Raw genomic sequence first — 54,155 nt, forward strand, 5'->3', positions numbered from 1 at the left:
ACCTCTCCCTTACCAAGGGAGTGCTCTACCACTGAGCCACATGGGCATTTAAAAATCTTGGAGCGGGTGAAGGGAATCGAACCCTCGTCGTAAGCTTGGAAGGCTTCTGCTCTACCATTGAGCTACACCCGCGGCATACCCTTTCACCTTCTCTTTCCCAAACCTTTTTCAATCCAAAGCCCTGGAAAACGTTGCGGCCTTCTTTGCGAAGGTCGTTCGACTTTCCGAGCCTTACATTTTAAATCCAGGCCAACCGCGCCTGGATTTAGGTATGGGTCTCTGGTGGAGGAGGTTGGATTCGAACCAACGTAGGCGCAAGGCCAACAGATTTACAGTCTGCCCCCTTTAACCACTCGGGCACTCCTCCAGCGGAGAATTCGAGATTATGAACACTTTCAAATCCGCTGTCAAACGCTTCGGACGAAATCTTCAAAATCCTTCTTCAACCACCGCTGCGTTTCCGCGCAGAGGGGGCGAAGCTTACAGGTTTCCGCGAATTGCTGCACGGAAAAGATCAGAATACTGCTCTGGCGTGTAGTTCACGGGGTTGGTACCGGCCGAAGGATCCTCGGCCGCCATGCGTCCGACACGGTCAGCCTGGGCCTCGTCGATGCCGATTTCCGCCAGGGTGTGGGGAATGCCGAGCGTCTCGCGCAGGCCTAGCACCCAGTCCAGCACCGCCCCCGGCCCGGGGTCCGGCAAGTCCAGATATCGCGCCAACGCTTCCAGGCGCGGCGCCACCGCATGCTGGTTGGCCTTCAGCACATAGGGCATGAGGATGGCGTTTAAGGTGCCGTGATGCGCGTCGTACAGCGCGCCCAGCGGATGCGCCAGCGCGTGCATGGCGCCCAGCCCGCGCTGAAACGCCGTCGCGCCCATGGTGGAGGCCACCAGCATCTGCAGCCGCGCCTGCAGGTCGCCGCCGTTGGCCACGGCTTGCGGCAAGTATTCCTTCACCAGGCGCATGCCTTCGATCGCGATCCCCGCCGCCATGGGATGGAAGAAAGGCGAACAGTAGGCTTCCAGGTTGTGCGACAGCGCGTCCATGCCGGTCGCCGCCGTGATCTTCGGCGGCAGGCCAACCGTCAGCTCCGGGTCCAGGATCACGACGGAGGGCAGCATCCGCGCATGGAAGATGATGCGCTTGACCTCGGCGGCCTCGTCGGTGATGACGGACGCCCGCCCTACCTCGGAACCCGTACCCGCGGTGGTCGGCACCGCCACCACCGGCGCCATGCCTGCCACGTCGACCCGCAGATAGTTGTCGCCGATGTCCTCGAAATCCCACAAGGGCCGCGCCTGTCCCGCCATCAACGCGATGGCCTTGGCGGCATCCAGCGCCGAACCTCCGCCGAATGCAATCACGCCGTCGTGGCCGCCTTGTTTGTATGCGCGCACGCCGTCGTCGACGTTGCGGCCCGTGGGGTTGCCTTTTATTTCGTGAAACAGGCCGCATTCCAGGCCGGCCTCACCGCATGCGCGCACCACGTCCGCAATCATGGGCAAGGCGGCGAGTCCGGGATCCGTCACCAACAATGGACGCGTCATGCCTAGCCCGCGGCATAGTTCCGGCAGCTCCTTGATCCGGCCGGGGCCGGCCTTGATGGCGGTGGGATAGTTCCAATTAACACTGGGCACGGTCATGATTCAGTTCCTGAATGCGTCGTGTCAGACGCGGCGCAGATGAAAGGATTTGGCTTGCGTGAGTTGTTCATAGCCAACCGCTGACAAGGACACGCCGCGGCCGGAGTTCTTTACGCCGGTCCAGGCCAGCGCGGGATCCAGGTAGTCGCAGCGGTTCATGAAGAACGTGCCCGTGCGGACCTTGCGGCCGATATGCAGGGCCGCGTCCTCGTCTTGCGTAAAGGTCGCCGCGGTCAGGCCATAAGGACTGTCGTTCATCAGACCGATGGCTTCCTCGTCGCTATCGACCGCCATGATGCCGACGACAGGTCCGAAGCACTCGTCGCTCATGATGCGCATGCGGTGATCCACCTGCGTCAACAAGGCCGGCGCAACATAAGGCGAGCCTACGCTCGCTTCCTTGAAATGTGAGCTTTCAATCATATTTATGGCGCCGGCAGAAACCGCTTCGGCGATGATCTCGCGAATCTCGGCGGCGGCGCGCGCACGCACCACCGGCCCCAGCGTCGTGTCGGCCTGCAGCGGATTTCCCAACACGTATTTATGCGTCATTTCGACGGCGCGCTCGACAAATTCTTCGTACCGGGCGCGCGCCACGTAGATGCGCTGAATGCCGCAGCAGGATTGCCCTGAATTGAAGAATGCGCCGTCCACCAGGGTCTCCACGGCGTGATCGATTTTCGCGTCAGCGCGCACGTAGGCCGGATCGTTGCCGCCCAGCTCCAGGCCTGCGCCGATGAAACGCCCCGCCGCGCTCTCCTCCACGGCATGCCCGCCGCGCACGGAGCCGGTAAACGAAACGTAGCCGATCTCCGGCGCGCGGATCAGCCGATGCACGATGTCGTGGTTGGCATGAAGATACTGGAACACGCCCTTGGGCGCCCCGGCCTCGCGGAACGCGCGGTCGATAAGTTCCGCGCACAAGGGCGTCTGGTCGGAATGCTTGAGGATGACAGTGTTGCCCGCCATCAGCGCGGGCACGATACTGTTCACCGCCGTCAACAGGGGGTAGTTCCACGGCGCTATCGTCAACGCGACGCCTATCGGTTCGCGGCTGATGAAGCGGGTAAAGCCGGCTTGTTCAGGAACCTGGATGGGCGCCAGCGCTTCGCCAGCAATGGCGATCATGTGGCGCGCGCGTGCCTCGAAACCCGCCACCTCGCCCGGCGTGTAGCGCAACGGCCGCCCCATCTGGATGGTAATGGCGCGCGCGATCTCTTCCTTCGCCGCGACGAAGCGGTCGACCGCCGCGGACACGATGCGCCCCCGCGCCTCCACGCCCAGCGCCTGCCACGCGACTTGCGCAGCCTGGGCATCGGCAAGCGCTTGCGCGATCTGCGCCTCGCTGGCATAGGGACGGCGCACAACCTCGCGCCCGTCGATGGGACTGATGGTGATGAGTTCCTGAGTCATGTCTGCCCTGCGCAAGCGGTTTGGTTTGGATTCAGATGATTTCGAAGTAGCGCGCCAGCTCCCAGTCCGTCACGTGACGCCGGAACTGCCGTTCTTCCCACTCACGCGTGGCCGCATAGTGCTCGACGAAGGCGTCGCCGAACAGGTGGCGCGCGGCCTCGGATTCGCGCAGCCGCTGCGCGGATTCCCATAACGTGTTGGGCAGGCGCAGATGCGCCGGAAACTGCTGCGTGTAGGCATTGCCCTGCACCATGGGCTCGGGCGTCAACCCTTGTTCGATGCCATACAACCCCGAAGCCAGGGCGGCGGACAAGGCCAGATAAGGATTGGCGTCGGCCGATCCGATGCGCACCTCGACGCGCTGCGATTTGTCGCTGCCCGGGATCAGGCGCAGCGCGGTGGTGCGGTTTTCCATGCCCCAGGTGGCGTCCAGCGGCGCCCAGTAGCCGGGCACCAGCCGCGAATAGCTGTTGATGGTTTGCGCGTACATGGCCATGAACTCCGGCAGATAGCGCTGCACGCCGGCCATGAAGGAGGTTTGCGTCGCGCTCATGCCGTGCGGCCGGGATTCGTCGTAGAAGGCGGAGCGGTTGGTCTTGTGGTCCCGCAGCGACAGATGGATGTGGCCGCTCTGGCCAGGATGATCATGCGACCACTTCGCCATGAAGGTCGCCATCAGCCCGTTCTGCTGCGCCAGCGCCTTGGTGAAGGTCTTGAAGAGGAACGCCTTGTCGCCAGCCGCGGCCGCCAGGTCCACCGCCAGGGCCGCTTCCAGCACGCCCGGCCCCGTCTCGGTGTGCAGGCCCTCGATCGGCATGTCCATGCGTTCGCACATGTCCAGCAGCTTGCGGTAGAAATCGCCTTCGACGGTGCTGCGCAGCACGGAGTAGCCGAAATTTCCCGGCGTCCAGTTCTCCATGTTGCGATAGTTCTTGGCGCGCACGGAGTGCGGCGTTTCGCGGAACATGAAGAATTCGTACTCGAGCGCGGCGTAGACGTCGTAACCCATGCCCGCCGCGCGATCCAGGATCCGGTGCAGCAGCCGCCGCGGACAGATGGCGCCGGCGTCGCCCTCGAATTCCGCCAGGAACAGCAGCATGTCTTCACCGCCCGGCCCCTGCTCCAGCGGCAGCCGACGGCCGCTTTGCGGGATGATCCTGAGCTTGGCGTCGGGATAGGCCGTGTGCCACCCGGTGTACTTGGTGTTGTCGTAGAGCTGGTCGTCCAGATCCCAGCCGAACACCACGTCGCAGAACGCCAGCCCCGAGCGCAGCGCGCCCAGGAATTTGTCGCGCCGCAAGTATTTTCCCAGCATGACGCCGTCGACGTCGGACAAGCCTACCTTGATGTGCGAGAGCTGGCTGGCTTGCACCAGCCGCTCCGCGTCTTCCACCGTTGCTACCCCTAGTGCATGCATGCTCTTTCACCCTGTGGCTGAAGCGTTGCGTTGAACTGCGGGCGGGCGGCGCGGCGTTCAGGTCATGGCCGCCCCCAGCACCCGCATCGCCTGGCGATGCAGCTGCGGCGTGGCGGCCGCGACAACGCGGCCCTGCGATTCGAGGCTGAGCGGCTGCCCCGACCAATCGGTAATGACGCCGCCAGCCCCTTCGATCACGGGCATCAGCGCCAGATAGTCATACGGCTGCAGGCCGGACTCGACCACCAGGTCGACGTGTCCGCTGGCCAGAAGGCCATAGCTGTAGCAATCGCCGCCGTAGCGGCGCATGCGCGCGGCCTGCGTCAGCGCGTCGAAGGCGGCCAGTTCCGCGCCGGCAAAGATGTCGGGAGAGGTGGCGTACAAAATGGCCTGCCGCAGTTCGGCACAGGCGCTGCTGCGGCAGGCAGCGCCGTTCAACTGCGCCGACGCGCCGGTCACCCCGATCCAGCGTTCGTCCAGCATGGGGATGTCGATCACGCCAAGCACTGATTTTCCCCGGTGCAGCAGTGCCAGCAAGGTGCCCCACAGCGGGTTGCCGGAAATGAAGGCGCGGGTGCCGTCGATGGGATCCAGCGACCACACGAACTCGGCTTCGGCATGCGAGGCGCCGAACTCTTCGCCGAAGATGCCGTGCTCGGGGTAGTGCTGGGCGATGGCCTCGCGCAAGGCGGTCTCGACCTCCCTGTCCGCCTGCGTAACCGGGCTTTCGTCGGCCTTGGTATCGATGTCCAGCGGGTGCCGGAACCACTTGCGCGACAAGGGGCGCACACGGTCCGCCAGCGTCTGGGCGAACGAGGAGTACGCGGCCAGCTGCTGCGCGGATAACGGCGGTGAAGTTTGCATCGATGAGCTCCAGGCGTGGCGCGGGAGGATGCGCCTACGCCAAAAAAACCCTTGAATACAGGTTTTTCCAGTCTAGACACGTTGCCACAAATTTGCAAACATACATAAAACTGCAACCTGCCGGATTTGTTGCAGAAGACTGCCCGCCTACGTAGCTCGCCACCGTTGCCGTGTATTCCAACCGGAGTTCCATCATGCAATGTATGAAGAAGCTTGGCCTTGTGGTTGCAGTAATTTCCCTAGGTTGGACGCAGGCCCATGCCGGCGCCATCACCGTCTACACCGCCCTCGAAGAAGACGAGATCGCGGCCTACCTGAAGGCCGCCAACGCCGCCATGCCGGACGTGAAGGTCAATGTGCTGCGGCTGTCCACCGGCGACCTGGGCGCCCGCCTGATCGCCGAGGCCTCCAACCCGCAGCAGGACGTGATCTGGGGCTTCGCCGTCAGCAACATGCTGGACCCTCGCCTGCAGAACCTGCTGGAGCCATATGCGGCCAAAGGCATGGACGCCCTGCCCGCCCAGTACAAGGGCGCCGACCAGAAGTGGTTCGCGGCCACCGGCTATGTCGCTGCATTCTGTGTCAACACGGACAGGCTCAAGTCCAAGAACCTGCCCATGCCTACGTCCTGGGAAGACCTGACCAAGCCGGTCTACAAGGGCGAAATCGTTATCCCCAGCCCCGCGGCCTCGGGCACCGGCTATCTGCAGATCGTCGCGCTGCTGCAGGGCATGGGCAAGGAAAAAGGCTGGGCGCTGCTCAAGGACCTGGACAAGAACGTAGCGCAATACACGCCGTCGGGCTCGCGCCCCTGCAAGATGGCCCGCGCCGGCGAGTACGCCATCGGCGTGTCCTTTGCCTTCCCCGCCATGCAGTCCATCGAGGAAGGCTTTCCCATCAAGATGGTGATCCCGTCCAAATGGGTGGGCTACGAGCTGGAAGCTTCGGGCCTGATGAAGACGGCCAAGAATCCCGCCGACGCCAAGCGCTTCCTCGACTGGACGCTGTCGGCCCAGGCCGGCGGCCTGTACAGCAAATACAAGGAACTGGTGACCATCCCCGGCGCCACGCCCAACAAGGCTGCCGAGGCCGCGGGCCTGCCCAAGGACCTGACCGCCGTGCTGTATCCGGTGGACTTCCCCAAGTCGGCCGCGGAACGGGACGCCACCATCAAGACCTGGCAGGAAACCATCAAGCGTTGATGGGCCGGCGGCCGGTGGCAAGCCGGCCGCCGCCCGTCCTGGAGACGCCATGTATCTGGAATTACGCGGGATACGCAAGACGTTCGATGCGTCGGTAGCGCTGCAAGACATCGACCTGTCCGTGGGCGAGCATGAATTCGTCTGCCTGCTCGGCCCCAGCGGCTGTGGCAAAACCACTTTGCTGCGCATCGTGGCGGGTCTGCTGCCCTTCGACCGCGGCACCATCACGCTTGGCGGGCGCGATCTGAGCGCGCTGCCCGCGCGCAAGCGCGGCTTCGGCATCGTGTTCCAGTCGTACTCCCTGTTCCCCAACATGACCGTGGCGGAAAACGTGGGCTACGGGCTGCGCATCCGCGGCGAGCCACGCGACCGCATCGCCACGCGGGTGAAAGAGCTGCTGACGCTGATCAAACTGCCCGACTATGCCGAACGCTATCCGCACCAGCTGTCGGGCGGCCAGCAGCAGCGCGTGGCGCTGGCGCGCGCGCTGGCGGTGGACCCGGCGCTGATCCTGCTGGACGAGCCGCTCTCCGCGCTGGATGCGCGCGTGCGCACCGACATGCGCGCCGAGATCCACGACGTGCAACGGCGACTGAAGATCCCCACCGTGATGGTGACGCACGATCAGGAGGAAGCGCTGACGCTGGCCGACAAGATCGTCTGCATGAACGATGGACGCATCGAACAGGTCGGGTCGCCTTCCGACCTGTATCTGCGGCCGCGCACGCGCTTCGTGGCGAACTTCGTGGGACTGAGCAATCTGCTGCCCACCGATTGGGTGCGCGAAGCCATGCCTCAGCTGCTGGCGACACGGCCCGAAGGCGCCAGCGAACGCTTCGAGGCCTGCCTGCGGCCGGAAAATCTGCGCATCGCCGCGGACGAACAAGGACCAGGCCGTGTGCAGGACATGACCTTCATGGGCAATCTCACCCGCTTGCGCGTTGCCTGGCAGGGGCGCGAACTGCTGGTGGAACAGCATGGCGCCGCCGGCTTGTCACGCGGCGCCCCCGTGCGCCTGGACATGGAGCCGGGCCAATGCGCCTGGGTCAGCGTATGACGGATCACATCACGCAAACCGGAGCCGCCGCTTGAGCGCCGCCCACGCCAGCACGGTCATCGCGGCGCCCGCCGGCCGCGCGCCCTGGTCGGCAGACCGCGTATTGCTGTGGACCTGTGTCGGCATCCCCCTGGCGGGCCTGGCGCTGTTCTTCCTCTATCCGCTGGCGACCGTGGCCTGGCGCAGCCTGGTTGAAAAAGACGGCTCGGTCGGCCTGGGCAACTATGCCGAAGTCTTCGCCACCCGTGGCGTCCTCACCGCCACGCTCAACAGCCTGGTCATGAGCGCCGCGACCACGGTGGTCAGCGTCGCGCTGGGCTTCGCCATCGCCTATGGACTGGACCGCAGCTGCATGCGCGGCAAGGCCGCCGTGCGGCTGGCGCTGGTGCTACCGCTGCTGGCGCCGTCGCTGGTGCAGGGCCTGGGGCTCATTTTCCTGCTGGGACGCAACGGATTGGTACACCGCTGGACCGGCTGGGAAATCGACATCTACGGCTTCTGGGGCCTGTTGATCTCCAACGTGTTCTACGCCCTGCCCCAGGCCGTGCTGATCCTGCAGGCGGCCTTGCGCAACATGGACGCGCGCTACTACGACGCTGCCGAAGTCATGGGCGCCTCCAGCGCGCGCCAGTTCTTCGACATCACCCTGCCCAACTGCAAGTTCGGCCTGCTGAGCGCGGCCTTCGTGGTGTTCGTCATCACCATTACCGATTTCGGCAACGCCGCCGTGATCGGCGGCAACTACCGAGTACTGGCTACCGAAATCTACAGCCAGGTATCCGGGCAGATGAACTTCGGCATGGGTTCCGTGGTCGGCATCCTGCTGCTGTTGCCCTCGCTGATATCGGTGCAGATCGAGCGCGTCGCCTCGCAGCGCCAGTTCGGCTCGGCCTCGCCCAGCGGCCTGCGGGTCTCACCGCAACCCGCCGGCGGACGCGACGCGGCGTTCACCGCCGGCATACTGCTTGCGTGCGGCACGATCATCCTGACGGTGGCCACGGTGATCTTCGCCAGCTTCATGCGCCTGTGGCCGTACCGCATGGAATGGACGCTGAAGCACTACGACATCACCGTCAGCGGCGGCTACACGCCGCTCTGGACGTCTCTGTATCTTTCGCTGGCGGCGGCAGGCGGCGGTGTGCTGCTGCTGTTCTTCCTGAGCTTCGGCGTTTGCCGGATTCCGCGCGCGTGGGCCAAGCTGGTGTACCTGGTGTCGGTACTGCCGGTTGGCGTTCCCGGCCTGGTCCTGGGCCTGTCGTACATCTTCGCCTTCAACGCCCCAGGCACGCCCCTGTATGCGCTGTACGGCAGCGCCGCGCTGATCGCCTTGTGCAACTTCTACCACTACCACACGCAAGGCTTCCTGACGATGATGACCGGCATGCGCGCGGTGCCGCAGGCGCTGGAGGAAGCGGTCAGCTGCCTGGGCGGCGGCACGCTGCGGGTGCTGCGCGACGCGGTGCTGCCGCTGATCGGCCCAACCGTGCTGGGCGTGTTCTTCTTTCTGTTCATGCGGTCCATGGTGACCCTGTCGGCGGTGATCTTCCTGGTCACGCCCTCGGTCAGCGTGGCGCCAGTTTCTGTCCTGCGCCTGGACGAAGCCGGCTTCGTCTCGCAGGCCGCGGCCTATTCAACCCTTATCATGCTGGTCGTGGGAGGGTCCCTGCTGGCATTGCGCGCGCTGATCGCCGCGGCCGCACGGCGCCGGACATAGATTAGGAAACATCGGACATGTGGCAAGAAGAGCGGTATCAGAGAATCCGCGCCCTGCTGTCTTCATTGCAGCAGGTATCGACCGACCGTATCGTCGGCGAACTTGGGGTTTCGCGCGAAACGGTCAGGCGTGATCTGCTCGAGCTGGAGGCTATGGGGGAATTGCGACGCGTACACGGCGGCGCCGTGCCGGTGCATAGCGAGCCGCCCATCGCGGAACGCGTGCATACGCGCGTCAAGTACAAACGCGCCATCGCGCGCGCGGCCGCAGGCTTGGTATCCAGCGGCCAGACCCTGTTCCTGGACGCAGGCAGCACCACCAGCGTGCTGGCCGACGAACTGGCCAAATTGTCGGGCCTGACCGTCATCACCAATTCGTTCGACGTGGCCTTGAAGGTCGGAACGGCCGGCAACGGCGCGAACCAGCTCATCATGCTGGGAGGATCCGTGGGCGGTCCGGTATGCGCCACGGCCGGCGACATCACGATCGCCGAGATCCACCGCTATCGGGCGGACCTGGCGCTACTGTCGCCGGTGGGCGTGGACGCCGAATTCGGCGCCACCAACTACGACCTGCGCGAGGCCGAAGTGGCGCGCGCCATGGCGGCCAACGCCAAGCAGCTGGTGCTGTTGGCCGACTTCAGCAAGATCGGTCTGTGCAGCCGCGTGTCCTATTGCAGCGCGGACCGCATCGACCACCTGGTCACCAACACCAGCGCGCAGAAGTCGCCCGCCTATGCCGCCTTGAAGTCCGCGGTCGGCAAGGTCGTGGCGGTGTAGCGCAAACCCACCCGCCGCGTCAGTCCAGCGACACGCCGGCAGTCTTCACCATGTCGGCCCAATACACGGTGTCTTCCTGCAGCCGCGTCTTGAACGCGGCGGGCTGGCTGCCCACCGCCCAGCTCCCGCCGCTGTTGATCTTGGCGATCACGGCGGGCGACTTCATCGCCTGCCCCACGGCTTGCGCCAGGTAGGCGATGCGCTCGGGCGGCGTGCCAGCGGGCGCGAACAGTCCATACCAGTCATCGGCGGTAATGCCCTCCATGCCCGCCTGCTTGAGCGTGGGCGCCCCCTTGAAAATGCCGATGTTGTTCTCGTGGCTGAGCGCCAGGATGCGCAGCTTGCCGGCGGCGACCATGGGTTCTGCCGACGCAGGCGAAGTTATCAACATATCCACCGTGCCACCGATCAGGTCGGTAATCGCGGGTGCGGCGCCCCGGTATGGCACATGCACCAGTTTCACGCCGGCCTTCTGCGACAGCAGCGCCCCCATCAGATGGCTCATGGTGCCATTGCCGGGTGTCGCGTAGGTCACGGCGCCGGGCTGCTTGCGCGCGGCTTCCAGATAGTCGTTCAGGGTACGGTACGGGCTCTCGCTGCGCGCTACCAGCACCAGCGGCGCGGAAGTGATTTGCGAGATGGGCGTGAAGTCCTTGACCGGATCGAACCCCACGTTCTTGTACAAACGCGGATTGACCGCCATCACGCTGGTCTGCGACATCACCAGGGTGTAGCCGTCTGGCTTGGCCCGCGCCACCTGCGCCGTGCCGACATTGCCGCCTGCGCCCGAGCGGTTTTCAACCACCACGCTCTGGCCCGTGATGACGCCCAGCTCCTGCGCGATCAGGCGCGCGACGCCGTCATTGCCCCCGCCCGGAGGAAACGGCGACACGACCGTGATGGCCTGCTTGGGATAGTCCGGCAGGGGCGCGGGCGCCTGGGCGTGGGCAACGGTCCCCCACAGCAGTCCGGCCAGGGCCGCGGCAGCGGCCTTGCGTATGTGCGATGCATGGTGCTTCATCTGGATTTCCCCTTGTGATTGGCAGCCGGATACTCGGCCGTCCTTGGCATTCCGGTTCGGCATGAACCGTCCGCACCCCGGCCGTCGAGGCCGGGGCGTACTTTTCGGATTGATGCGTCTGCTGTGCCGCGGGGCCTGATCAGGCCAGCGCCGCGGTTCCGGTATCAGCGGGCCGGAAAGCGGTAGCCCGCCAGTTCGCGTTCATCGATCTGCTTGACCAGGTTGGTCTCCCAGGCCAGGTACTGGCGCGCGGCGGCCTTGTTGCCGTCATGGCGGTCATGCACGAAAAACAGATAATCGATGCAGTCCGCGTCGGCGGGCTCGGCGGGCGTCGATTCCAATGCGATTCCCTGCCCGGACCAGCCCGCCGGATCGCCTGCGTTGGCCTGGATGTCATTCATACCCTGCGCGCGCAGATCCTGTGCGGCCCACGCAGCCAAGGAGGCATCCTCAGCCAGCAGGACCACGGGACGCGCGGCATCCAGGCTCAGATTGTCCAGGCGCGGACGGATAGCCCAGCGTGCGCCCGCGATATGGCTGGCGCGAAAGCGCATGCTGGGGCGGAGATCGACAACTTGCGCACCTTGCGCGATCGCGGCGGCAAGCTGCGCATCGGTCAGCATGGGAAGTTGCGGCGCCGACGCCTTTTCCACAGGGTTATCCAGGCGCGTCTGCACGCCCTCCCGCAGCACGCTGGCGTCCCAGCCCATCTGCCTCAACCAGCTGGCGACCACCGGTGCGCGCACGCCTTCGGCATCGAACACCACGATGCGCGCGCCTCGCACAGCTACGTATTGATCGGTGGCCTGGATCAGCTGGCCGCCCGGCGTGTGCTGCGCGCCGGGCAAGGAGCCTTGCGCGTACTCTTCGGCGCTGCGCACGTCGCACAGGAAAGTGCTGCGGGTCGCGTCACGTAACCACGCCTGCGCCTCGTCCGCGTCCACCATGTGCACGCCATGGCTTTCGGCCAAGCGCGAGGAACGCTGCGCCAACGCGGGCAGGTCCTGCGGCGCGATGCCGTCGTCGTAGCGGCGGCGCGCGCCGTGTTCGAGCTGCAGGTCTTCCAGGTACCAGCCCTGGGTGCCGTTCTCCAGCGCGTAGACGGGATTCGGCACGCCCAGGTTGATCAGCGTCTGCGCGCCGATGATGCTGCGCGTGCGGCCGGCGCAGTTCACCACGATGGTGGTCTGCGGATTGCTCGCCAGCATGTGGGCGCGCAGCGCCAATTCGCCGTTGGGGCAGCAGATGCCGCCGGGTATGCTCATCTTCTGGTATTCGGTAAAAGGCCTGCCGTCCAGCACGATCAGATCGTCGCCGCGGCGCTGGCGCTCGGCCAGATCACGCGCGCCAATCCGGGGGGTGTGGAAAACTTCTTCGGCCAGTTCGCCGAAGGTTTTGCTGGGCACGTTCACGCCGGCGAACACGGCATAGCCGTCGCGCTGCCATTGCGCGATGCCGCCGGCCAGCCGGTGCACGTTGCGGTATCCCAGCGCAGCCAAAGCCTGCGCGGCGCGCGCCGCCGTATCGTCGGCGCCGCCCTCGTCGTAGACTGCCATCCGCACATCGCGCCGCGGCGCCAGACGCACGATATCCACTTCCAGCCGGCTGTAGGGCACGGGCGCGGCGTAGAACAGATGCCCCTCGCCATACTGGCCGTGCTCGCGCACGTCCAGCAGCGCAATCTCCTCCCCGTCATGCAGCCATTGCTTGAGCGTGTGCGGATCGACGTCGGCGATGGTTTCGGCTTGGGCTGGGTGCATCATGGCATTCAGAGATGAAGGAGAGAGTTGGGATAAGGCTTGCTCGAGATCGGCAATGAGGTCGTCGGGATCTTCCAGGCCCACATGCAGGCGCAGCATGGCGCCGCGCGGCGTGGGGTCCGGCAGGGATCGCGCGGCGCCCAGATTGACGGGGATCACCAGGCTTTCGAAACCGCCCCACGATGCGCCTATGCCGAACAGTTGCAGGCTGTTGATAAGTCGCTCGACGGCATCCATGCCGACCGCGTCGGCGAATTCCACCGTCAAGAGGCCATTCGCGCCGCTGCAATCGCGCTGCCACAACGCATGGGAAGGATCGCCCGGCAAGGCCGGGCAAAGGACATGCGCCACTTCCGGACGGCCCAACAGAAAATCGGCCACGCGCAGAGCGCTGCGGGCGTGCTGCGCCATGCGCAACGGCAGCGTGCGCATGCCGCGCAGCACCAGGTAGGCGTCATCGGCGCCGACGGTCTGCCCCAGATCCACGGTGGCGCGCTCCAGCGGATTCCAGGCGCGCGCATTGGAGATCACCGCGCCCATCATCACGTCGGCATGTCCGCCCAGATACTTGGTGGCCGCGAGGATCGAGATGTCGGCGCCCAGTGTGAGCGGTTTGTGCACCAAGCCGGAGGCCCAGGTGTTATCCACAGCCAGCCAGCAATCATGCGCGCGGGCCAGCGCGGCCAGAGCCGGCAGATCCGGCATCTCGTAGGTCAGCGAGCCCGGCGACTCCGCATAGATCATGCGGGTTTCAGGACGGATGAGCGCCGCGATGCCCACGCCGTCCGGCCGGTAGTACGTGTACGCAATCCCCATCCGCGACAGATGTTCCGCGCAGAAGCGGCGCACGGGTTCATACACCGCATCCGTGATCAGCAAGTGGTCGCCCGCGCGCAGATAGGCCAGCAGCACGGTAGCGATGGCGGCCTGCCCGGTGGGATACAGCTTGGCGCGATAGCCCTCTTCCAGTTCCACCAAGGCGTCTTCCAGCGCGTGCGTGCTATCGGTGCCACGCGCGCCATAGGACGGCAGGCGTTCCTGATCGCGGCGGCTGCGCGTGTCGCGCCAGGCCTGCACGCTGTCGAAGACATAGGTACTGGCGCGCGTGACGGGGGTGTTGACCCAGCCGCGATGAGGGCGACCGGCGCGCAGCAAGCGTGTGGCGGACCGATAGGGCTTGTCCATGGTCAGCGGCGGGTTTGCACGCCGATCGGCATGACTTTGCAAGTACCGGCTTCCAGGTCGAACGCCAGGCGTTCGGTCAGCGTTTCCAGCGCGCGGCCGTACATGTGCAGATGGCGGATGACGCTGTCGCCCTGGATTTCCACCGCGTGGATGTCGTCCGGCATCAGTGCGATGCCCGCGCCGGGGCCGACCACCACGGTGCCGGTCTTTTCCAGCTGGCCGACGCCGGGCACGGAACCGTCGTCGCTGCGGTCGTAGGTGTAGTTGTATTCCACGCCTTCCACGGCCGCGATACAGGCCCAGGTCGTGTGGTTGTGCGGAACGATCTGCTTGCCGGGGCGCATGACGTTCAGATAGAGCGCATAGCTCTTGTCGGCGTCTTCGGCGATCAGGTAGCGGGCCTGACGCTCGCCGTCTTCCGGCGCGGGATAGCGGTCGGCTGCCCACCAGTCGGTGTGGCCGGCCAAGCCGACCAGTTCATCCAACACCGTCTGCAGGCTGTCACGGTTCAGCCCCTTATTTCCTACAGTTTTCTTAATATTTCCGATGGCGCTGGCGATGCCGGCCTGATGAGGATGCGCGTGGCTCACTTGGATTTTCCCTGTTTTCATGAGTTATTGAGTTGACTGTATCCCCCCTGTTCAGCTGGAACAATTTAAATTGCCTTAAGATTCCATTAGCACTGCTAATACTTTCTAGGCCACCATGCGCAACCTGGATCTGGACCTGCTTCGCACCCTGACCGCCATCGCCCGGCACGAGACCTTCTCGGAAGCCGCCAATCGGCTGCACAAAACGCAGTCGGCAGTGACGCAGCAGATGCAACGGCTGGAGTCACTCATCGGCCAGCCGCTGTTCGAAAAGCAGGGCCGCAACAAGGTACTGTCCTCGCATGGGCGCCGTCTGGTGGAGTACGCCCGCCACATGCTGGCCATCAACGATGAAGCGCTACGCGCGCTGCAAGACGGGCCGCTGGAAGGAGACCTGCGGCTGGGCGCGCCGCTGGACGTGGCGGACTCCATCCTGCCCACGCTGCTGACACACATCGCGCGTTCGGCGCCGCGCGTGAAACTGGAAATCCGCACGGACCGCAGCCCCTTCCTGATGGATGCCCTGCGCGCCGGCGAACTGGACCTGACGATATCCACGCGCTTCGACCAGGACTTCGAGGGCGTGGCGCTGCGCACCTCGCCCACGGTGTGGCTGGCTTCCGCCGACTACGTGCACGACATGCACGCGCCGGTGCCGCTGGTGCTGGCCGACGAACCCAGCATCTTCCGCCGGCTGGCGCTCACGGCCCTGGAACAGGCACGCGTGCGCTGGCACACCAACTATGTGGCGCCGACGCTGGTGGGGATAAAGGCGGCGTTGCGGGCCGGGCTGGGCGTTACCGCGCGCAGCGTGGAACTACTGGGCCCGGAAATGCGGGTGCTGGGCGAAAAGGAAGGGCTGCCGCCCTTGCCGGACGTGACGTACTTCCTGTGGATAAGGCCAGACCTGATCAATCCGCTGACGCGGCAGGTCTACGACATGCTCAGGACCAATCTGGGACTGGCGCAGCAAGACGATGCGCCGGCCCTGCCGCCACGGTCTCAATAGCGGTCGAACAGATCCTGCAGGGCTGCCGGATCGCGCGTGATCGAAAGGCCCAGCATCAGCAGGATGCGGGCCTTCTGGGGATTCAGGTCGCGCGCGGCAACGAATCCCAGGCGGGCGTCATCGAGTTCGACATCGCGCGCGACAAAGCCGCTGCCCGTGCGGCTGGAGCGCACCACCGCCACGCCGCTGGCCGCGGCGCGGCTCAGGCCTTCGATGGCCAGGTCGGTGGCATTGCCGTCGCCCACGCCGGCAAGCACGATGCCGCCTGCGACATCAGCGAGGAAATCGATCAGATCGGCCTGCAGGTTGGCGTGGGCGTAGATGACATCGACGCGGGGCCAGCCGGCCTTTTCCAGCAATGCGAGTGAAAACTCGCTTTCTACGGTATGCGTGGTGGTGTTGCGCGAATAGAAGAACGGCGCGCCGCCATGCATGACGCCGGCGCGGCCGCGATTGGGCGAAGCGAACGCGCACAGGCCAGCGCTGGCGATCTTCTGGATCTCGCGGGCGTAGTGCACGTCTTCATTCATGACGACCAGCGGCCCACGGCCGCGCGCCTCGGGGTGGCGCGCCAGCGCCACCGCGTTATACAGATTGGCCGGACCTTCGGCGCCCAGCGCGGTGGCGGGGCGCATGGCGCCCACCAGCACCACGGGCTTGTCGTGACGTATCACCAAGCTCAGGAAGTACGCGGTTTCTTCAAGCGTATCCGTGCCATGCGTGATGACGATGCCCGCCACCGAGGCGTCGCGGCACAATGTGTCCACGCGTTCGGCCAGCGCGCGCCACACGGCGTGCGTCATGTTCTGGCTGCCAACGTTGGCGACCTGCTCGGCGCGGATCTCGGCGATGCCGGCCAACTGCGGCACGGCGGCCAGCAAGTCGTTGACGGAAAACGAGCCAGCTTTGTAGCCGGCGGAAGTCGCGTCGGCCTGGGCGCCAGCGATCGTGCCGCCCGTCGCCAGTACTGCAATGACGGGCAGCGCGCGCTCAGGCATCCACCACTCCGGACAGGCCCTGGCGCTCGAGCAGCGAATTCAGGTGTTCCCAGCCGTGGAAGTCGATGACGATCTGGCCCTTTTCCTTGGCGCCCACTTTCAGCGCGACGCGCGTGCCCAAATGGTCGGACAGCGCTTCCTCCAGGCGCGTCAGGTCGCGCGATGCCCCATTGGCCTTCTTCTTCGGCGTGGCGGACGACTCGGCTTCCTTGGCGGTCTTGGCGACCAGCTTTTCGGCTTCGCGCACCGACAGGCGGCGCGCGATGATCTGGTTGGCCAGCTGGATCTGCGTGGCCGCATCCACGGCGAGCAGTGCGCGCGCATGGCCCATGTCCACATCGCCCGCCAGCAGCATGGTCTGCACGGCCGCGGCCAGGTTCAAGAGACGCAGCAAGTTGCTGGTGGCCGAGCGCGAGCGGCCGATCGCCTGCGCGGCCTGTTCGTGCGTCAGGCCGAACTCGTCCAGCAACCGGCGCACGCCCTGCGCTTCTTCCAGCGGATTCAGGTCTTCGCGCTGGATGTTTTCGATCAGCGCCATGACGGCCGCGTTCTCGTCGGCCACTTCGCGCACCAGTACCGGCACTTCCTTCAGGCCGGCGATCTGGGCCGCGCGGAACCGCCGTTCGCCGGCGATGATTTCATAGTGGCCGGGCGCGGTATCACCCAAGGCGCGCACAAGAATGGGTTGCATGATGCCTTGTGTGCGGATCGATTCGGCCAATTCGCCCAACGCGCCCTCGTCCATGCGCGTGCGCGGCTGATACTTGCCGGCGCGCATCTTCGAAACGGGCAGAGTGGACGGCGGACCCTCGGGTTTGGCGACGGCGACCTTGCCGATGTTCTCGATGGCAGGCGCGTCCGCGCCGAGCAAGGCGTCCAGTCCGCGGCCCAATCCCTTGGGTTTCTTGGTGGCCATAGTTAAATCCTCTTTCCTTCTGTTTTTGTATCCCGAGCCAGGCTCAGGCGTCCGCCTGCTCGGCGGGCAGGCGGTACCAATACGCGTAACAGTCTTTGAAACCGTAGCGGCCATACAAAGCGCGCGCGGCTGTATTCTCCGGCTCGACCTGCAAATAGGCGGTGGTGGCGCCGCCGGCGGCGCCTGTTGCCAACAGGTGTTCAATCAGGGCAGCGGCGTAGCCTTTACGCCGCTGCCCCGGGTCGGTGACGATGTCGAACAGACCCAGCAGCTCGCCATCGCGGACGGCCAGGCCCGCGGCAACGCACTGCCCCGCCGCGTCCGTTGCCAGCACCGGCGAGATATCCACAGCCAGTCCTTGCAGACGCATCCGATGTTCGGCGATGTGCCCGGATTCCGAGTTGCGCATCGCCCCGACCGCCGCCGCGAAGCGCTCGGTATCGACAAAATTGAAATGCAGATCGCCCCGGGCATAGGCCCTGGGAACGAGCGGCGTGCACATGACTCGGGTCTCGTCGGTAAAGGTATAACCGCGGGACTCCAGTTCGGCGTCGAGGGAAAAATCGGGACCGATGGAGGTGATGCGCAGCACCATGGGCAAGCCATGGCGCGCATACAACGAAGAACAATACGCCAGCCGCTCGTCCAGGGGACGTGTGGATAACCCCAGCACATTGATGCTGCGTACGCGCTTGACAGGCGAATGCGCAAAACGCACCAGCCAACCATCATAGAGCAGCTGCGCGCCCACAGCCGTGGCATTCAACGCAGCCTCTTCCAGACGCGTGCGCAGGCTGTCGCGCGCGTCGATGCGCGGCGTACCGGAGGCTTGCGTTTTGGTCTGGGAAAAGAGCGTGGCGACGGACATGGTTGCGGCCTACTTCAGGTCCTTCCTCACGCGCTCGATCATTTCGGCGCCAAACGAGATATACGCCTGCGCGCCGCGCGAACCGCGGTCGTAAACCACGCCGGGCATGCCGTAGCTGGGCGCTTCGGCCAGGCGCACGTTGCGCGGCACGACAGTCTTGAAGACCTTGTCGCCGAAGTGCGCCTCGAGCTGCGCAGACACCTGCTGTTGCAGGGTCATGCGCGGATCGAACATGACGCGCAGCAGACCGATGACGCGCAGATCGTCGTTGATGTTCCGGTGCACGCGCTTGATGGTATTGACCAGGTCGGACAGACCTTCCAGCGCGAAGTATTCGCACTGCATAGGAATGATGACGCCATGGGCGGCGGCCAGGCCGTTCAAGGTCAGCAGCGACAGCGTGGGCGGGCAATCGATCAGCACGAAATCGTACTGGGTGGCGACGGTGTCGATCGCGGCCTTCAACTGGCGTTCGCGCTGGTCCATCTGCACCAGGTCGATTTCGGCGCCGGACAGTTCGCGGTTGGCGGGCAGCACGTCGTAACCACCCGATTCGGATTTGACGCGGGCCTGCTCGATGTTCGATTCGCCGATCAGTACCTGGTACAGGTTCGACTCCAGCGAGTTCTTGTCGATGCCGCTGCCCATCGTGGCATTGCCTTGCGGGTCCAGGTCCACCAGCAGCACACGTTGGTTGTGCGTGGCAAGGCCCGCCGCCAGATTGATGGCGGTCGTCGTCTTGCCCACACCGCCCTTCTGGTTGGCAATGCAGAAAATGCGGGCGGTGGTGCTGGGGGGTATGTTCTTCATAGGGTTCCTTGACTACGGCGCATCCAGATGAGGCAGCGCTCGGCCTCTAGCTCAGGCACGCGCAACGGCTGGATGTGATCGACTTGCCATTCTCCGCGCGCATGCAGCGCCTGTATTTCGTCCTCGGGGACCTTGCCCTTCATGGCGACGAGGGTACCATCGTTGCGTACATGGCGACCTGCGAGTTGCGCAAAATCGTCCAAGGAAGCGAAGGCGCGCGACGTGACAATATTGCACCCGGCGGGCGCCAGCGTTTCGATGCGGGCGTGGCTGGCCTGCAGATTGGGCAAGGCCAGCACGCCGCTCATCTGCCGCACGAATGCCGTTTTCTTTTCGACCGCGTCCACGCAGGTCACCGACCAATGGGGCCGCATGATCGCCAGAACGACGCCAGGCAGGCCCCCGCCCGATCCGACGTCGTAGACCTTGGCTGGCGTACCGGAAGCGCCCAGGGCCTCGTTGAACGGCCCGACGGCTGCCAGGCTGTCGAACAGGTGCTGGATCAGCATCTGCTGCGGATCGCGGATGGCGGTGAGGTTGTAGGTCCGGTTCCAGCGCTGCATCTGGGACAGATAATTCAGCAGCTTGGCCATCGCGGCGGCATCGGCCACCAAACCCAACTGCTCGCATGCGCGAGACAAGCGGCCGGCCATGTCCGCGCCGGCCGTATTGGCGTGCGCGCTCATGCCGCTTGCTTGCGCGAGCCGTAATGCAGGCGCTTCAGATGGATCAGCAGCAACGAAATTGCAGCGGGGGTTACGCCGGAGATGCGCGCGGCCTGGCCGACAGTCTCCGGCCGGTGGGTCTTGAGCTTCTGGCGCACTTCGAACGACAGGCTGGTCACCGCGTCGTAATCGACATCGGCGGGGATGGCCTGTTGCTCATGCGCGATCTGTTTCTGGACTTCGACCTGCTGGCGGTCAATATAGCCGGCGTACTTCACCTGGATTTCGACCTGCTCGGCCAGCACCTCGTCCGCCGCCACGCCAGGGCCAGCCAACAGCGAGCCGTCGGCGTTGCGAGCAGCCATCAAGGCTTCATAGGACACACTGGGCCGTTTCAGTAAATCTGCAAGTGAGTACTCACGTTCAATCGCCTTGCCCAGCAACGGCTCGGCCACTTCCGCCGGCAACAGACGCGGATTCACCCAGGAGGATTTCAGGCGTTCGACTTCGGTAGCCACGGCGTCGCGCTTCCGATTGAAGGCGTCCCAGCGCGCATCGTCGACGATGCCAAGACGGCGGCCGATCTCCGTCAGACGCAGATCGGCGTTGTCTTCACGCAGGCTCAAACGGTACTCGGCCCGAGAGGTGAACATGCGGTAGGGCTCGGTCACGCCGCGCGTGACCAGGTCGTCCACCAATACGCCCAGATAGGCCTCGTCCCGCCGCGGGGTCCATTGCTCGCGATCCAGCGCCATCAACGCGGCATTGACGCCAGCCAACAACCCTTGGGCGGCCGCTTCTTCGTAGCCAGTGGTGCCGTTGATCTGTCCGGCAAAGTACAGGCCGGCGATGGCCTTGGTTTCCAGCGTACTCTTCAATCCACGTGGATCGAAGTAGTCGTACTCGATGGCATAGCCGGGCCGCAGGATGTGCGCATTTTCCAGGCCGGGCAAAGAGTGGATCAAGGCTAGCTGCACATCGAACGGCAGGCTAGTCGACACGCCGTTGGGATAGACCTCGTGCGTGTCCAGGCCTTCGGGCTCCAGGAAGACCTGGTGCGATTCCTTGTCGGCAAAGCGATGAATCTTGTCTTCGATGGATGGGCAGTAGCGCGGGCCCACCCCTTCGATCACGCCGCTGTACATCGGCGACCGATCCAATCCGCCGCGGATGATGTCGTGGGTGCGCGCATTGGTGTGGGTGATCCAGCAAGGCAATTGACGCGGATGCATGCTGACATTGCCCATGTAGGAAAACACGGGAATCGGATTCAGATCGCCAGGCTGCTCTTCCAGGATGCTGTAGTTGATCGAGCGGCCATCGATGCGCGGCGGCGTGCCCGTCTTCAGGCGTCCTTGCGGCAGCTTGAGTTCCTTCAGGCGCTGGCCCAGCGAGGCAGCGGGAGGATCTCCAGCGCGGCCGCCAGAGTAGTTCTGCAGCCCCACGTGAATCAGCCCATTAAGAAACGTACCCGCGGTAAGCACCACAGACTTCGCCCGGAACTGCAGGCCGATCTGGGTGACGGCACCAACCACACGATCGCCTTCCACCATCAGGTCTTCGACCGCTTGCTGGAACAGCCAGAGATTCGGCTGGTTTTCCAGGCGGCCTCGGATTGCCTTACGGTACAGCACGCGATCCGCCTGGGCGCGCGTGGCCCGGACGGCCGGGCCCTTCGACCCGTTCAGGATACGGAACTGGATCCCCGATTCATCCGTTGCCAAAGCCATGGCGCCGCCCAGGGCGTCCACTTCTTTCACAAGGTGGCCCTTGCCGATCCCACCGATGGAGGGATTGCAAGACATTTGGCCTAGGGTTTCGATGTTGTGCGTCAACAGCAACGTCTGGGCGCCGGTGCGGGCAGCAGCCAGCGCAGCTTCGGTGCCGGCGTGGCCGCCACCGACGACGATGACATCGAATTCGCGGGGATAGTCCATGATGGGGGGAGAGATAAGAAAGCGTTCGGTGCTCATTATAGAGGCAGGGATTGCATGTTTCACGTGAAACATGCTTCGGCGCAGCATGGTGCATTCAAGGGCTGAAGCGCCGTAGGCAAAAGACAACGAGACAGAACCTCTGCGGATGAATATGTCGGCATTTGCTACCGCTTTGCCTATTGGGTTTCACGTGGAACATTGCATAGCTACCGCGACGCCAGCAGCTGTGTTGATTGATGGACACCTTCAGAGGATTGACCGCAGCCTACGTGCATCTCTTGTGGAGGCCTACCCTCGGCGCATGCGCGAGTGAGATTTCCACCGATCACGCGATATGTTCCACGTGAAACATTTTGGGAGATCCAGATGGCGGTCCGCCCGAGAGAGAAAGCTCCAGTGATGGCTTCGGTGGATGAAGACATGACACGATCGGTCAGAGACACGCCGTATCACCGTCGGCAAGATCGCTTCTTTCAGCACAAGCCGCCGAATGTTCCACGTGAAACATACTCTGCCTGCGACTTCATGGAGAATCTGCCCGGCATTACGATGGTCCCGATGGGTCAGTATTTGAGTCCTGTATTCCTAAATGGCTTACGACAGGCTAGGACATACGGAGAAGCCAAGGGAGATGTTAGGCGCTCACCTTCAACCTGCCGCTCTTCATCGATGTTTCACGTGGAACATTGGTACTCCTGGGACACATGCGCGATGTTTCACGTGGAACATCTCACAGCAACGGAACGGGGCAGTAGACGGAACCTGAAAGTGGCCTCAGATGTGTTCCACGTGAAACACGGAATGGACTCTGGCCTCGCAAAGAACCAGAATTTGCCACGTCAAAACTAATCCTCATAACTGAAGAAGCAACACGACACTCGAATTGTCTCGCCCGACTCCATCAACGACTGTTCCAAATTTCATAGAATTCACTCAAGAAAAAAAGCAATTTTTCTACCCCTACCCTACCCCTTGCCCAGAAAAAGACTATTTTTTTGATTCACGTGAAACCAGACCGCCCAAGGACATCACGATTGCACCCTTGTCGTTAACCAATATAAAGATTTTCGACTCTGGGATGAGCCACAATTCTGAGCCAGCGAGCCGCCAAGTCAGGCCCACAGCAATGCAATCCCTTTGAGGACCTGAGTGAAACCTGGCTAGGAACTGAAACATGCAACGTCCGTAAAATCTGAACGCGAAGGCATGCATACGCCATCGCAACGGAGGCTGTCTCCAAGCAGGCTGGATATGGAATGGTGGTTGGATTGCCGAAAAATCTTTCGCGCGTGCGTCATGAACCGATCTAAACATCTGGCCACGACCGCTATTGAATTCTGCACAGCGTTATCAACAGCTAGTAAATCCGATAGCTGCCGACATCCGCCGTTTCACGTGGAACAACTCTGGGGATAAGTCACCGAGAGCGGCGCGGGTCTGCAGCAAACATGAGCGCGTTTAATCAGAACAGCAAAGTGCAAAGAATCTTGGAAAAGCACAAATGCGCAACACTGTTCCCTATGGCAGCAATCGATTATTTCTATTCAGGATGCTTGCCAGGCTTTGGCCACGCGCAGTTCAGGAAAAGTCAGGTGGGCGCGAAAATCCGTGGAAAACTTTGTGGATAAGCTAACCCCACCACCCAACAAGTATTCGAAAAGTGGGCGTGGCAATCGCTGCCCTTGAAACTCGCCAGGAACTCTGCCGGCCTGTTCCAGTCAAAACGCAGCAGAAATTTGTGAAAGCGGATTATCCACAAATCTATCCACACGCCTCCGTCCTACGGTCCACCGCTACGCAGAAGCCGCGGACGAAGCGGGGCAGATTCTTTGACCAGACAAGTATCTTGCACCGCCAGGGAAGGATTCACCATCATCCTTATGGGCGATCACCTATTTTCATGTGAACCGCTGTGGAAAACTCGCCGACCGTAATTTGCGCCGAAACCAGCTCCATCTGAGGGTCACCGGAATCGACCTCCACCGATGTGTTCCCCTGCCTCGTCGGGGTTCGGAGATCTTCCAACAAACGTCATCTTTCCTACCCTATCCTCATTTCTATCCACAGGCAGATGGGCTGCGGCAGGGCGCCAAATGATGTAATTCTGTGCATAACCGGGATGGGGATATCTTTGTGAACAACCACCGTCGGCGCTGTTAAAAACACGCAAGAGCGGGCCGTAGAGATTATGGTCAGGCGAATCTGTCCTGCCCTCGAACCCGCCCTGAAACCGCGTTAAATGCCTGTATTCCCTAGGGAAAGGCCATGTTTAAACATAAACATCGTCAGTTAGCCTGGATATGCCAAAGCGTGCTCGCGGCTAGGCAGCATCGTTCGAAGGAACCCGGGATAACTGTGCAAAACTCGGCGACGGATAGACTGTTGCTTAATTGCTGAGCATGAAAATACACATGCCCAAAAATAATTATCCACAAACTTATCCACGGATGGAGAATATGTTAGTGAATACTAACTATTCGATTGGAGCTGGCGAATAAAGCTCTCGCCCAAATGAAACAACGCCCCAGACCGGAAGGTCTTGGGGCGTTGTAGCCAGGTCGAACCTGGCAGACGGGAAATTGGGATTTCCCGATTTAGAGCGGGCGAATTTCGGCCGCTTGAGGTCCTTTCGGACCATCCTTGACTTCGAATTCGACTTCCTGGCCCTCGTTCAGGCTGCGATAGCCGCGGCCCTGGATGGCGGAAAAGTGTGCGAAAACATCGGTGCCACCAACGTCCGGCGTGATGAAACCGTAACCCTTGTCAGCGTTAAACCACTTAACTTTGCCCTTCTGAGCCATTTTTTCTAGCGTCCTGTAATTAACTCGAAATGCAATGAATCAAGGACGCCGTGAGAACTGAACGACCGGTAGTGGTACCTGCGTTGTTGCTGCGTTCCCGCTTGCCGCCTAGCTGCAGAACGAGTCCGCACGCTGCTTGAATCAACTGCGTAATCAGCATACTCAGCACGCATTACAGGCTCATATTGTTGTTTACCCCAATGTCGTATTTTTAATACTGGATCTCGTTCCGCTAGGCCCTGCGGCTCTGCCGGCGCGCCAAGAAAGCGTAGATCGGTCCCGTCACGATCACGACAAAAACCATGCGCATGACGTGGAATGCGGTGACTACCGGAACGCCCAGCTGCAGCACCTTGGCCGTGATGGCCATCTCGGCGATGCCGCCCGGCGTAGTGCCTAGAATCAGTGTGGGGATGGGCGCAGCGGACCACAGCGACAGCAAAGCGCCCAGGCCGAATGCGAGCGCCAACGCGGCCACGGTGAAGCCCGCCACCGCCGCGATGAAACGCGGCGCGGCGCGAAAGAAATCCGGCCGATAGCGGTCGCCCAGCGACCAGCCGATCAGCAACTGGCCTATCTTCGGCACATAGTCCGGCAGGGCCGACAGTTCGATGCCGTTGGTCGTGAGTATCATGGCGACCAGCATGGGACCCAGCACCCAGGGATTAGGTAGACGCAGCTTCATGAAAGCCGTGCCGCCTGCGCAGGTCAGCGCAACCAGCCCCGCCAGTCCCCAACCATGGACCACCTTGGGCCCGGGCACCGTGGGATCCAGGCCCGCGACGCCCCACCATTGAAAGATGAAGGGCACGGTGACCACCACCATCAGCACGCGCACGCTATGCGCCGTTGCTACGCGGTCTATGCGGGCTCCATGACGTTCGGCCAGGTTCGCCATTTCACTGGCGCCGCCGATCGCCGAAGAAAACCAGGCCGTCTTGAAATCGACGTCGGTGTAGCGGCGCAGAATCGCCGTGCCCATGAATGCCAGGCCTAGCGCAAACAGCATGCCGACGATGATAGGCCCCGCATTGCTGCCGATGTGGCCTATCACCTGCGACGTGAAGTACAGACCCAGGGAAGTTCCAATCACCCACTGGCCGGCATTGCGCGCGGGCCTGGGGCACGCAGTGCCCAGACCCGCGATGCGCGTGGCCGCGGTCACCAGTAACGCTCCCAGCATCCACGGCAGCGGAACGTGCGCCCACACCGCCAACAACGCGCCAGCCAGTGCGATCGCCAAACCGCCCAATACCCTCCACAACATGTTTTGAACCACGATACCGCCGCGCCTTAAGGACATGAGAAAACCGAATTATGAGTTAGTGGGATACTTACGAAAACTCTCTCTGCTAGCAACGTTCACTCTCGCGTCCACCATGATCCGATCCAAACTCCCCGATGTTGGCACCACCATCTTTACCGTGATGAGCCGCCTGGCCATCGAACACAAGGCCATCAACCTGGGCCAGGGCTTTCCCGATTTCGATCCCGACCCCGCCTTGTGCGCCCTGGTAACCAAGGCCATGGCCGACGGCCATAACCAGTATCCCTACATGCCAGGGGTCGCGCCGCTGCGCGAAGCTATTGCCGCCAAGACACGCGAGCTCTACGGCCATGCCTACGATCCCGAAACCGAGATCACCGTCACCAGCGGCGCGACCGAAGCGCTGATGGCTACCGTACTGGCCGCCGTGGGCAGCGGCGACGAAGTCGTCGTCATCGAACCTTGCTACGACTCCTATCTGCCGGCGATCCGCCTGGCGGGCGGCACCGCAGTGCCGGTGCCGCTGCGCGCGCCCACCGAAGCCGATCCCTACTACCGCATCGACTGGCAGCGCGTGCGCGATGCCATCACGTCGAAAACCCGTCTGTTGATGCTGAACTTTCCGCACAATCCGACCGGCGCGGTGTTGGACGATAGCGATCTGGACGCACTGGAAGCCATCGTGCGCGACACTGGCGTGTTGCTGGTGTCCGACGAGGTCTACGAACACATCGTGTTCGATGGCAAGCCGCACGCCAGCGTGGCGCGCCGCCCGCTGCTGGCCCAGCATGCCTTCGTGATTTCGTCCTTTGGCAAGACCTATCACACCACCGGTTGGAAGATCGGCTATTGCTGCGCACCGCGTCAACTCAGCGCGGAACTGCGCAAGGTGCATCAGTTCATGGTTTTCACCGTGCCTTCGCCCATGCAGTTCGCCCTGGCCGAGTTCATGCGCGATCCCAAGCCGTACCTGGACCTGCCGGCTTTCTACCAAGCCAAGCGCGATCGCCTGGCACAGGGCCTGGCCAAGACCCGCTTCCGCCCCCTGCCCAGCCCCGGCACCTTCTTCCTGCTGGCCGACTACAGCCAGATATCCAGGCAGAACGAAGCCGATTTCGCGCGCGACCTGACGGTGAATCATGGCGTCACGGTGATACCGGTATCGGCGTTCTATCGCCAGCCCGACGCGCCTGAATCCAACCACCGCATCGTGCGCTTCTGCTTCGCCAAGAAAGACGCGACGCTTGATGCTGCCCTGGAACGCCTGGCCCAGGTCTGACGCCGCCTGCGAAACGCATCATCGCCACTCAGAGATTTCACGCGAATGCTACGCACAAGAGCTTTTTCTGCAAAATATGAATAAAAGCTCGTATTTAAGAGATCAACTATACGTGTGACTTGATCTACAAAAAAAGGGCGCCCATAAGGCGCCCTTTGCAATTCCCGGCCAAGATCCCGCGACGCGGCCGTTGCCTTCTACAGCAGCCGCGCCGCCACCGAATCAGACCGGACCAGCGGCAAGCTTTTTCGCAGCGCGCAAGCGGCGCATGATCTGCGGCACGATAACGACCGCAGCCGCGCCCACCCACATCGTGATCGACACGGGGCTGGCGAACAGCACTCCTACGTCGCCATCGGTCATCGACAAGGCTCGGCGCAGGTTCTGCTCCATCATGTTGCCCAGCACCACACCCAGCACCAGCGGAGCCATGGGCACGCCGAACTTGCGCAGGAAGTAGCCCAAGGCGCCGATACCGGCCACCAGCAGCAGGTCGAACGTGCCTGCATTGATGGCATAGACGCCGATGTAGCTGATGCACAGAATGCCGGGAACCATCAGCCATCCCGGCACCGACAGCACCTTGGAGAAGAAGCGCACCAGCGGCACGTTCATGATGAACAGCAGCACGTTGGCCACGAACAGCGAAGCGATCAGGCCCCAGACCAATTCAGGCTTGGTTTCGAACAGCACCGGACCCGGCGTGATGTTGTAGAGCGTCAGCGCCCCCATCATCACGGCCGTGGTGCCCGAACCCGGTACGCCCAGGGTCAACATCGGCACGAAAGACCCGATGGCCGACGCCGTGGCGGCGGCTTCCGGCGCAACCAGACCGCGCATGTCGCCCTTGCCGAATTTAGCCTCAGGATCCTTGGCTTCGATGATGCGCTTTTCTTGCGAGTACGCTACGGCCGCCGCCACGCTTGCACCAGCGCCCGGCAGCACGCCCACGCCAAAGCCCACCAGCGCGCTGCGCACCACGCTCCACCACGTGTAAGCCATCTCTTTCAAGTTGAAGAGCTTGCGACCGCTGGGCTTGACCTCGACGCTGTGGCCGGCCATTACCTTCTCCAGCATTTCCAGCATCTCGCTGACCGCGAACAGCGCGATCACGACCACCACGAAGTCGATACCGTCGGCCAGATGCACCGATTCGAAGGTGTAGCGATAAACACCCGAGTTCGCATCCACGCCCACCACCGAAATCGACAGGCCTATCATCGCCGCCAGCACGCCCTTGACGGGCTGCTTGCCCAACAGGCTGGTCAGGCAGCAGAACGCGAAAATCATCAGCACGAAGTACTCGGCCGGCCCGAAAGCCAACGCCCACTTCGCCAGCAACGGCGCCAGCAGAATGATGCCCAGCACCGACACGATAGCGCCGAAGAAGGCGGACCACGCCGACAGCGACAGCGCCACGCTGGCCAGGCCCTGACGCGCCAACGGATAGCCGTCCAGCGTCGTCATGATGGCGCTGGCCTCTCCCGGCACGTTCAGCAGGATCGCGGTTATCCGGCCGCCATACTCGGCGCCCACATACACGGCGGCCAGCAGGATCAGCGCGGTCTCGGGCGGCAGGTTCATGGCGAAAGCGATCGGTATCAGCATCGCCACGCCGTTGACCGGCCCCAGGCCGGGCAGCACGCCCACCATGGTGCCGATGAACGAGCCGATCATGGCCACCAGGACGTTCGTCAGCGATAAGGCTACGCCAAAGCCTATCGCCAAATGATCGAGAATGCCGCTCATATCAGGGTCTCCAGCAGGCCGCCAGGCAGGACCACGTCCAGCACCTTGTCGAACAGCACGAAAAAGAAAAGGCTCATGACGACGCCGCCGATGGCGCACTTGATCCAGCCGCCGCCGAACAAGCGGCCGACGAACACTGTCATCAACGAAGTCGCGATCACAAAACCGAGCCACTGGAACAAGAAGGCATAGGCCACCGTGAACGCCATCATCAGCGCGATGCGGCCATTCGCGCCTGGCGGGTTGGCTTCGACCTGATGGCCGCCCTTGTAGACCAGCCGCAGGCCGCACAGGCCAATGATCAGCGCCAGCAGCAGCGGAAAGGCGCGCGGGCCCACAGGCTCGTAGGCGAATGGGGCTTCGATTCCCCAGCCCGCCGCCGTCATGAAGGCGGCAAGCGCAAGCGCCCCAATGCCCAATATTCGATCGTTCATGATCACTTTTCCGTTGTAGTCGCATCGCGCGGCGCAGGGCTTCCCTGCCGCCGCGGCAAAGCCGGCGGCGGCGAAACCCTGACAAACGCGATAAGGAGAAACGCCCTTCGGCTTACTTCTTGATCAGGCCAAAGGAGTCGGCCAGCTCGCCGTAGACCTTGACCTGGTTCTTCACGTAGGCATCCAGCTCGGGACCCGTCTTGTTGAAGGGGAACAGGCCTTGCTGCTGACGCAGCTTGTCGAACTCGGGCGAGGCCGTGGTCTTGTTGAAGGCGTCGACCCAGAACTGGTAGTCGCTGTCCGACACCTTCGGGCCGACATAGAAGCCGCGGATGATCGGCCAGACGATGTCGTAGCCCTGTTCCTTGGCGGTGGGCACGGTGCCCAGCTTGCCCGGCAGGCGCTGATCGTTGAACACGGCCAGCACGCGGATGGGCGCGCCGCCTTCCAGCATGGTGAAGGCTTCCGCCGCATCGCCCATGTAGGCCTGGATATGGCCGCCGCGCAAAGCCGTCACGGCTTCGCCGCCGCCTTCAAACGCCACGAAGCGCATCTTCTTGAAATCCACGCCCGCAGCCTTGGCGGTCAACGCGGCCTTCATCCAGTCCTGGCTGCCCACGGTGCCGCCGGCGCCCAGCACGATCTTGGTCGGATCCTGCTTGAAGGCGTCCATCAGGCTCTTCAGGTCGGTATACGGCGAATCGTTGCGGACCACGGCCACGCCATAGTCGGTGCCGATGGCGGCCAGCCAGCGCACGTCGTTGACGTTGTACTTGCCGAACTTGCCCTGGGCCAGGTTCAGCAGCGAACCGCCCGAGAAAGCCACGATGGTGCCCGGCTCGTTCGGGTGCTGCGCCACGATGTTGTTGTAGGCCACCGCGCCGATGCCGCCAGGCATGTAGACGATGCGCATGGAGGCCTTGAGCGCGCCGCTGTGCTTCAGGCCTTCGGTGGCCAGGCGGCAGGTCAGGTCGAAACCGCCGCCGGGCTGGGCAGGCGCGATGCATTCCGGGCGGCGCGGCTCGTCGGCCGCGTGGGCGGCGCCCATGGACAAGGTAATCGCGCCCAGCGCCGCGACGGCGGCCAGGCGCAGTTTCAGACTAGTCTGCATTTTTTGCGTCTCCGAGATTTATAGGTCTAGGTATGGCTGGAAGCTCTGCTCAGACGGTTCTTTCCGCGATAACGGCCCCAGTGGACGCAACCGTACAAAAACAAAGCTTTCCAAAAGCTTTCAATTCCGGCCGTTTTCCTGATGCGCCGCAACATCTTCCTGGTTTCCCAGGGTAAACACCAATGACGCCCTCAAGCCTGGCAGCGGCACCCGGTTCTCGAGGACCAGGCGCGCGCCCAGGATCTCGGCAATGGTCCCGACGATGGCCAGTCCCAGCCCGGCGCCCGGCTTGTTTTTGCCTGCGGCTCCCCGCCGGAAGCGGATGCAGGCGCGGGCGATGTCTTCGGCCGACATGCCCGGGCCGCTGTCTTCGACCACCAGCCTGGCCTGCCCGGCTTCCACCTGGACTTTCACCGTTACCTCCCCCGAGGGCGAGGTGTAACGGATGGCGTTGTCCACCAGGTTGCTGACTGCCTCCCGGAGCAGCCACTCCGCCCCCAGCACGGTGACCGGCCGGATGTCGGCCTCCAGGCCGATGTCGAGCTGGCGGGCGCGGGCGGTGGGAAGCAGGCTGCGGATGACCCCATCGGCCAGATCGACCAGGTCCACCGGTTCCGGGCTGAAACCGCCTTCGGCCAGCGAGGCGTCCTTAGCGCGCGCCAGAGCGAGCATTTGGTTGGTGGTGCGTGTGGCCCTGTCCAAGCCCTCTTGCATCGCCAGAAGGGCTGTACGGACCTCCTGGGGGTCTGTTTCGCGCAAGGCATAGGCCGTCTGGGTCCGCAAAACCGACAAAGGTGTGCGCAACTGATGCGATGCGTCGTCCAGGAACTGGCTTTGGACCCTCGCCTGAGCCGCAAAACGGGCCATGTGGAGGTTTACGGCCGTGACTAGGGGTAGGACCTCACCCGGCATGTCGGAGGCGCTCACGGGGCTTAAATCGTCCGCAGAACGCCCTTCCACCTCCTGCCGCAGCCTGGCAAGGGGGCGCAAGGCCATGAAAACCCCCAGGATGATCACCAGAACACTGATCAGGATCACGGCCAGGTCCCGCTCGACCGAGCGCACCAGCACCTGGTGCAGGAACGCCTGCCGGGTATCCAGGCCTTCGGCGACTTGCACGATAACCCGTCCCCCTTTATTCGCGTACAGCGGGGGATCCATGGGGCGGGCCAGCGCCGCAACCCGTACGGGGGTGCCCTGGTAATCGGCGTAGAAAAAGCGCGGCTCGCCCGAAACCAGGGGTTCGGCAGGCATGGGCAGGTCCGGATTGCCGATTTCCGCCAGCCCGTCCTCGGTGGCGACCCGGTAGAACACGCTGCCATTGGCCGTGAGCTCGAAAAATTCCAGCATCAGGTACGGCTGCTCCATGGCTAATCCACCGCTGGCTGTGGATATGTTGTGGTCGATGGCGCGCAGCGCTCCGGAGAGCGAGCGGTCGTAGGCAATGTCGACCTGGTTGCGCAACTGGTGGTTCGACAGCCACAGCGCGCCCATCATCACGAAGACCAGCGTGGGAATCAGCCACCAGAGAAGCTGGGTTTTCAGCGTGCGATTGCGTTTTTTCGCGGCGAAAAAACCCTTTTTTTCCGCACTTCTAGTTGTCAACAAGGTTCTCCAGGCAGTAGCCCATGCCCCGCATGGTCACGATTTGCACACCGGTATCCGCTAATTTTTTTCGCAGACGGTGCACCACGACCTCGATGGCTTCCAGGTTGATGTCCGCATCGTCGGTCAGGATGCGGTCCAGGATCTGCTGCTTGTTGATGGGCTCGCCGCTTTTCTGGATCAGCACCCGCAGAACTGAGTGTTCACGTGGGGATAACTGCAAGGGCTGTCCGCCAACCGTGAATTTTTGAGCGGAAGTTTCGAAAACCAGGTTACCCAGAGTGAGTCGAGGGTGTTCACGCCCGCGGCTGCGCCGGATGAGTGCGATCAATCGCGCTTCCAATTCTTCCACGACAAACGGTTTGGGCAGGAAATCGTCCGCTCCCTGGTGGAGCGTCCCGATTTTTTCGGCCAGCGAATCGCGCGCGGTCAAGACCAGCACCGGCGTACGGTCGTCCCGCGCGCGGATCTTCGCCAGCAAGGCATGGCCATCCATGCCTGGAAGTCCCAGGTCCAGGATGACCGCATCGAATTCTTCCATCGCCAGTCTTCTGTCGGCGACCAATCCGTCATCAGCCCACTCAACCACGAAACCCGCGTGTCTCGCCAGGCTTCTTGAAAGCCAGCGGGCAAGTTCGGCTTCGTCTTCTATCAGGAGGATACGCATGGACGCAGTCCGGGGGGGCATGGCTGGGCGGAATGGGAAAACATGTTTGGCTTTTCCTTTATTTCTCTTTATATAAAGACTAATGATTAATAAGGCCTGTGGATAACTACCTTAACCTTGAAAACCTCTTTTTTTTCATCAGCTTGCAGCCGTTTTTGCCTGTGCAAGAACTCTGTGTGGGAAAAAAGCTGAAGTTGGACAAGATTTTGGACCCTGTCCGAAACCCCTGCTTGTTCAACTTGCCTCCACAAAATGTGCACAAGGCGGCTACTTAGGAGTTATCCACAGGCCCTTTCTGCCTGACGGGTCTCAAAAACGGCACTTTTACCCCGAAAAACGCTCCGCTGCCTACCCGGTTTTTTGCCCTTTTGGAGGCCTTCAGAGCCCCTCCAGGGCGTTCGCGGAAAGCAGGATTCGAGGGGAGGCGCGTAGCTATTCTTGACTGGCAACTGAACAAAAAGTGAGCAGGTTCCGCCGTAGAATTCCGCCATGGCGACAGAAATCAGAATCAAGAAATCGGGGTGGGCAATCTGGCTGAGGAGCCGTTTGTTGGCGGACAATTTGCCGGCCACCCTCTGCGCGGCGGCGCTGATGGGACTGCTGGGGGCGCTGGCCACCGTGGTCTTCCGGGAAATGTTGGCCTGGACGCAGATGTTGCTGGGCGGCGGGGACGCTCCCCATGGCATGGTGTCCCTGGCGCGGGGACTGAGCCCCTGGCAACGCTTCCTGATGCCGGCGATCGGCGGCGCTCTTGCCGGCGCCATCCTGCAAATGGCGGCCAGATGGCTGCCCAAACGCGGCGCGGCGGACTATATGGAGGCGATTTCCATCGGCCGCGGGGTCATAGGCTTTCGCCAGACGGTTGCGCGCAGCCTGTCGTCGATTTTTTCCATCGGTTCCGGCGCGTCCATTGGCCGCGAGGGTCCCATGGTGCAGCTGGCGGCGATGTTGTCATCCCTGACGGGACGGTATCTGGTGTTGCCGCCCAGGCATTTGCGCTTGCTGGTCGCTTGTGGCGCCACCGCCGGGATCACGTCCGCCTATAACGCGCCGATCGCCGGCGCCTTGTTCATTTCCGAGATCGTCTATGGCGCGATTGCGTCGGCTACGCTGGTGCCGCTGGTCGTATCGTCGGTCGTGGCGAACATAGTGACGCGCCAGATCCTGCATTACGACGCGGTTTTCCATATGCCGCCCTTCACCCTCGTGTCGGGCTGGGAAGTCATCAACTATCTGGGATTGGGCGTGATCGCCGGCTTGGCGGCGCCCCAATTCCTGCGATTCCTGGACATGGCACGAGCTGGGTTCGGCCGCATGCCCGCGCCGCTGTGGGTTCGCATGGCATTGGGCGGCCTGATAGTCGGCGCCTTGTCGGTGGTGAATCCCGAGGTCTGGGGCAATGGCTACAGCGTGGTCAACAGCATGTTGCACACGCAGTGGGCCTGGCAGGCGGTCGCCGCCATTCTGCTTTTGAAAACGCTGGCCACCGCGGCCAGCGTCGGTTCGGGCGCGGTGGGCGGCGTCTTCACGCCCACGCTGTTCGTGGGGGCGGCGTTGGGCGCCTTGTACGGAACCGGCCTGCAGGCCTTGTTTCCAGCCGGGGACCTGTCTGCGGTATCCAGCTACGCAGTGGTGGGCATGGGGGCCTTGCTGGCTGCCACCACTTATGCGCCCCTGATGTCCATCCTGATGATTTTCGAGATGACGCTCAGCTATGAAGTCATGCTGCCGCTGATGCTGGCCTGCATCACGGGCTACGTGATTGCGCATCGCATACGGCCGGATTCGGTGTACGCGAAATCGTTGGCCAGCAACCGGCGCGCTCAACGCGTCGTGGCAAGGGAGCGAGACGAGTGACCGACCTTCGATAATGCGAGCAAATATTCGTATTTAATATGAAGGATAAAAAGCCCTTAAACAAGGGCCTTTTTCATGAAGACGCGTTTCAATCCTATCTCTTCGGCGCGATGGGTTTCCACATACCCATGTCGCGTGTAGATAGCGATGTTCTCGATCATTTTCTCTTGTGTGTAAAGACGAATGTAGTCATAGCCCATCCGGCGCGCCGCGTCTTCGGCGAACTGCATCAGGTCGCGGCCATAGCCTTTGCCTTGTGCTTGCGGCGCTACCGCGATGTTATCCAGCAGCAGGCAATCGTCTTCGCGAATCAGGACCAGGACGCCGTGCACAGCATCCTGTGCCTGCAGCACATGGACCATGCCCTGCGCGACGCGGGCGGGATAGTCATCCCGCATCGGCCCGGGTATCGCCCCGATGCGGGCGACATAGTGTCCGTAGGCTTGCGCGACGATCCGCTCGATGTCGGGTAGGTCTTCGGAGGTGGCGAGGCGTATGTCGGGGCGCATGCGGAATCCAGGATAGTGCGATGCCAGGCGTGGGCAGGGCTTCCGGGAATATAGGCCGTCCGGACGCTTCAGGATTGTTTTGCCAATTAGTTATAAAATTTATAACTAATAATTCGCGTGTATACCCCGAAGATAGTGTGGGATCCCCGAAGAAAGTAGAGGAGTGATCCTGCAAAGGAGCGTCAATGGCACCTAATAGGTCTTCCCCGGCCGATGGTGCGCCCGACAACTTGTGGAACGAGTATGCAAGGTTCCACGAAGCTTGCTCAGGCGTGCTGGACCGGATCGAGCAGCATAGGGATGGCGGCATCGCCTTGTCGGAGAGCGAGTTGTTGGAGTTGAGAACCATGGTGCTCAACCTCAACGCGTTCGGCCGGGTGTTGCATGGCAAAAGAGCACGGGAAATGCGTCAGTTGGCCGAGCGCGCCGAATGCGTGTTGTGCAAGGCCGAAGTGTTGCCTGGCGCCCAGATCAATGAAGAGAGCGAGTCCGAGGATAACCCTGCCGCGGTGACGGGCTGAGCCCGCGCGCAGGACCTTGCATTGTCATGTGGGCCGCCGGCGCAGGAGCGAGCGCCCCATGGCCCCGATCATCTTGAGCGTGTACAACACGAACAAGGATCCCGTGATGTCTCCGGTCAGCATCGCGATGAAGCCGTCCGCGAGCGCCGCCCGTTCTCCCTGCAGAAAGAACCAGAGATGGTGAATCGCCGTGTTCATCAACGCATACGCAACGGCGCAGACCAGCAGGTGCCAGGCAGTGAGATTGCCCAGGTCTGGCTGCAGCCGCAACGCCGACCTGGCCCAGCGGTAAGCCAGATAGGGAGCGGCGGCGGCCATGATGCCGCCCGCCGCCGAGCGGAGGACGTCGTCGGGAAAATAATAGAAAAAGCAGGCCATCCAGGATCCTGCCAACAGGCCCAGGGCTGCCGGCAGGCCAAACAGCAGCGTGCATATCAGGCGCACGCCCGCAGGCAGATAGATCCAATTGATGCCGCGCACGAACTCAAGGTTGGTGAAAACCCATTCATTGACTGCCAGATTGCCCAGAAACAGCGCCATCGTCACCAGAGCCCATTTACCCTGATCTAGAATGTTCTCCATACCTCGAATTCCGCCGCTTATCGGTCGCTGCGTCCATTATCCATGAAAGAAAAAAAGAGACCTGCCGATATTTACCTGCGTTTCCTGCGCCTGGCTGATGCGCTGCGCGGCCTGCCTTCGTTGCCGTCGCTCGATCCCACGGAAGAACGCATACTCACGCTGATCGCGCGCGCATCGCAGGAAGAACGCCGCTTGTCCGTGCGCGACGTGATGGCGGTGGATAGCATAGGTTCGCCCGCGACCTTGCATGCGCGTTTGAAATCCATGCGTGAGAAAGGCTGGGTGCTGCTCGTCGATACCGAGGATGCGCGTCGCAAGCAGGTTGAATTGAGCCAGGCCGCGCTGTCGCATTTCGACCGCTTGTCTGAATGCCTGGTGGAAGCGACTCGCAAGCACTGAATGTCAGGGCTGCGTCTGCCGCCCTGCAACGCGCCGTAGCGCGGCCTATTTGCCGATGCAGAAGCTCGAAAAGATCTCGCCCAGCAGATCGTCGCTGGTGAATTTTCCCGTGATGCTGGACAGGCTGTCATGCGCCAGCCGCAGTTCTTCCGCAAACAGGTCCAGCACCCTGTCATCCTGCTCTGCGTGCGCGCCGGCCAACTCCAGATGCTCCGCCGCGTCCTGCAGCGCGTGCAGATGCCGCTCGCGCGCCAGCCACGGAGATTCGCCCCCGGGATTCCAGCCGGCAATGCGCAGCAACTCCGCGCGCAACGCGTCCAGACCCGCGCCCCGCTTGGCCGAGATGCCAAGTTCCTGAGGGCCGGCCGAAAAGGGTGCGGACAGCAGGTCCACCTTGTTGAAAACCTTGAGGACGGGCGTGCGCGGCGGCAGGCGCGCGGTGATCTGGGCGTCCAGCTCGTCGCCGGGCTGCGTGGCATCCTGCAAATGCAGGATGACGTCGGCGCGCTCGATCTCCTGCCAGGTGCGCGCAATGCCTATGCTCTCCACTGTGTCCTCGGTTTCCCTGAGACCGGCCGTGTCGACAATGTGCAGCGGCACGCCATCGATGTGGATCTCCTGCACCACCTTGTCGCGGGTCGTGCCCGCGATTGGGGTGACGATGGCGATGTCATCGCCCGCCAGCGCGTTGAGCAGGCTGGACTTGCCCACGTTGGGTTGGCCGGCCAGCACCACATGCAGGCCTTCGCGCAGGATCACGCCCTGGCGCGCCTGCGCGATGAGTTTGGTAAGGTCGTCAGTCAGGGCTTCCAGGGTCGGGCGGGCCTGGTACTTCTCCAGGAAGTCGATTTCTTCTTCGGGGAAATCCAGGGTTGCCTCGACCAGCATGCGCAAATGGATGATGCGGTCCGACAGGTCGTTCACGCGGGCGGAAAAGTCGCCGGATAGCGACGCCATGGCGCCGCGCGCGGCGGCCACCGACGAGGCCTCGATCAAATCGGCTACGGCTTCGGCCTGAGCCAGGTCCATGCGGTCGTTGAGGAAGGCGCGGCGCGTGAATTCGCCGGGTTCGGCCAGCCGGATACCCAGATCGCGGCCGGCGGTCAGGCAGCTATCCAGCACGCGGCGCAATACGGCGGGGCCGCCATGCCCTTGCAGTTCGAGCACGTCTTCGCCGGTATAGGAATGCGGCGCGCGGAAGTAGATGGCGATGCCTTCGTCCAGCAATTCACCGGCGTCGGATTTGAACGGCAGGTAGTGCGCATGGCGCGGCGTGAGGTCGCGCTGGAACAGACGGCGCATGAGTTCGGACAAGTCCGCGCCGGAGATGCGAACGACGCCGATACCGCCTCTTCCGGGGGCGGTTGCGATGGCGGCGATGGGGGCGTAGGCGGACATATTTCGGGCAAGGCGAGGCGAGAACAATAAGGGAATATAACTGTTGCGCCGTCCCTTGTTTGCTGGTTAATGTGGCCCGGAGGTTCAAAACCCGAAACAATCCAGGGAGATCACAATGGCATCTCGGTTTTCGCGTGTCTTGGCCTGCGGCTCAGCCGCGGTGATATTGGCCTTCGGCACATTCAGTTCGGCTATGGCCCGCGATCTGGTGATCGCCCTGAAGACCGAGCCGTCCTCGATGGATCCGCAGTATCACGCGCTCACGCCCAATACGCAGATCTCCCAGACCATTTTCGATACCTTGGTTGCCACCGACGCGCAGCTCAAGCCGCAGCCCGCGCTGGCCGAGTCCTGGACCGTGGACGGCAAGGTGTGGACCTTCAAGCTGCGCCCCAATGTGAAGTTCTCTGACGGCACGCCGTTCACCGCGGAAGACGTAGTCTTTACATATGCGCGCGTGCCCAAGGTGCCCAACAGCCCTTCGCCGTTCACGCTGTACCTGGGTTCGGTCGAGAAGACCGAGGCAGTCGATCCCAGCACGGTGCGCATCACGACCAAGGATGTGGCGCCGAACTTGCTGGTCAATCTGGCGCAGTTGCCCATCATGTCCAAGAAGGCGGCGTCCGGCCCCGCTGCGGAAGGCAAGACGACCACCGAACTCAATAGCGGCGACGGCTTGATCGGCACCGGTCCCTACAAGTTTGTGTCGTGGAAGCGCGGCGCCGAATTCGTGCTGGCGCGCAACGACAATTATTGGGGCAAGAAGCCCGAATGGGATCGCGTGGTCTACCGTCCCATCAGCAACGCGGCGGCGCGCGTGGCCGCCCTGCTTGCCGGCGACGTCGACATGATCGAGGATCCCCCGACCGATGACCTGCCCAAGCTGAAGGGCGACAAGAAGCTGTATGTGGAGGAAACGCCGTCGGTGCGCGTCGTGTACCTGGCGCTGGATCAGTTCGCCGAACCTTCGCCCGGCGTGCAAGGCACCGACAAGAACCCCATGAAGGACAAGCGCGTGCGCGAGGCGCTGTCGCTGGCGATCAACCGCGATGCGCTGGTCGAGCGTGTGATGGGCGGCGTGGCGTTGCCCGCGGGCAATCTGCTGCCCTACCCCATGTTCGGTTCCAGCAAGGAGCATTCCAAGGCGCCCAAGGCCGACGTGGAAAAGGCCAAGGCGCTGCTGAAGGAAGCGGGCTATCCCAATGGCTTCTCCATCACGCTGGGTTCGCCGTCGGGACGCTATGTCAACGACTCGAAGGTGGCGCAGGCGATCGCCTCGATGTGGACCCGCATTGGCGTGAAGACCAGCGTGGATGCGATGGCGCCCCCGGTGTTCTTCAAGAACCGCGACAGCTATGCGTTCTCGGCCTATCTCGCGGGCTGGTCCGTGACCAGCGGCGAGATGTCCAACGCGCTGACGTCGCTGCTGGTGACGCGCAACCCGGAAGCGGGCCTGGGCACCACCAACCGCAGCCGCTATTCGAATCCCAAGATGGACGCGCTGGTGAAGGAAGCCTCGTCCACCATGGATGACGCCAAGCGTGCGGACCTGTTGTCCAAGGCCAGCAACATCGCCATGGACGATTACGCCATGCTGCCCGTGCATTTTGAACTGTCGGTATGGGCGATGAAGAGCGACATCCGCTATCAGGGCCGTCCCGACCAGGTCACGCTCGCCCAGTTTGCAACGCTGAAAAAGTAAGGCGCTAGTGCTTGCAACAATCGTAAGAAGGCTGCTGCAGACCATCGTCGTCATGCTCGTCATGTCGGCGTTGGTCTTCGCCGGCATCTACATGGTGGGCGATCCGGTGTCGATGCTGGCGAGCCCGGAGGCCACCGAAGCGCAGCGCGCCGCGGTGCGCGCATCGCTGGGCCTGGACCTGCCGCTCTGGCGGCAGTACCTGATCTTCATGGGCCAGGCGGTGCGCGGCGATTTCGGCAATAGCTTCCTGACGGGCGAACCGGCCATGCGGCTGATCCTGGAGCGCATGCCGGCCACCGTGGAACTGGCCTGTGTGGCCATGCTGCTGTCGGTGCTGATAGGCGTGCCGCTGGGCATCCTGGCGGGCCTGAAGCCCAAGGCGGTCGGTTCGCGCGCCATCATGACGGGCTCGGTGCTGGGCTTTTCGCTGCCCAACTTCTGGGTCGGCCTGATGCTCATCATGGTGTTCGCGGTGATCCTGGGTTGGGTGCCGGCAGGCGGGCGCGGCCAGACCGTCAGCATCGGCTCATTGCAGCTTAGCGTGTTGACCTTCGACGGCTGGCTGAGCCTGGCGCTGCCGGCAGCCACGATCGCAATCGCCAAGTGCGCGATGATCATCCGCGTGACGCGGGCGGCCACGCGCGAAGCCTTGCCGATGGACTACATCAAGTTCGCGCGCGCCAAGGGCTTGTCTGAAAAGCGTGTGCTGGGCGTGCATCTGCTCAAGAACATTCTGATCCCGGTGGTGACGGTGGCAGGTCTTGAATTCGGCCAGGTGATGGCGTTTGCGGTCGTGACCGAGACGGTATTTTCCTGGCCGGGCATGGGCAAGCTGCTGATCGATTCCATCATCAATCTGGACCGTCCGGTGGTGGTCGCATACCTGCTCCTGATCGTGTTCTTCCTGGTCATGTTGAATCTGGTGGTGGACATCATCTACACGGTGCTGGACCCCCGCGTACGCTTGGATAGCCGTCGATGAACACACCCGCCACCGCCGCCGCGCCGCCGGTTCAGGCCAAGGAGCAAACACCCTGGCGCCGCTTCCTGTCGGACTTCTTCGCCAGCAAGCTGGCCACGCTGGGCCTCGTCATGCTGGTCCTGATCGTGGGCGCGGCGCTGCTTGCGCCGTGGATCGCGCCGCAGAATCCTTATGACCTGGCGACGCTGGACATCATGGATTCCAAGCTCAAGCCAGGCAGTGAAAGCGGCGATGGCAGCATGCGCTATTGGTTGGGCACCGATGGCCTGGCGCGCGACCTGTTCTCGGCGATTCTGTACGGCATGCGCACCAGCCTGCTGGTGGCCAGCGTGTCGGTGCTCGCGGCGTTCGGCATCGGCGCCACGGTGGGCCTGGTGGCGGCCTATTTTGGCGGCCGCATCGACGCCTTGCTGATGCGGGTTGTGGATATCCAGTTGTCGTTTCCGGCCATCCTGGTTGCGCTGATGTTGCTGGCGATCCTGGGCAAGGGTGTGGATAAGGTGATCATCGCGCTTATTGTGGTGCAGTGGGCGTACTTCGCGCGCGCCGCGCGCGGCGCAGCGCTGGTCGAGCGCGGCAAGGAATACGTGGAGGCGGCGCGCTGCATGTCGCTGTCCTGGGGGCGGGTGCTGTTCCGCCACGTGCTGCCGAACTGTATGCCGCCCTTGATCGTGATCGCCACCATCGATCTGGCGCACGCCATCGCGCTCGAAGCCACACTGTCGTTCCTGGGCGTGGGCGTGCCGGTGACGGAGCCTTCGCTGGGCATGCTGATCTACAACGGCTTCGAGTACCTTCTGTCCGGCCAGTATTGGATTTCTTTTTTCCCGGGCATTGCGCTGGCGCTGGCTATCGTCGCCATCAACCTGGTGGGCGATCACTTGCGCGATGTGCTCAACCCGCGCCACGCGAATTGAGGGCGGGTGCAATGCAGACTCCTGTGGAAAAGTCCTTGCCGGCGCCCAGGCCCATTCTTGAGGTGCATGGCCTGAAGACGCACTTCTTCACGCGCAACGGCGTGGTGAAGGCGGTGGATGGCGTGGACCTGGCGCTGGCTGAAGGCGAGATCCTGGGACTGGTGGGCGAATCGGGATCGGGCAAGAGCATCACCGGCTTTTCGCTGATGGGGCTGCTGGATGAACCGGGCCGCATCGTCGACGGCACTTTGCGGTTCAACGGCGAAGACCTGCGCAGCGCAACGCCCGCGCGCTGGCGTGCGATCAGGGGCCAGGAGATCGCGATGATCTTCCAGGATCCCATGATGACCCTGAACCCGGTGCTGCGCGTCGATACGCAGATGATCGAGGCGGTGCAGGCGCATGGCAAGGTATCGCGCGAGCAGGCGCGCCAGCGCGCCCTGCAGACGCTGGCCATGGTGGGCATTCCCTCACCCGAGCAACGGCTGCGCACCTATCCGCACCAGTTGTCCGGCGGCATGCGGCAGCGCGTGGCGATCGCGATCGCGCTGTTGAATTCACCGCGCATGATCATCGCCGACGAGCCCACCACCGCGCTGGATGTGACCATACAAGGCCAGATCCTGTTTGAAGTGCAGAAGCTGTGCCGCGAGACCGGCACGGCGCTCATCTGGATCACACATGATCTTGCCGTGGTGGCGGGCCTGGCGGATCGCGTTGCGGTCATGTATGCGGGCCGCGTGGTGGAAACCGGCACCACGCAGGCGGTCATCAGCCATCCCATGCATCCCTATACGCATGGCTTGATCGCTTCCATTCCCACGCCCGAATCCCGCGGCAAGCCGCTGGTCCCGATTCCGGGCATGACGCCGTCGCTGCTCAACCTGCCTCAGGGCTGTGCGTTCCGCGGGCGCTGCCCGCGTGCCACCGATGCCTGTCTGGTCGAACCGCAGCCTGTTGAAGTCCGCCCGGCGCAATGGGTGCGTTGCTGGCATGCCGGAGAACCAGACATCAAATGAGCGCAGCAGAACGCGATTCCGCGGTTCCCATCCTGTCGCTGCGCGAGGTTGAGCTGCGCTTTGTACAACCCGTGGACCTGGCAGGCCGCATCGCCAACCTGTTGGGCGCTGGCTTGAAGACGCAGGTCGTGCATGCGGTGGCTGGTGTCGACCTGGATGTGCGGCAGGGCGAAGTGATAGGTATCGTCGGCGAATCGGGCTGTGGCAAATCCACGCTGGGCCGCATCGTGTCAGGCATCCTGCCGCCGACCTCGGGCGAAGTCAGCTACAAGGGCCGCGCGGTGAAGACAATGTCAGGCCCCGAGCGGCGCGCTTATGAACTGGGCGTGCAGATGATCTTCCAGGATCCGTACGCCTCGTTGAACCCGCGCATGCGGGTGCGCGAGATCATCGGCGAAGCGCCCGTGGCGCATCGCCTGATCCGCGCGCGGGACAAGGCCGAATACGTGGCCGGGCTGATGCGCCAGGTGGGGCTGGATCCAGCTTTTGCACAGCGTTATCCCCATCAGTTCTCCGGCGGCCAGAGGCAGCGCGTAGGAATTGCGCGGGCCTTGGCGCTCAAGCCTTCGGTCATCGTTTGCGACGAGGCGGTCGCGGCGCTGGACGTATCGATCCAGGCCCAGGTGCTTAATCTGTTCGAACAGTTGCGCGCGGACCTGGACCTGACCTATCTTTTCATCAGCCACAACCTCAGCGTGGTCAGTCACATATCGGACCGCGTGGCCATCATGTACCTGGGCCGCGTGGTGGAGCTGGCGCGGACCGACACGGTTTTCCAGCGCGCCAACCATCCGTACACGCAGGCCTTGCTGAAGGAACTGCCGACCTTGCAGCCGGGGCGGCGCAGTTACCAGCCCATCAAGGGTGAACTGCCGTCGCCGCTGGATCCGCCGGCGGGCTGCGCGTTCCACCCCCGCTGCCCGCATGCCATGCCGCGCTGCAAGGCGGAGCGGCCGCTGTTGCGGGAAGTTGCGCCGGGGCAGTTCAGTGCCTGCCATCTGAACGATGCGTGAAGCCAAATACGTGAACCCAACTCTTACGCTTTATCCACAGCCATGAAAACCATAGACGAAATCGAACGCGCCCACGGCGACCTCACTGCCTTGCGCCGCGATATCCACGCCCATCCTGAACTCGCCTTCCAGGAAACGCGCACGTCCGCGCTGGTGGCGGAGCGTTTGCGCGGCTGGGGCCTGGAAGTCCACACCGGGCTGGGGAAAACCGGTGTGGTGGGCGTATTGCGCGGCGGCAGCGGCAAGAAAACCATAGGCCTGCGCGCCGACATGGATGCGCTGCCCATGCCGGAGCACAACCGCTTTGCCCACAAGTCAACAGTCAGCGGACGCATGCACGGCTGTGGCCATGACGGGCACACGACGATGTTGCTGGGGGCGGCGCAGTACCTGTCCACACATCGCGATTTTGACGGCACGGTGGTGTTCATATTCCAGCCGGCCGAGGAAGGCGGCAACGCCGGCGCGCGCGCCATGATGCAGGACGGCCTGTTCGAGAAATTCCCCTGCGACGCGGTATTCGGCATCCACAATATGCCCGGCATGCCGGTCAACCAGTTCGGGTTCCGCGCAGGGCCGACCATGGCCTCCAGCAACCGCTGGGACATCGTCATCAAGGGCGTGGGCGGCCACGCGGCGCAGCCACACGCATCGGTGGATCCCATCATCGTCGCGGCCGACATGGTGCACGCGCTGCAGACGGTCATCTCGCGCAGCAAGAATCCGCTGGACCAGGCCGTGCTGTCGATCACGCAGATCCACGCGGGGGATGCCTATAACGTGATTCCCGGCGAAGCCGTGCTGCGCGGCACCGTGCGCACTTACTCGGTGGAGACCCTGGACAAGATCGAGGCGGACATGCGGCGCATCGCGACCACCCTGCCGCAGGTGTACGGCGGCACGGGCGAACTGGATTTCGTGCGCGCGTATCCCCCGCTGGTCAACTGGGAAAAGGAAACCGCCTTCGCCGCCCAGGTCGCCGAAGACGCGTTCGGCGCTGAAAATGTGCAGCGCGAAATGCCGCCCTTCATGGGCGCGGAGGACTTTTCCTTCTTCCTGGAAGCGGTGCCGGGGACCTATCTGTTCCTGGGCAATGGCGACGGCGACCACCGCATGGAAACCTATCACGGCATGGGTCCGTGCCAGCTGCACAACCCGAATTACGACTTCAACGACGCCCTGCTGCCGGTAGGCGCGACTTATTGGGTGAAACTGGTACAGGCGTTTTTGCCGAAATCCTGATCCACGCAAGTCTTTGATTTAAAAGGCGCAGACCCTCAAGGGCCTGCGCCTTTCTTCATGGCGGGGCCAAGTTGTACACAGGCTATCCACCTGCTATTCACCGCATATCCACCGGGATATCCCCCGGCAATCCACCGCTTTTCCCTAACTTGCCACCAGGCTTATCCCAAGACTTATCCACAGGCTTCGCCGCCCGATACACCGGTGAAATTCTTCTGTTCCCAGTAAATGCGTATGCCCGCAAGCTTGGCTTGGCCTTGACTCATCTGGGCACGCCAGCCTAGCATTGATATAACTGTGAAATATCACTGTTATTTTAATTGGCAGTTCCAACCTTACCTTGAACAGGAAATCCCATGGTCCAGAAAGTCCGCATCACCAGCCCCCACGTCGCCGAAGCCGAACCCGGCCTGTGGTCCAACTGCCTGCGCGTGAAGGATTCGGTTTATCTGTCGGGGCTGACCGCCCGCGCCAACGATGGCACCACGATCCAGGGCGCAAATGCCTATGAGCAGGCCCAGGTCATCTTTGCAAAGATGAAGCATCTGTTGGAGGCCGCAGGCGGGCAGATCGACGATATGGTCACGATGACGATCTTCCTGACCAACATGGCGGACAACCAGCAGGTGTGGAAAGCGCGCCGCGAATTCTTCAGCGGCGATTTTCCCGCCTGCGCACTGGTGCAGGTATCCGCCCTGGCCAAGCCCGAGATCCTGGTGGAAATCCAGGGCCAGGCACGTCTGGCGGACTGACGCCATGAAAATCGTTCGCTATGCCGGCGAATCCGGCCCGGTACTGGGCCGGTTGGACGGCCAGGCCATCACGCCCTTCCTGGGCGTGGCTGACGTACAGGCGCTGTTAGGCAATGTCGTACAGGCCAGCGGCGCGGCGGTGCCGCTGGAGTCGGTGCGTCTGCTCGCGCCCATCGTCCCGCAGCGCAACGTGTTCTGCGTGGGCTGGAACTATCTCAAGCACTACGACGAAAGCAAAGGCAAGCGCGAAGGGCAGGAGGTCGAGCTACCTGAACGCCCCACCTTCTTCAGCAAGCTGCCCACTACCGTCGCCGGACCGCATGACAGCGTGCCGTTGCATGAAGCCTATACGGCCAAGCTGGACTGGGAAGTCGAGCTGGCCGTGGTGATCGGCAAGGAGGGACGCGATATCGCCGAAGCCGATGCCCTCGGCCATGTGTTCGGCTACACGGTAGCCAATGACCTCAGCGCGCGCGATCTGCAGCGCGCCCACGGCGCGCAATGGTTCAAGGGCAAGAGCCTGGACGCGACCTGCCCGATGGGGCCGGTCCTGGTCACCTCGGATGAGATCGGCGATCCGCAGAATCTTGCCCTGGGCTGCGAGGTCAATGGCGCGCGCATGCAGCACGGCCACACCCGCAACCAGATCTTCAGCGTGGCGCGTGTCATCGCCGAGCTGTCACAGGGGCTCACCCTGCTGCCAGGCGATGTCATCCTGACCGGCACGCCCGAGGGGATAGGCGCGGCCCGTCAGCCCCCTGTGTTCCTGGCTGATGGCGACGTGGTGGAGTGTTGGGTGGAAGGCATAGGCTCGTTGCGCAACGTCGTGCGTGCGGGCCTGCGCTACGCGGAATAAGCCGCCAAACGTGCGGCACCGCTGAAAAATCAAGGGGTAAAAATCATGAAGAAAACCGTATTGGCGGCCGCGCTGGCGCTGGCCAGCATGAACGCCGCCGCCGCCGACGCTTTCCCGTCGCAGCCCATGACGCTGATCGTGCCATACACCGCGGGCGGCTCCTCGGACGCGTTGGCGCGCGCGCTCACGAAGGCCATTGCCAAGAACACCGGCGCCAATATCATCGTCGAGAACCGTCCGGGCGGCAGCACTGTAATAGGTGCGCAGACCTTGCTGGGCAAGCCTGCAGACGGCAACACAGTCCTGTTGATCGCGGCGAGCTTCGTCATCAATCCTTATCTGCTGAGCCAGTTGCCTTATGACAGCGTGAAGGACTTCCAGCCCGTCACGCAGCTGGCGTCCAACCCGCATGTGCTGGTGGTCGGACCCAAGGTGCCGGCCGGCGATCTCAAGGCGTTCCTGGCGTGGGCCAAGGAACAGGGCGACAAGGCGACCTTCTCTTCGTTCGGCAATGGCTCATCGGGCCATCTGGGCTTCGAGATGCTGAAAAAACAGGCCGGCCTGGGCATGATGCATGTGCCGTACAAGGGTGCTGCGCCGGCCACCATGGCGGTGCTGAGCGGCGAAGTGGACGCGACCCTGGGGGACGTGGGCGTGGTCGCGCCGCATATCCAGGCGGGCAAGCTGCGCGCCCTGGCGGTGGCTGGAAGCGTCCGCACGCCCGCGCTGCCCGATGTGCCGACCTTCGCCGAGGCCGGCCTGCCGGGTTTCGAATCGCAAACCTGGATGGGGCTGCTGACGCGCAGTGGCGTGCCCGCGGAACGGGTGCAGCGCCTGAACCAGATGTACTCGGAAGCGCTGCAGGATGCCGACGTGCGCCAGATCCTGGCACAGCAGGGCATGGTGGCGGCGGCCTCCACTCCGGACGCGTTTGCGGCTTTCATGAAAGCGGAATCCGCCAAATACGGGCAGGCCGTCAAGGATGGCAACGTGCGCATCGACTGATGAAAGGCTGGCCCGCCCGTACCGGTCGCTATAATCGCAGCGGTCTGCGCCGGTAGCGGCGCGTGGTCAGCAACCATCACCGCATGCCCAAAACCCTTACTCCCAAGCGACTGCAGGAAGACACCGCGCCGGCGGCTTCGCTCGGCGAACAGGCGTATATCGCGATCAAGCGCATGATCCTCACGCAGGAATTGCGCGCGGGGGACCAGATCAACGTCGCGCAACTGAGCGAACAATTGTCGCTCGGCCGCAGCCCCATCCACCTGGCCATACACCGGCTGGATCGCGAAGGGCTGGTGGACATCCTGCCGCGCAAAGGCATCCTGGTCAAAGCGGAAACCATAGACAGCTTCCTGGAGTTGATTGCCGCGCGCCTGCTGGTCGAACCGCATCTGACCGGCCTGGCTGTGGACAATGCCACGCCCGCGCTGCTGGAGCGGCTGCAGGCGCTGGTGGCGGCAGGCTGGGAATGCCATGAACGCCAGGACCGGCTGGGCAGCATGGAGATCGACCGCAGGTTCCACCAGACGCTGTACCAAGCCGCCCGCAATGACATCCTGGCGGAGTTCGCTGGCAGCCTGCTGGACCGTTCCATGCGCCTATGGTTCCGACCGCCCGCGGGCAAGGCCGAAAAGCCCAATGTGGCGGAACTGGAAGATCTGTACAACATGGTCGAGCGTGGCGACAAGAAGGCTGCTGTACGCAAGATGGAGCAGCACATCGGCTCCGTGCGCGGCAAGTTCCTCTCGCGGGAATAAGCTTATAGCCGTCGCCATATGACGCGCAGGCTTGAACAAAGGCCGAATAATTCGTTGGCGTAGGGGTTGCGCGTTTTCATAATGGATCGTTCCTGAGCCGGCTTGGCCGGCGGCATTCGCGCAAGGAGCGATCCATGTCCCAGAGCAACGCGCTGCGCCGGTCCGAGGCGTATGCCGAATCCGCGACGCAAGCCTTTTCGATCCGCCCCCTGGCGGCCGTGACGGGCGCCGAAGTCGTCGGCATCGACCTGTCGCGCGAGCTGGCCCCGGCCGATTTCGCCCAGGTGCATCGCGCGCATCTGGACCATCACCTGCTGGTGTTCCGCAACCAGCGCATCACGCCACAACAGCACATCGATTTCAGCCGCCGCTTTGGCCGCCTGATGGTCCACGTGCTGCATCAGTTCCATCTGCCCGGGCATCCCGAGGTCCTGATCGTTTCCAACATCGTCGAGGACGGCAAGCCGATAGGGTTGGGCGACGCCGGCAAGTATTGGCATTCGGACATCTCGTACAAGGAGCTGCCCAGCCTGGGTTCGCTACTGCACGCGCAGGAGCTGCCTGCGCAAGGGGGCGACACGCTGTTCGCCGATATGCATGTGGCGTACGACACCCTGCCCGCCGCTTTGCGCGACGCGATCGAAGGCAAGCACGCCGTGCATTCCTATCTGGCCAAGTATGGCCAGCTGCAGAAGGAAGGCGCGTGGCGTCCCGACCTCAGCGCGCAGCAGGTGGCGCAGGTGCAGGAAGTGATTCATCCGGTGGTGCGCACCCATCCTGAAACAGGCCGCCGCGCGCTGTTCGTGAGCGAAGGCTTCACCACCCGCATCGAGGGCCTGCCCGAAGACGAGAGCCGCCAGATCCTGGACGAGCTGTACGCCCACAGCATCCGGCCCGAACACATCTACCGCCACCAATGGCAGCCGCATGACCTGGTGTTCTGGGATAACCGTTCCCTGATCCACCTGGCCGGCGGCACGCCGGACCATCTGCGCCGCAAGCTGTACCGCACCACCATCGAAGGCGACGCGCCGTTCTGACGTCCGGACCGCCGCAATTCCGCGCAAAACACTTATCCACAGGGTACGCCATGGGTTTTTCTTCCGCTCTACGTGATCGCTTGGTCCAGGCCGCCACCGGCGCTGGCCTCGCACTGGCACTTGCCGTGCTGGCGCTGGCTTCGCCGACGCCAGCCATGGCGGAAGGCCGCATCCGCATCGCCGAGCAATACGGCATCGTTTATCTGTTGTTGAACGTGGCGCGTGACCAGCAATTGATCGAAAAGCACGGCAAGGCCGACGGTGTGGATATCTCGGTCGAGTGGGCCAAGTTGTCCGGCGGCTCGGCCGTGAACGATGCGCTGCTGTCGGGAGCGGTAGATATCGCGGGGGCGGGCGTGGGACCGCTGCTGACGATCTGGGACCGCACGCGCGGCAAGCAGAACGTGAAGGGCGTGGCTTCGCTGGGCAACTTTCCCTATTACCTGGTCAGCAACAATCCCAACGTGAAGACGATCGCCGACTTCACCGACAAGGATCGCATCGCGGTGCCGGCGGTGGGCGTGTCGGTGCAATCGCGCGTGCTGCAACTGGCGTCGGCCAGGCTGTGGGGCGATGCGCAGTTCAACAAGCTGGACAAGATATCCGTTGCCTTGCCGCATCCGGACGCGGCCGCCGCCATCATCGCGGGCGGCACGGAAATCACCGGGCATTTCGGCAACCCGCCCTTCCAGGAGCAGGAACTCGCCGGGAATCCCAATGCGCGCATCGTGCTCAATTCCTATGACGTGCTGGGCGGACCCAGTTCGTCGACGGTGCTGTTCGCCACCGAGAAGTTCCGCAAGGAAAACCCCAAGACCTACAAGGCGTTCCAGGCCGCGCTGAAGGAAGCGGCGCAGTTTGCCGCCGCCAATCCGGAACAGGCTGCGGACACCTATCTGCGCGTCACCGGGGCCAAGCTGGATCGCGACTTCCTGATCAAGGTGATCAAGAACCCCGACGTGCAATTCAAGCTGGAGCCGCAGAATACCTACGCGCTGGCTGAATTCATGCACAAGGTGGGCGCGATCAAGAATGCCCCGGCAAGTTGGCGCGACTACTTCTTCGACGATGCCATCATCGCGCAAGGCAGCTGAGATGGGACTGAGCGCCGCAGCCCCTGTGGATAACACCGAAAAGGCCGCGCCTTTGCTGGCTGTGGATAAGGTGTCGATCGAATACAAGACACGTGAACGGCGCGTGCGCGCCACGCATCAGGTCAGTTTCGACGTGCATGATGCCGAGCGCTTCATCCTGCTGGGCGCATCCGGTTGCGGCAAGTCCACGCTGCTCAAGGCGATTGCGGGCTTCATCGAGCCGACCGAAGGCCGCATCGCTGTCGATGGCAAGACCGTGCGTGGCCCCGGGCCCGATCGCATCGTGGTGTTCCAGGAATTCGACCAATTGCCGCCGTGGAAGACGCTGCGCCAGAACGTGGCGTTTCCGCTGGTGGCCTCGCGCAAGCTCGGCAGGCGCGAGGCCGACGAGCGCGCCATGCACTACCTGGACAAGGTCGGGCTGTCCGCGTTCGCCGACGCCTATCCGCACACCCTCTCTGGCGGCATGAAGCAGCGCGTGGCCATTGCCCGCGCCCTGGCCATGCAGCCGCGCGTACTGCTGATGGACGAGCCCTTCGCGGCGTTGGACGCCTTGACGCGGCGGCGCATGCAGGAAGAACTGTTGGCATTGTGGGAAGACGTGCGCTTCACGCTGCTGTTCGTCACGCATTCGATCGAAGAGGCATTGGTGCTGGGCAGCCGCGTGCTGCTGCTGTCGCCGCATCCGGGACGCGTGCGCGCGGAACTGAACGCCCATGCTTTCGGGCTGCACAGCCAGGGCTCCGTCGCCTTCCAGTCGGCCTCCAGGCGCATCCACGACCTGCTGTTCGACGTGGCGCCGGCTGAACAGCCCGCCGAACGGGCTGCGGCCTGAAGGAAACACGCATGAGCACTGCCTACGCGGGCGCCGTCCCCGTCCGCCCCGAAGTGGAGTACCAACTGCCGCCCCTGCCGCCGCAAGCGGCCGAAACGCCCCTGCCCTGGCATGAACGCCTGTGGCAGCACGCCAGCCTGCGCAAGCTGGCGATCCTGGCGCTGCTGGCGGGCATCTGGGAGCTGGCGGCGCGCTATACCGATAACGATCTGCTGCTGCCCAGCGCTACGCAGACGGCGGTGGCCTTCGTGCAAGGTATCGCCGGCGGCGAGTTGCTGGCGCGCGCGGGACAATCATTGCGGGTGCTGGCGCAGGGCTATGCAGCCGGCGTGGCGCTGGCATTTGTCCTGACCACGCTGGCGGTGTCGACGCGCTTCGGGCGCGATTTGCTGTCCACCCTGACCGCCATGTTCAACCCCCTGCCCGCCATCGCGCTATTGCCGCTGGCGCTGCTGTGGTTCGGCCTGGGCGAAGGCAGCCTGGTGTTCGTGCTGATCCATTCGGTGCTGTGGGCGCTGGCGCTGAATACCTATGCGGGCTTTCTGGGGGTGTCGGAGACCCTGCGCATGGCGGGCCGCAATTACGGCCTGAGCGGCCTGCGCTATGTGTTGCAGATCCTGGTGCCCGCCGCCTTGCCGGCCATCCTGGCGGGACTGAGGATAGGCTGGGCGTTTGCGTGGCGCACGCTGATCGCGGCGGAACTGGTGTTCGGCGCTTCCAGCGGCAAGGGCGGTCTGGGCTGGTACATCTTCCAGAACCGCAACGAGTTATACACAGATCGCGTGTTCGCGGGGCTGGCGGCGGTGGTGATCATCGGCCTGCTTGTGGAAAACCTGGTGTTCGATATCGTGGAGCGTTTGACTGTCCGGCGTTGGGGCATGCAGCGCTGATTGCCCGACGCGCAGAGCGAGATTGCGAGCACAAAAAAAGGCGGCCCGGATGGGCCGCCTTATGCATGGGCGCGTCGCGGATTACAGCTTCAGTCCCAGCGCCTTGGCCACGCCGGCGGCGTACGCCGGATCGGCTTTGCGGAAGTGTTCCAGCTGGCGGCGCTGGATTTCTTCCGGCACGCCGGCCATGTGGCGGCCGATGTTGCCGAACAGCAGCTCTTGCTGCGCAGGCGTCATCAGGCGGAACAAGGCGCCCGGCTGCGAGTAATAGTCATCGTCCACGCGATGGTTCCAGCGCGCCGCGGCCTGGCCGTCCAGCGCCAGGGGCGGCTCGCCCGCCGACGGGGTTTCCTTCCACTCGCCCGCGCTGTTGGGCTCGTAGTTCAGCGTCGCCCCGGCGTTGCCGTCGACGCGGCCCGCGCCGTCGCGGTGAAAGCTATGGAACGGGCAGCGCGGCGCGTTCACCGGGATCTGGTGGTGGTTGATGCCCAGACGGTAGCGGTGCGTGTCGCCATACGAGAACAGGCGGCCCTGCAGCATCTTGTCCGCCGAAAAACCGATGCCCGGGACCACGTTGGCCGGCGTAAAGGCGGCTTGTTCCACTTCGGCGAAGTAGTTCTCGGGGTTCTTGTTCAGTTCCAGCACGCCGACTTCGATCAGCGGATAGTCGCCGTGCGGCCAGACCTTGGTGAGATCGAAGGGATTGATGTGGTAAGTCGCCGCTTCGGCCTCGGGCATGATCTGCACCTTCAGCGTCCACTTCGGGAAATTGCCCTGCTCGATGTTCTGGAACAGGTCGCGCTGCGAGCTTTCGCGGTCATGGGCGACCACTTGCGCAGCTTCCTCGTCGCTCAGACAGGCGATGCCCTGCTGCGACTTGAAGTGGAACTTCACGTAGAAGCGCTCGCCGTTCTTGTTGATGAAGCTGAACGTATGCGAACCAAAACCGTGCTGCTGGCGCAGGTTGGCGGGAATGCCGCGGTCGCTCATCAGGGTCGTGACCTGGTGCAGCGATTCGGGATTGAGCGACCAGAAGTCCCAGGCGGCGGTGGCGTTGCGCAGGTTGGTCTTGGGGTCGCGCTTCTGGGTGTGGATGAAGTCGGGGAATTTCAGCGGGTCGCGGATGAAGAAGACCGGCGTGTTGTTGCCCACCAGATCCCAGTTGCCTTCCTCGGTGTAGAACTTGATGGCGAAGCCGCGCACATCGCGCTCCGCGTCCGCCGCGCCGCGTTCGCCGGCCACGGTAGAGAAGCGCAGGAACAGCGGAGTCTGCTTGCCGACCTGGGAAAAAATGTTGGCGCGGGTATAGCGCGAAATGTCGTGGGTGACGGTGAAAGTGCCGTAGGCGCCCGAGCCCTTGGCGTGCACCACGCGTTCGGGGATGCGCTCGCGGTCGAAATGAGCGAGCTTTTCAATCAGCCAGAAGTCCTCCAACAGCGCTGGCCCGCGCGGGCCGGCGGTCAGCGTGTTGTTGTTGTCGGCCACCGGCGCGCCTGCGGCGGTGGTCAGATGCGTCTTCTTGTCGGTCATAGCACACTCCCTATGAAATGCTGGAATGCGGGGGGCCGCTGTGGGCCCCGCGCCGTGTCTGGGATAACCCCGGCATTGCCGGCCTGGGGCTATCTCCGACACATCATAGGGGTCTTGCCTTACAGTGTGAAGTTGATTGATCTATAAGACTTGATAAAGAATAACTATCAAGAAAATCGCGAATCGGCATGGCGCATGCCGCGAAGACGAAAAAAAACCGGTCCGCATGGGACCGGTTTCCTGTGCAAGTGCGGATATCAGCGGTTGGCTGCGGCTTCCGTCTTGCGCTGCATGGCGCGGGTGATGGACCACTGTTGTGCGATCGACAAGGTGTTGTTGACGCACCAGTAGAGCACCAGGCCGGCCGGGAAGAAGAACATCATCCCGCCGAACACCAGCGGCATGATCATCATGACCTTGGCCTGGATGGGGTCCGGAGGCGTCGGGTTCAGTTTGATCTGCAGGAACATGGTGGCCATCATGATGGCGGGC

Annotated in this window: 48 protein-coding genes, 2 tRNA genes and 1 pseudogene; 23 read left to right on the forward strand and 28 right to left on the reverse strand. The window is 63.1% G+C overall.

Going from position 1 to position 54,155, the window contains the following annotated elements; translation table 11 throughout:
- Positions 1–58: 58 nt before the first annotated feature.
- From VIR09_RS02165 to hisN, 6 genes are all read right to left on the reverse strand, one after another.
- Positions 59–132, reverse strand: a tRNA-Gly gene (locus VIR09_RS02165).
- A gap of 148 nt (positions 133–280) precedes the next feature.
- Positions 281–367: transfer RNA gene (locus VIR09_RS02170), tRNA-Tyr, on the reverse strand.
- Positions 368–480: 113 nt separating this feature from the next.
- Complete coding sequence (locus tag VIR09_RS02175; protein ID WP_332011379.1) at positions 481–1,644, reverse strand: iron-containing alcohol dehydrogenase; 1,164 nt, start codon at positions 1,642–1,644, stop codon at positions 481–483.
- Between the two features lie 24 nt (positions 1,645–1,668).
- Positions 1,669–3,057: an aldehyde dehydrogenase family protein gene (locus VIR09_RS02180; protein ID WP_332011381.1), complete on the reverse strand. Its 1,389-nt coding sequence runs from the start codon at positions 3,055–3,057 to the stop codon at positions 1,669–1,671.
- A 31-nt stretch (positions 3,058–3,088) separates the two neighbouring features.
- Positions 3,089–4,474, reverse strand: a complete 1,386-nt coding sequence (locus tag VIR09_RS02185; RefSeq protein ID WP_332011382.1) for a glutamine synthetase — start codon at positions 4,472–4,474, stop codon at positions 3,089–3,091.
- Positions 4,475–4,531: 57 nt separating this feature from the next.
- Positions 4,532–5,338 (reverse strand): histidinol-phosphatase, encoded by an 807-nt coding sequence (hisN, locus tag VIR09_RS02190; protein WP_332011384.1) that lies wholly within the window; start codon positions 5,336–5,338, stop codon positions 4,532–4,534.
- Between the two features lie 194 nt (positions 5,339–5,532).
- Between hisN and VIR09_RS02195 the strand changes: the two genes are divergently transcribed.
- Genes VIR09_RS02195 through VIR09_RS02210 form a run of 4 tightly spaced genes read left to right on the forward strand, consistent with a single transcriptional unit; the run spans position 5,533 to position 10,090 of the window.
- Positions 5,533–6,540 carry an ABC transporter substrate-binding protein gene (locus tag VIR09_RS02195; RefSeq protein ID WP_013397039.1) on the forward strand — a complete coding sequence of 336 codons (1,008 nt, stop codon included), beginning with the start codon at positions 5,533–5,535 and terminating at the stop codon, positions 6,538–6,540.
- 49 nt (positions 6,541–6,589) lie between these two features.
- Positions 6,590–7,597, forward strand: a complete 1,008-nt coding sequence (locus tag VIR09_RS02200; RefSeq protein WP_332011386.1) for an ABC transporter ATP-binding protein — start codon at positions 6,590–6,592, stop codon at positions 7,595–7,597.
- A gap of 31 nt (positions 7,598–7,628) precedes the next feature.
- Complete coding sequence (locus tag VIR09_RS02205) at positions 7,629–9,311, forward strand: ABC transporter permease subunit (protein WP_332011388.1); 1,683 nt, start codon at positions 7,629–7,631, stop codon at positions 9,309–9,311.
- A gap of 17 nt (positions 9,312–9,328) precedes the next feature.
- A complete protein-coding gene (locus VIR09_RS02210; RefSeq protein ID WP_013397042.1) occupies positions 9,329–10,090 on the forward strand; it encodes a DeoR/GlpR family DNA-binding transcription regulator in 762 nt (253 codons plus the stop codon).
- Between the two features lie 19 nt (positions 10,091–10,109).
- On the opposite strand, the gene VIR09_RS02215 is transcribed toward VIR09_RS02210, so the two are convergent.
- The 4 genes and pseudogenes from VIR09_RS02215 to VIR09_RS02230 form a co-directional block, all read right to left on the reverse strand.
- A complete protein-coding gene (locus tag VIR09_RS02215) occupies positions 10,110–11,111 on the reverse strand; it encodes a tripartite tricarboxylate transporter substrate binding protein (protein WP_332011390.1) in 1,002 nt (333 codons plus the stop codon).
- 164 nt (positions 11,112–11,275) lie between these two features.
- Positions 11,276–12,874, reverse strand: a complete 1,599-nt coding sequence (locus tag VIR09_RS02220) for a rhodanese-like domain-containing protein (RefSeq protein WP_332011437.1) — start codon at positions 12,872–12,874, stop codon at positions 11,276–11,278.
- A 39-nt stretch (positions 12,875–12,913) separates the two neighbouring features.
- Positions 12,914–14,056 (reverse strand): annotated as a pseudogene (metC, locus tag VIR09_RS02225) (cystathionine beta-lyase); the annotation flags it as partial.
- 2 nt (positions 14,057–14,058) lie between these two features.
- On the reverse strand, positions 14,059–14,646 hold the full coding sequence (locus VIR09_RS02230) for a hypothetical protein (protein ID WP_332011392.1): 588 nt from the start codon (positions 14,644–14,646) through the stop codon (positions 14,059–14,061).
- Between the two features lie 115 nt (positions 14,647–14,761).
- On the opposite strand from VIR09_RS02230, the gene VIR09_RS02235 reads away from it, so the two are divergent.
- Positions 14,762–15,655, forward strand: a complete 894-nt coding sequence (locus VIR09_RS02235) for a LysR substrate-binding domain-containing protein (RefSeq protein WP_332011394.1) — start codon at positions 14,762–14,764, stop codon at positions 15,653–15,655.
- On the opposite strand, the gene VIR09_RS02240 is transcribed toward VIR09_RS02235, so the two are convergent.
- The 8 genes from VIR09_RS02240 to VIR09_RS02275 all read right to left on the reverse strand — a co-directional run bounded on the left by VIR09_RS02240 (position 15,649) and on the right by VIR09_RS02275 (position 25,953).
- Positions 15,649–16,653, reverse strand: coding sequence for an asparaginase (locus VIR09_RS02240; protein ID WP_332011396.1), 1,005 nt, complete (start codon positions 16,651–16,653; stop codon positions 15,649–15,651). The two genes, VIR09_RS02235 and VIR09_RS02240, sit on opposite strands and share 7 nt — an antisense overlap.
- On the reverse strand, positions 16,646–17,569 hold the full coding sequence (locus VIR09_RS02245) for a ParB/RepB/Spo0J family partition protein (protein WP_332011397.1): 924 nt from the start codon (positions 17,567–17,569) through the stop codon (positions 16,646–16,648). The genes VIR09_RS02240 and VIR09_RS02245 overlap by 8 nt, the downstream gene beginning before the upstream one ends.
- 43 nt (positions 17,570–17,612) lie before the next feature.
- Complete coding sequence (locus tag VIR09_RS02250) at positions 17,613–18,437, reverse strand: GNAT family N-acetyltransferase (protein WP_332011399.1); 825 nt, start codon at positions 18,435–18,437, stop codon at positions 17,613–17,615.
- 9 nt (positions 18,438–18,446) lie between these two features.
- Positions 18,447–19,247, reverse strand: coding sequence for an AAA family ATPase (locus tag VIR09_RS02255; protein ID WP_332011400.1), 801 nt, complete (start codon positions 19,245–19,247; stop codon positions 18,447–18,449).
- Positions 19,244–19,933, reverse strand: a complete 690-nt coding sequence (gene rsmG / locus VIR09_RS02260; protein WP_332011402.1) for a 16S rRNA (guanine(527)-N(7))-methyltransferase RsmG — start codon at positions 19,931–19,933, stop codon at positions 19,244–19,246. The genes VIR09_RS02255 and rsmG overlap by 4 nt, the downstream gene beginning before the upstream one ends.
- Positions 19,930–21,849 (reverse strand): tRNA uridine-5-carboxymethylaminomethyl(34) synthesis enzyme MnmG, encoded by a 1,920-nt coding sequence (gene mnmG, locus VIR09_RS02265; protein WP_332011438.1) that lies wholly within the window; start codon positions 21,847–21,849, stop codon positions 19,930–19,932. The genes rsmG and mnmG overlap by 4 nt, the downstream gene beginning before the upstream one ends.
- Positions 21,850–24,443: 2,594 nt before the next feature.
- Positions 24,444–24,650: a cold-shock protein gene (locus VIR09_RS02270; protein WP_006216596.1), complete on the reverse strand. Its 207-nt coding sequence runs from the start codon at positions 24,648–24,650 to the stop codon at positions 24,444–24,446.
- A 232-nt stretch (positions 24,651–24,882) separates the two neighbouring features.
- Entirely contained in the window at positions 24,883–25,953 is a 1,071-nt protein-coding gene (locus VIR09_RS02275) for an AbrB family transcriptional regulator (protein WP_332011403.1), read from the reverse strand.
- Positions 25,954–26,029: 76 nt separating this feature from the next.
- On the opposite strand from VIR09_RS02275, the gene VIR09_RS02280 reads away from it, so the two are divergent.
- Positions 26,030–27,196: a pyridoxal phosphate-dependent aminotransferase gene (locus tag VIR09_RS02280; RefSeq protein WP_332011404.1), complete on the forward strand. Its 1,167-nt coding sequence runs from the start codon at positions 26,030–26,032 to the stop codon at positions 27,194–27,196.
- A gap of 222 nt (positions 27,197–27,418) precedes the next feature.
- Here the strand turns inward: VIR09_RS02280 and VIR09_RS02285 are convergent, their stop codons facing one another.
- From VIR09_RS02285 to VIR09_RS02305, 5 genes are all read right to left on the reverse strand, one after another.
- On the reverse strand, positions 27,419–28,945 hold the full coding sequence (locus tag VIR09_RS02285; protein WP_332011405.1) for a tripartite tricarboxylate transporter permease: 1,527 nt from the start codon (positions 28,943–28,945) through the stop codon (positions 27,419–27,421).
- The gene (locus VIR09_RS02290) at positions 28,942–29,379 is read right to left on the reverse strand and encodes a tripartite tricarboxylate transporter TctB family protein (RefSeq protein ID WP_332011407.1); all 438 of its coding nucleotides are present in this window, start codon (positions 29,377–29,379) and stop codon (positions 28,942–28,944) included. The genes VIR09_RS02285 and VIR09_RS02290 overlap by 4 nt, the downstream gene beginning before the upstream one ends.
- Positions 29,380–29,491: 112 nt before the next feature.
- Positions 29,492–30,490 (reverse strand): tripartite tricarboxylate transporter substrate binding protein, encoded by a 999-nt coding sequence (locus VIR09_RS02295; protein ID WP_332011409.1) that lies wholly within the window; start codon positions 30,488–30,490, stop codon positions 29,492–29,494.
- Between the two features lie 120 nt (positions 30,491–30,610).
- Entirely contained in the window at positions 30,611–32,095 is a 1,485-nt protein-coding gene (locus VIR09_RS02300) for a sensor histidine kinase (protein WP_414639366.1), read from the reverse strand.
- The gene (locus tag VIR09_RS02305) at positions 32,085–32,762 is read right to left on the reverse strand and encodes a response regulator (protein WP_332011410.1); all 678 of its coding nucleotides are present in this window, start codon (positions 32,760–32,762) and stop codon (positions 32,085–32,087) included. Before VIR09_RS02305 ends, VIR09_RS02300 begins: the two co-directional genes overlap by 11 nt.
- Positions 32,763–33,251: 489 nt before the next feature.
- On the opposite strand from VIR09_RS02305, the gene VIR09_RS02310 reads away from it, so the two are divergent.
- Complete coding sequence (locus tag VIR09_RS02310; RefSeq protein ID WP_332011412.1) at positions 33,252–34,619, forward strand: ClcB-like voltage-gated chloride channel protein; 1,368 nt, start codon at positions 33,252–33,254, stop codon at positions 34,617–34,619.
- A 56-nt stretch (positions 34,620–34,675) separates the two neighbouring features.
- Here the strand turns inward: VIR09_RS02310 and VIR09_RS02315 are convergent, their stop codons facing one another.
- Positions 34,676–35,128, reverse strand: coding sequence for a GNAT family N-acetyltransferase (locus tag VIR09_RS02315; RefSeq protein WP_332011414.1), 453 nt, complete (start codon positions 35,126–35,128; stop codon positions 34,676–34,678).
- A 272-nt stretch (positions 35,129–35,400) separates the two neighbouring features.
- Between VIR09_RS02315 and VIR09_RS02320 the strand changes: the two genes are divergently transcribed.
- The gene (locus VIR09_RS02320; RefSeq protein WP_332011416.1) at positions 35,401–35,649 is read left to right on the forward strand and encodes a hypothetical protein; all 249 of its coding nucleotides are present in this window, start codon (positions 35,401–35,403) and stop codon (positions 35,647–35,649) included.
- A 24-nt stretch (positions 35,650–35,673) separates the two neighbouring features.
- On the opposite strand, the gene VIR09_RS02325 is transcribed toward VIR09_RS02320, so the two are convergent.
- Positions 35,674–36,189, reverse strand: a complete 516-nt coding sequence (locus tag VIR09_RS02325; protein ID WP_332011418.1) for a hypothetical protein — start codon at positions 36,187–36,189, stop codon at positions 35,674–35,676.
- An 84-nt stretch (positions 36,190–36,273) separates the two neighbouring features.
- Here VIR09_RS02325 and VIR09_RS02330 point away from each other — a divergent pair, with 84 nt between their 5' ends.
- Positions 36,274–36,630 (forward strand): winged helix-turn-helix domain-containing protein, encoded by a 357-nt coding sequence (locus VIR09_RS02330; protein ID WP_332011420.1) that lies wholly within the window; start codon positions 36,274–36,276, stop codon positions 36,628–36,630.
- A gap of 45 nt (positions 36,631–36,675) precedes the next feature.
- On the opposite strand, the gene mnmE is transcribed toward VIR09_RS02330, so the two are convergent.
- Positions 36,676–38,028, reverse strand: coding sequence for a tRNA uridine-5-carboxymethylaminomethyl(34) synthesis GTPase MnmE (gene mnmE / locus VIR09_RS02335; RefSeq protein ID WP_332011421.1), 1,353 nt, complete (start codon positions 38,026–38,028; stop codon positions 36,676–36,678).
- Positions 38,029–38,143: 115 nt separating this feature from the next.
- On the opposite strand from mnmE, the gene VIR09_RS02340 reads away from it, so the two are divergent.
- The 14 genes from VIR09_RS02340 (at position 38,144) to VIR09_RS02405 (ending at position 52,133) form a co-directional block, all read left to right on the forward strand.
- Positions 38,144–39,730: an ABC transporter substrate-binding protein gene (locus VIR09_RS02340; RefSeq protein WP_332011422.1), complete on the forward strand. Its 1,587-nt coding sequence runs from the start codon at positions 38,144–38,146 to the stop codon at positions 39,728–39,730.
- A gap of 7 nt (positions 39,731–39,737) precedes the next feature.
- Complete coding sequence (locus VIR09_RS02345; protein WP_013397067.1) at positions 39,738–40,712, forward strand: ABC transporter permease; 975 nt, start codon at positions 39,738–39,740, stop codon at positions 40,710–40,712.
- Complete coding sequence (locus VIR09_RS02350) at positions 40,709–41,629, forward strand: ABC transporter permease (RefSeq protein WP_332011423.1); 921 nt, start codon at positions 40,709–40,711, stop codon at positions 41,627–41,629. Before VIR09_RS02345 ends, VIR09_RS02350 begins: the two co-directional genes overlap by 4 nt.
- 11 nt (positions 41,630–41,640) lie before the next feature.
- The gene (locus tag VIR09_RS02355; RefSeq protein WP_332011424.1) at positions 41,641–42,648 is read left to right on the forward strand and encodes an ABC transporter ATP-binding protein; all 1,008 of its coding nucleotides are present in this window, start codon (positions 41,641–41,643) and stop codon (positions 42,646–42,648) included.
- Positions 42,645–43,661, forward strand: coding sequence for an oligopeptide/dipeptide ABC transporter ATP-binding protein (locus VIR09_RS02360; RefSeq protein ID WP_332011425.1), 1,017 nt, complete (start codon positions 42,645–42,647; stop codon positions 43,659–43,661). The genes VIR09_RS02355 and VIR09_RS02360 overlap by 4 nt, the downstream gene beginning before the upstream one ends.
- Before the next feature lie 42 nt (positions 43,662–43,703).
- Complete coding sequence (locus VIR09_RS02365; RefSeq protein ID WP_332011426.1) at positions 43,704–44,903, forward strand: M20 aminoacylase family protein; 1,200 nt, start codon at positions 43,704–43,706, stop codon at positions 44,901–44,903.
- A gap of 356 nt (positions 44,904–45,259) precedes the next feature.
- Positions 45,260–45,655: a RidA family protein gene (locus tag VIR09_RS02370; RefSeq protein WP_332011427.1), complete on the forward strand. Its 396-nt coding sequence runs from the start codon at positions 45,260–45,262 to the stop codon at positions 45,653–45,655.
- Between the two features lie 4 nt (positions 45,656–45,659).
- The gene (locus tag VIR09_RS02375) at positions 45,660–46,511 is read left to right on the forward strand and encodes a fumarylacetoacetate hydrolase family protein (RefSeq protein ID WP_332011428.1); all 852 of its coding nucleotides are present in this window, start codon (positions 45,660–45,662) and stop codon (positions 46,509–46,511) included.
- A 45-nt stretch (positions 46,512–46,556) separates the two neighbouring features.
- Positions 46,557–47,516: a tripartite tricarboxylate transporter substrate binding protein gene (locus tag VIR09_RS02380; protein ID WP_332011429.1), complete on the forward strand. Its 960-nt coding sequence runs from the start codon at positions 46,557–46,559 to the stop codon at positions 47,514–47,516.
- Positions 47,517–47,599: 83 nt separating this feature from the next.
- Entirely contained in the window at positions 47,600–48,274 is a 675-nt protein-coding gene (locus VIR09_RS02385) for a GntR family transcriptional regulator (protein ID WP_332011430.1), read from the forward strand.
- Positions 48,275–48,408: 134 nt separating this feature from the next.
- The gene (locus tag VIR09_RS02390) at positions 48,409–49,314 is read left to right on the forward strand and encodes a TauD/TfdA family dioxygenase (protein ID WP_332011431.1); all 906 of its coding nucleotides are present in this window, start codon (positions 48,409–48,411) and stop codon (positions 49,312–49,314) included.
- A gap of 50 nt (positions 49,315–49,364) precedes the next feature.
- Positions 49,365–50,408, forward strand: coding sequence for an ABC transporter substrate-binding protein (locus tag VIR09_RS02395; protein WP_332011432.1), 1,044 nt, complete (start codon positions 49,365–49,367; stop codon positions 50,406–50,408).
- Position 50,409: 1 nt separating this feature from the next.
- Positions 50,410–51,243: an ABC transporter ATP-binding protein gene (locus VIR09_RS02400; RefSeq protein ID WP_332011433.1), complete on the forward strand. Its 834-nt coding sequence runs from the start codon at positions 50,410–50,412 to the stop codon at positions 51,241–51,243.
- 11 nt (positions 51,244–51,254) lie between these two features.
- Positions 51,255–52,133: an ABC transporter permease gene (locus VIR09_RS02405; protein ID WP_332011434.1), complete on the forward strand. Its 879-nt coding sequence runs from the start codon at positions 51,255–51,257 to the stop codon at positions 52,131–52,133.
- Positions 52,134–52,214: 81 nt separating this feature from the next.
- Here VIR09_RS02405 and VIR09_RS02410 read toward each other — a convergent pair whose 3' ends face one another.
- A complete protein-coding gene (locus VIR09_RS02410) occupies positions 52,215–53,663 on the reverse strand; it encodes a catalase (protein ID WP_332011435.1) in 1,449 nt (482 codons plus the stop codon).
- Between the two features lie 257 nt (positions 53,664–53,920).
- Positions 53,921–54,155: YidC/Oxa1 family membrane protein insertase (locus VIR09_RS02415; RefSeq protein WP_332011436.1), on the reverse strand; the 235-nt coding region annotated here is incomplete at its 5' end.

This window comes from Achromobacter sp. (assembly GCF_036567245.1).
Lineage (GTDB): Bacteria > Pseudomonadota > Gammaproteobacteria > Burkholderiales > Burkholderiaceae_B > Achromobacter.

Excerpts from the sequence above, each read along its gene's own strand:
- VIR09_RS02175 (WP_332011379.1), bottom strand. The coding sequence starts at position 1,644 with ATGACCGTGCCCAGTGTTAATTGGAACTATCCCACCGCCATCAAGGCC.
- VIR09_RS02180 (WP_332011381.1), bottom strand. The coding sequence starts at position 3,057 with ATGACTCAGGAACTCATCACCATCAGTCCCATCGACGGGCGCGAGGTT.
- VIR09_RS02185 (WP_332011382.1), bottom strand. The coding sequence starts at position 4,474 with ATGCATGCACTAGGGGTAGCAACGGTGGAAGACGCGGAGCGGCTGGTG.
- hisN (WP_332011384.1), bottom strand. The coding sequence starts at position 5,338 with ATGCAAACTTCACCGCCGTTATCCGCGCAGCAGCTGGCCGCGTACTCC.
- VIR09_RS02195 (WP_013397039.1), top strand. The coding sequence starts at position 5,533 with ATGCAATGTATGAAGAAGCTTGGCCTTGTGGTTGCAGTAATTTCCCTA.
- VIR09_RS02200 (WP_332011386.1), top strand. The coding sequence starts at position 6,590 with ATGTATCTGGAATTACGCGGGATACGCAAGACGTTCGATGCGTCGGTA.
- VIR09_RS02210 (WP_013397042.1), top strand. The coding sequence starts at position 9,329 with ATGTGGCAAGAAGAGCGGTATCAGAGAATCCGCGCCCTGCTGTCTTCA.
- VIR09_RS02215 (WP_332011390.1), bottom strand. The coding sequence starts at position 11,111 with ATGAAGCACCATGCATCGCACATACGCAAGGCCGCTGCCGCGGCCCTG.
- VIR09_RS02220 (WP_332011437.1), bottom strand. The coding sequence starts at position 12,874 with ATGATGCACCCAGCCCAAGCCGAAACCATCGCCGACGTCGATCCGCAC.
- VIR09_RS02235 (WP_332011394.1), top strand. The coding sequence starts at position 14,762 with ATGCGCAACCTGGATCTGGACCTGCTTCGCACCCTGACCGCCATCGCC.
- VIR09_RS02240 (WP_332011396.1), bottom strand. The coding sequence starts at position 16,653 with ATGCCTGAGCGCGCGCTGCCCGTCATTGCAGTACTGGCGACGGGCGGC.
- VIR09_RS02245 (WP_332011397.1), bottom strand. The coding sequence starts at position 17,569 with ATGGCCACCAAGAAACCCAAGGGATTGGGCCGCGGACTGGACGCCTTG.
- VIR09_RS02250 (WP_332011399.1), bottom strand. The coding sequence starts at position 18,437 with ATGTCCGTCGCCACGCTCTTTTCCCAGACCAAAACGCAAGCCTCCGGT.
- VIR09_RS02255 (WP_332011400.1), bottom strand. The coding sequence starts at position 19,247 with ATGAAGAACATACCCCCCAGCACCACCGCCCGCATTTTCTGCATTGCC.
- rsmG (WP_332011402.1), bottom strand. The coding sequence starts at position 19,933 with ATGAGCGCGCACGCCAATACGGCCGGCGCGGACATGGCCGGCCGCTTG.
- mnmG (WP_332011438.1), bottom strand. The coding sequence starts at position 21,849 with ATGGACTATCCCCGCGAATTCGATGTCATCGTCGTCGGTGGCGGCCAC.
- VIR09_RS02270 (WP_006216596.1), bottom strand. The coding sequence starts at position 24,650 with ATGGCTCAGAAGGGCAAAGTTAAGTGGTTTAACGCTGACAAGGGTTAC.
- VIR09_RS02275 (WP_332011403.1), bottom strand. The coding sequence starts at position 25,953 with ATGTCCTTAAGGCGCGGCGGTATCGTGGTTCAAAACATGTTGTGGAGG.
- VIR09_RS02280 (WP_332011404.1), top strand. The coding sequence starts at position 26,030 with ATGATCCGATCCAAACTCCCCGATGTTGGCACCACCATCTTTACCGTG.
- VIR09_RS02285 (WP_332011405.1), bottom strand. The coding sequence starts at position 28,945 with ATGAGCGGCATTCTCGATCATTTGGCGATAGGCTTTGGCGTAGCCTTA.
- VIR09_RS02290 (WP_332011407.1), bottom strand. The coding sequence starts at position 29,379 with ATGAACGATCGAATATTGGGCATTGGGGCGCTTGCGCTTGCCGCCTTC.
- VIR09_RS02295 (WP_332011409.1), bottom strand. The coding sequence starts at position 30,490 with ATGCAGACTAGTCTGAAACTGCGCCTGGCCGCCGTCGCGGCGCTGGGC.
- VIR09_RS02305 (WP_332011410.1), bottom strand. The coding sequence starts at position 32,762 with ATGCGTATCCTCCTGATAGAAGACGAAGCCGAACTTGCCCGCTGGCTT.
- VIR09_RS02310 (WP_332011412.1), top strand. The coding sequence starts at position 33,252 with ATGGCGACAGAAATCAGAATCAAGAAATCGGGGTGGGCAATCTGGCTG.
- VIR09_RS02315 (WP_332011414.1), bottom strand. The coding sequence starts at position 35,128 with ATGCGCCCCGACATACGCCTCGCCACCTCCGAAGACCTACCCGACATC.
- VIR09_RS02325 (WP_332011418.1), bottom strand. The coding sequence starts at position 36,189 with ATGGCGCTGTTTCTGGGCAATCTGGCAGTCAATGAATGGGTTTTCACC.
- VIR09_RS02330 (WP_332011420.1), top strand. The coding sequence starts at position 36,274 with ATGAAAGAAAAAAAGAGACCTGCCGATATTTACCTGCGTTTCCTGCGC.
- mnmE (WP_332011421.1), bottom strand. The coding sequence starts at position 38,028 with ATGTCCGCCTACGCCCCCATCGCCGCCATCGCAACCGCCCCCGGAAGA.
- VIR09_RS02340 (WP_332011422.1), top strand. The coding sequence starts at position 38,144 with ATGGCATCTCGGTTTTCGCGTGTCTTGGCCTGCGGCTCAGCCGCGGTG.
- VIR09_RS02350 (WP_332011423.1), top strand. The coding sequence starts at position 40,709 with ATGAACACACCCGCCACCGCCGCCGCGCCGCCGGTTCAGGCCAAGGAG.
- VIR09_RS02355 (WP_332011424.1), top strand. The coding sequence starts at position 41,641 with ATGCAGACTCCTGTGGAAAAGTCCTTGCCGGCGCCCAGGCCCATTCTT.
- VIR09_RS02360 (WP_332011425.1), top strand. The coding sequence starts at position 42,645 with ATGAGCGCAGCAGAACGCGATTCCGCGGTTCCCATCCTGTCGCTGCGC.
- VIR09_RS02365 (WP_332011426.1), top strand. The coding sequence starts at position 43,704 with ATGAAAACCATAGACGAAATCGAACGCGCCCACGGCGACCTCACTGCC.
- VIR09_RS02370 (WP_332011427.1), top strand. The coding sequence starts at position 45,260 with ATGGTCCAGAAAGTCCGCATCACCAGCCCCCACGTCGCCGAAGCCGAA.
- VIR09_RS02375 (WP_332011428.1), top strand. The coding sequence starts at position 45,660 with ATGAAAATCGTTCGCTATGCCGGCGAATCCGGCCCGGTACTGGGCCGG.
- VIR09_RS02380 (WP_332011429.1), top strand. The coding sequence starts at position 46,557 with ATGAAGAAAACCGTATTGGCGGCCGCGCTGGCGCTGGCCAGCATGAAC.
- VIR09_RS02385 (WP_332011430.1), top strand. The coding sequence starts at position 47,600 with ATGCCCAAAACCCTTACTCCCAAGCGACTGCAGGAAGACACCGCGCCG.
- VIR09_RS02390 (WP_332011431.1), top strand. The coding sequence starts at position 48,409 with ATGTCCCAGAGCAACGCGCTGCGCCGGTCCGAGGCGTATGCCGAATCC.
- VIR09_RS02395 (WP_332011432.1), top strand. The coding sequence starts at position 49,365 with ATGGGTTTTTCTTCCGCTCTACGTGATCGCTTGGTCCAGGCCGCCACC.
- VIR09_RS02400 (WP_332011433.1), top strand. The coding sequence starts at position 50,410 with ATGGGACTGAGCGCCGCAGCCCCTGTGGATAACACCGAAAAGGCCGCG.
- VIR09_RS02405 (WP_332011434.1), top strand. The coding sequence starts at position 51,255 with ATGAGCACTGCCTACGCGGGCGCCGTCCCCGTCCGCCCCGAAGTGGAG.
- VIR09_RS02410 (WP_332011435.1), bottom strand. The coding sequence starts at position 53,663 with ATGACCGACAAGAAGACGCATCTGACCACCGCCGCAGGCGCGCCGGTG.